General features: G+C 46.9%; 32 protein-coding genes (2 of these 32 running past the window's edge). 24 read left to right on the top strand and 8 right to left on the bottom strand.

What is annotated here, in order from left to right; genetic code table 11:
• From IPO96_00780 to IPO96_00760, 5 genes are all read left to right on the top strand, one after another.
• Positions 1-1,225, top strand: the final stretch of a protein-coding gene (locus IPO96_00780; protein QQS65082.1) for an isoleucine--tRNA ligase. It extends 1,820 nt beyond the left edge of the window; 1,225 of the gene's 3,045 nt are visible here — the last part of the coding sequence; its start codon lies off the left edge, out of view; the stop codon is at positions 1,223-1,225.
• Between the two features lie 5 nt (positions 1,226-1,230).
• Entirely contained in the window at positions 1,231-1,620 is a 390-nt protein-coding gene (locus IPO96_00775) for a metallopeptidase family protein (protein ID QQS65081.1), read from the top strand.
• 68 nt (positions 1,621-1,688) lie between these two features.
• Complete coding sequence (gene rplU, locus IPO96_00770) at positions 1,689-1,982, top strand: 50S ribosomal protein L21 (protein QQS65080.1); 294 nt, start codon at positions 1,689-1,691, stop codon at positions 1,980-1,982.
• Between the two features lie 272 nt (positions 1,983-2,254).
• Complete coding sequence (locus tag IPO96_00765; protein QQS65079.1) at positions 2,255-4,855, top strand: hypothetical protein; 2,601 nt, start codon at positions 2,255-2,257, stop codon at positions 4,853-4,855.
• A complete protein-coding gene (locus IPO96_00760) occupies positions 4,833-7,169 on the top strand; it encodes a hypothetical protein (protein QQS65078.1) in 2,337 nt (778 codons plus the stop codon). Before IPO96_00765 ends, IPO96_00760 begins: the two co-directional genes overlap by 23 nt.
• Here IPO96_00760 and IPO96_00755 read toward each other — a convergent pair.
• Positions 7,129-7,659 carry a hypothetical protein gene (locus tag IPO96_00755; GenBank protein QQS65077.1) on the bottom strand — a complete coding sequence of 177 codons (531 nt, stop codon included), beginning with the start codon at positions 7,657-7,659 and terminating at the stop codon, positions 7,129-7,131. The genes IPO96_00760 and IPO96_00755 overlap by 41 nt on opposite strands.
• Positions 7,660-7,803: 144 nt before the next feature.
• The gene (locus IPO96_00750; protein QQS65076.1) at positions 7,804-7,947 is read right to left on the bottom strand and encodes a hypothetical protein; all 144 of its coding nucleotides are present in this window, start codon (positions 7,945-7,947) and stop codon (positions 7,804-7,806) included.
• Between the two features lie 268 nt (positions 7,948-8,215).
• Here IPO96_00750 and IPO96_00745 point away from each other — a divergent pair, with 268 nt between their 5' ends.
• The 11 genes from IPO96_00745 to IPO96_00695 all read left to right on the top strand — a co-directional run bounded on the left by IPO96_00745 (position 8,216) and on the right by IPO96_00695 (position 45,358).
• Entirely contained in the window at positions 8,216-17,281 is a 9,066-nt protein-coding gene (locus IPO96_00745; protein QQS65075.1) for a hypothetical protein, read from the top strand.
• A gap of 1 nt (position 17,282) precedes the next feature.
• On the top strand, positions 17,283-21,692 hold the full coding sequence (locus IPO96_00740) for a hypothetical protein (protein ID QQS65074.1): 4,410 nt from the start codon (positions 17,283-17,285) through the stop codon (positions 21,690-21,692).
• A 158-nt stretch (positions 21,693-21,850) separates the two neighbouring features.
• Entirely contained in the window at positions 21,851-22,468 is a 618-nt protein-coding gene (locus IPO96_00735) for a transposase (GenBank protein QQS65073.1), read from the top strand.
• Positions 22,469-23,596: 1,128 nt separating this feature from the next.
• Positions 23,597-30,031: a carbohydrate binding domain-containing protein gene (locus IPO96_00730; protein QQS65072.1), complete on the top strand. Its 6,435-nt coding sequence runs from the start codon at positions 23,597-23,599 to the stop codon at positions 30,029-30,031.
• A 56-nt stretch (positions 30,032-30,087) separates the two neighbouring features.
• A complete protein-coding gene (locus IPO96_00725) occupies positions 30,088-36,516 on the top strand; it encodes a hypothetical protein (GenBank protein ID QQS65071.1) in 6,429 nt (2,142 codons plus the stop codon).
• Between the two features lie 47 nt (positions 36,517-36,563).
• Positions 36,564-37,289, top strand: coding sequence for a hypothetical protein (locus IPO96_00720; protein ID QQS65070.1), 726 nt, complete (start codon positions 36,564-36,566; stop codon positions 37,287-37,289).
• A gap of 375 nt (positions 37,290-37,664) precedes the next feature.
• A complete protein-coding gene (locus tag IPO96_00715; protein QQS65069.1) occupies positions 37,665-41,381 on the top strand; it encodes a hypothetical protein in 3,717 nt (1,238 codons plus the stop codon).
• A gap of 72 nt (positions 41,382-41,453) precedes the next feature.
• Positions 41,454-42,209 (top strand): ParA family protein, encoded by a 756-nt coding sequence (locus IPO96_00710; GenBank protein QQS65068.1) that lies wholly within the window; start codon positions 41,454-41,456, stop codon positions 42,207-42,209.
• Positions 42,206-43,045, top strand: coding sequence for a ParB/RepB/Spo0J family partition protein (locus tag IPO96_00705; GenBank protein QQS65067.1), 840 nt, complete (start codon positions 42,206-42,208; stop codon positions 43,043-43,045). Before IPO96_00710 ends, IPO96_00705 begins: the two co-directional genes overlap by 4 nt.
• A gap of 57 nt (positions 43,046-43,102) precedes the next feature.
• Positions 43,103-43,564: a hypothetical protein gene (locus tag IPO96_00700; protein ID QQS65066.1), complete on the top strand. Its 462-nt coding sequence runs from the start codon at positions 43,103-43,105 to the stop codon at positions 43,562-43,564.
• A 33-nt stretch (positions 43,565-43,597) separates the two neighbouring features.
• Positions 43,598-45,358, top strand: coding sequence for a PcfJ domain-containing protein (locus IPO96_00695; protein ID QQS65065.1), 1,761 nt, complete (start codon positions 43,598-43,600; stop codon positions 45,356-45,358).
• Positions 45,359-45,422: 64 nt separating this feature from the next.
• On the opposite strand, the gene lepB is transcribed toward IPO96_00695, so the two are convergent.
• A complete protein-coding gene (lepB, locus tag IPO96_00690; GenBank protein ID QQS65064.1) occupies positions 45,423-46,082 on the bottom strand; it encodes a signal peptidase I in 660 nt (219 codons plus the stop codon).
• An 87-nt stretch (positions 46,083-46,169) separates the two neighbouring features.
• On the opposite strand from lepB, the gene IPO96_00685 reads away from it, so the two are divergent.
• The 3 genes from IPO96_00685 to IPO96_00675 are packed head-to-tail and all read left to right on the top strand — an operon-like array spanning position 46,170 to position 49,728.
• Positions 46,170-47,792 (top strand): LCP family protein, encoded by a 1,623-nt coding sequence (locus IPO96_00685; protein QQS65063.1) that lies wholly within the window; start codon positions 46,170-46,172, stop codon positions 47,790-47,792.
• The gene (locus IPO96_00680; protein ID QQS65062.1) at positions 47,767-48,519 is read left to right on the top strand and encodes a hypothetical protein; all 753 of its coding nucleotides are present in this window, start codon (positions 47,767-47,769) and stop codon (positions 48,517-48,519) included. Before IPO96_00685 ends, IPO96_00680 begins: the two co-directional genes overlap by 26 nt.
• Positions 48,520-48,555: 36 nt before the next feature.
• Positions 48,556-49,728, top strand: a complete 1,173-nt coding sequence (locus IPO96_00675) for a trypsin-like peptidase domain-containing protein (GenBank protein QQS65061.1) — start codon at positions 48,556-48,558, stop codon at positions 49,726-49,728.
• Positions 49,729-50,046: 318 nt separating this feature from the next.
• Here IPO96_00675 and IPO96_00670 read toward each other — a convergent pair whose 3' ends face one another.
• From IPO96_00670 to IPO96_00650, 5 genes are all read right to left on the bottom strand, one after another.
• Positions 50,047-50,649, bottom strand: a complete 603-nt coding sequence (locus IPO96_00670; GenBank protein ID QQS65060.1) for a hypothetical protein — start codon at positions 50,647-50,649, stop codon at positions 50,047-50,049.
• A gap of 24 nt (positions 50,650-50,673) precedes the next feature.
• Positions 50,674-51,522, bottom strand: coding sequence for a peptide chain release factor N(5)-glutamine methyltransferase (gene prmC, locus IPO96_00665; protein ID QQS65059.1), 849 nt, complete (start codon positions 51,520-51,522; stop codon positions 50,674-50,676).
• Positions 51,523-51,830: 308 nt separating this feature from the next.
• Positions 51,831-52,883 (bottom strand): peptide chain release factor 1, encoded by a 1,053-nt coding sequence (prfA, locus tag IPO96_00660; GenBank protein ID QQS65058.1) that lies wholly within the window; start codon positions 52,881-52,883, stop codon positions 51,831-51,833.
• A 7-nt stretch (positions 52,884-52,890) separates the two neighbouring features.
• Positions 52,891-53,244, bottom strand: a complete 354-nt coding sequence (locus IPO96_00655; protein ID QQS65057.1) for a four helix bundle protein — start codon at positions 53,242-53,244, stop codon at positions 52,891-52,893.
• A 27-nt stretch (positions 53,245-53,271) separates the two neighbouring features.
• Entirely contained in the window at positions 53,272-53,610 is a 339-nt protein-coding gene (locus tag IPO96_00650) for a type B 50S ribosomal protein L31 (GenBank protein ID QQS65056.1), read from the bottom strand.
• Positions 53,611-53,694: 84 nt separating this feature from the next.
• Between IPO96_00650 and IPO96_00645 the strand changes: the two genes are divergently transcribed.
• From IPO96_00645 to IPO96_00625, 5 genes are all read left to right on the top strand, one after another.
• Positions 53,695-55,455: an ABC transporter ATP-binding protein gene (locus tag IPO96_00645; protein ID QQS65055.1), complete on the top strand. Its 1,761-nt coding sequence runs from the start codon at positions 53,695-53,697 to the stop codon at positions 55,453-55,455.
• 131 nt (positions 55,456-55,586) lie between these two features.
• Positions 55,587-56,336 (top strand): 30S ribosomal protein S2, encoded by a 750-nt coding sequence (gene rpsB, locus IPO96_00640; protein QQS65054.1) that lies wholly within the window; start codon positions 55,587-55,589, stop codon positions 56,334-56,336.
• Positions 56,337-56,420: 84 nt separating this feature from the next.
• Positions 56,421-57,017 carry an elongation factor Ts gene (locus tag IPO96_00635; protein ID QQS65053.1) on the top strand — a complete coding sequence of 199 codons (597 nt, stop codon included), beginning with the start codon at positions 56,421-56,423 and terminating at the stop codon, positions 57,015-57,017.
• 3 nt (positions 57,018-57,020) lie between these two features.
• A complete protein-coding gene (locus IPO96_00630; protein ID QQS65052.1) occupies positions 57,021-57,236 on the top strand; it encodes a hypothetical protein in 216 nt (71 codons plus the stop codon).
• On the top strand, positions 57,220-57,671 hold the 5' portion of the coding sequence (locus IPO96_00625) for a hypothetical protein (GenBank protein ID QQS65051.1). 307 nt of this gene lie beyond the right edge of the window; 452 of the gene's 759 nt are visible here — the first part of the coding sequence; the start codon lies at positions 57,220-57,222; the stop codon falls past the right edge of the window. The genes IPO96_00630 and IPO96_00625 overlap by 17 nt, the downstream gene beginning before the upstream one ends.

Genomic DNA, 57,671 nt, shown 5'->3' with positions numbered 1-57,671 from the left:
TGGTACGCACGCTTTCAAGAATGTTATTGTCACCGGTAATGTTGCTGGCAACGATGGCCGCAAAATGAGCAAAAGCTATGGCAACTATACAGATCCTAACGAGCTGATGGATAAATTCTCAGCCGACTCGCTACGATTCCTGCTAGCTAGTTCGCCCCTGCTTTCAGGTGAGGACTTCGCTCTGCAGGATAAAGAAGTCGGAGACGTAGCTAGAAAGCTAAGTATGATTTGGAATATGTACGACTTCTTTACCATGTACGCTGAAGTTGATGAATGGGAGTGGGACGGATACACATCCGACCCATCAGAGTCGCTTAATAACCCTTTAGATATCTGGGTAGTTTCTAGGCTGCATCAATTGCAGGCAGAGGTCAAAGAATATATGGACAATTACAATCTTCCAGATGCGATGAGTCCAATCCTACCATTCATCGACGACGCCAGCAATTGGTATGTTCGCCGCAGTCGCCGCCGATTTTGGAAAAGCGAAGACGACGGCGATAAGGCTGATGCCTATAAAACTCTGCACTATGTACTAACTAGGCTTAGCGTTATCTTAGCGCCTTTTGTGCCATTCATGGCTGAGGAATTATATAGTAAAATGACTGGCTTAAGCGAATCAGTCCACCTACAAGATTGGCCGGCTTTGGGCAAAATAGACGAAGAAGTAATTACAGATATGCTGCGAACTAGATCGATTATTGAAAAGGGATTGTCGCTGCGAATGCAGCAAGACGATTTTGGTTCAATAAAAGTTCGGCAACCGCTACAATTGGTTGCTTATCCTAGCGAAAAACTCGGTGATTTTTACGAGCAAGTTATTGCTGAAGAAGTCAATGTGAAAGAAGTAGTTAATACCCCGGTGGCTGCGGGTTACGGTGCAAAGGGTGGCGAGCCAGGACTGGTGAGTATGGCTTTTGAGGGTAGCAGTCTTACGATTAAGAAATCCCTTACGCCCGAGCTGAAACGAGAAGGCTTAGTGCGTGAGGTTATTCGTTTTGTTCAGAATGCTCGAAAAGAAGCTGGGCTAAATGTTGATGATCGTATACGTTTAAGCCTTGCTACTGACTCTGAGCAGCTTCTGCTGGCTATTAAAGAGCACGAAGCTGCCATTAAAAATGAGACTTTAGCAGAGTCGGTTGAATATAGCGCGAGTGATGCATCGCAATTGACAGATGTGAATATTGACGGGTTAAAACTTAAGATGCAGCTAGTTAAGGCCTAGTCACAATGACCCTAGAAATCGACGACAAACAGTTTAACGATATCATTGCCAGTGTGATGGATGAGCTTCCGCAAGACTACATAAAACATATGCAAAACGTAGCTATAACTTATCAGGATAATCCCACTGAAGCTCAAGAGAAAGAACTTAAGCTAAGAAGGAGCAGTCTCTTACTTGGTTTGTTTGAGGGCGTACCCAAAACTGAAAGTTATGGAGTGAGCAGGCTTCCTAGTAAAATTACGCTTTTTAAGAATCCTTTGCTCGAAGTCTCAGCTGATCTAGTCAATTTTCGAGAACAAGTAAAACGAACGCTTTGGCATGAAATTGCGCATTATTACGGCCTCAATCACGCCAGAATTAACCAGCTAGAGAAAAAGAATCAAAAAAGAACTTAATCTGAGCCGTTTACTTTAGTTGTCGTATCTGGTAATATGAGCTAAATAGTAAGTTATAAGTAGGTAAAATGAAGAAAGCAGTTATTAAACTTGGCGCATCACAGTTTATCGTATCAGAAGGTGATACGGTAACGGCTGTCATGGATGTTGCTGATGAAAAAAAAGTATCCGTAGATTGCGTCTGTCTGATTGACGGCGACAAGACTACGTTTGGCGGCGGTAAGGTGGAACTTAGCGTCGAGGATAATGCCGTACGTGGCGATAAAGTTACCGCCGTACGTTACAAGGCCAAAAAACGTGTGATGAAAGTACGTGGCCACAAACAAGCCAAAGTTGAGCTCAAAGTTACAAAAATAGCATAAGCGCTTGTGGATAACTAAAACAGCGACTGTGGCGTCGTTGTTTTTTTTATGTCGTTTTCTTGCTGAAGTCCTATCTGTTATAATCCTTTTCAACGAGAACAACCCCGTAATTATCGTTAACGATGTGTAAAAAACATCAAAAGCAATAAAATTTATTGATTAATATTAGCAAAATTCCTGAACAAATTTATTATTAATTCTTATTGTTCCAATCTGTTTTACGGAGGATAATTTGAATTAAGCACTAAAGCTAAAATAAAAACAAAATCAAAATGCAGCCAACACAACCTCATTACAATAGAGAAGACTACGGTTTCTGGTCCTTTCTTCGTCGTGGAGTGATTATTGTGCTACTTATGATAATTGTTTTCTTACTCAGTCTTTTAGCATTCTATTTTGCTTCCAAGAAAAATTCTTCGCTGAATGTAGGCTATCAAAAAGCCTCTGTTAACGGCTATCTATCAGATGATGGTAAAAGTCTAGGTTTTGCTGGTCAGACTTTGACCATAAATCCCAATTTACAGCTTAACGGGCCGATAACAATTTTGCCGCAGTCCCTACCGGCTAACGCTAAGCCGGGAACTTTGGTTTTTGACTCTGCTACCTCAACCTTACAGTATTACGACGGCAGTAAATTTGTGCAGCTGCCGACTACAGAAGCCAACAACCAGCAAACTGCTGCACCAACAGTCGCCGGTGTCACGAGTCTGCAAGGTCAAACTGGTGCGGTTAGTCTAGTTCCAGGAGCAGGCATTGCTATCAACGGAACTACTATCAGTTCGAGTGGTTTGCTCGGTGTAAACGGTACAGCCGGGGACATAAATGTTAGCACAGCTAACGGTATTGCCTCGATCTCATTGCCTCAATCTTTGAATCCGACTGCAGTACCAACTTTTTCAGGTGTTAATCTTTCGAACGCACTTGCTGTTGGTTCTGGGGGTACGGGTGCTACAAGTTTGACTCCAAACGGGGTTTTACTTGGTAACGGAAGTTCTCCTGTAACAACTGCATCAACAGCCACAGCGGGGTTGTGTTTGCTTAGCACGGCTGGAGCGCCCGCCTTCGGTGTGTGTCCAGGTGGAGTCGGTGCAGGCGTAACTAGTCTTAACGGACTCGCTGGTAACCTAGCAGTAGCAGACTCTTCAGCTTCTGGTAGTACTATCACAATCAATGATGCCTCCACATCAGCTAAGGGAATAGCTCAGTTCAACGGCATCAACTTTACTGTTGCTGCTGGCGTAGCCAACACAGTACAGAACATCGATACAAGTGCCAGCCCAACATTTTCTGGACTTATTTTATCTACTGCTCTCAGCGTTAGTTCGGGTGGTACGGGGCTAACCAGTATCACCAACAACGGCGTAGTGATTGGCGGCGGGGCTGGTGCGCTACAGACTGCCAGCGCAGCAAGTGCTGGTCAGTGCTTGGTCAGTACTTCGGGCGCTCCGATCTTCACTACGTGTCCCGGAGCAAATGGAGTAGCTTCTATCAATGGGGCTTCGGGTGCCTTAACGTTATCTAATGCTACAGTTTCTAGTGGTGTAATAACAATCAACTCGGCATCGAATACAACTACTGGCCTTCTGACTAGTACAGATTGGGTAACATTCAACTCCAAAGAGAATCCCCTAACCTTTACGGGCAATGGCCTATTTTCACGCAGTGGCGATACGGTTAGCGGCCTCAGTTGTAGCTCAAATGGCGAAGCTCCCGTATGGAACGGGGTCGCGTTCGCTTGTGCAGTACCTGTGGGAACTACGTATAGCGCTGGGCAGGGTCTAAGCCTAGTTGGTACGACCTTCAACCTGGCCCAACAAGGCGCATCGTCTGGTGAAGTTCTAAAGTGGAATGGTACTGGTTGGGTCCCTTCTACTGACACCGACACTACCTACACAGCTGGTACTGGCATTAACATCAGCGGCGGTAATGTCATTAGCTCAACACTAGGTACTAGCATTGAATCTAGTGAGATAACTGACGGTGAAGTCAGCAGTGCAGATATTGCTAACGGTACTATTACCTTCGCCGACATTGCTAGTAACTCTTGTAATAATGGAGAAGTAATTAAGTTCAATGGTACTGCTTGGTACTGTGGTACAGATGCAGATTCGGATACTGTTCTAACCGAAGCTCAAGTTGAAGCCTACATCTTCGATGCAGATAACACCGGCACTCTCAGCAGCGGTACTCTAGCTCTAGGTAGTCTAAGCTACACTGGACAATTAACCGACACTAACATTAGTGATGCTCTAACTATTAGCTCATCAGGTAGTGTAGCTGACGGTGCACTAAGTGCTAACGTGACTAAACTAGGTCAAACCATAGAATCTAGCGAGATAACAGACGGTACTGTCATAGGTACTGACATCGCCAGCTCAACCATCCTCTTTAGCAACATCGCCCAGAACGGCTGTAGCACTAACGACATCATGAAGTGGAACGGTTCAGCCTGGGCCTGTGCAACTGATGCAACGGGCGGCGGAGCAGGTAACTCCTTCGAAACAATAGCTGTATCTAACGGCACTAACCCAGTAGCAGATAGCAGTACAGATACTCTAACCCTAAGTGATGGAGCTGGTATTACTATTACTGGTAACGGTACGACAGATACTCTAACCATTGCCGCTACACTAGGAACTAGCATAGACAGTAGCGAGATAGTCGATGGCACCATAGTAGCTGCAGATATTGCTGACGCTACTATTACTAACGCTAAACTAGTCAACAGTGGCATCACTGTTACAGCCGGCACTGGCCTAACTGGTGGTGGCACAGTTAGCCTTGGTGGTACAGTTACTCTGACTCTACTTAATGACTTTGGTTCAAGCATAGACAGTAGTGAGATAACTAATGGCACTAGTTACTGGTACTGACATTGCTAGCTCAACTATTACTACTTCTAACATAGCTACTAGTGCTATTACCTCCACCCTAATAGCAGACAACACTATAACCGCAGCAGATATTAATACTGATGCTGTTACTAGTGACGAGATACTAGACGGCACCATCACTAGCGCAGATATTGCCAACGGTACTATTGCTACTGTAGACATCACTGACGGTGCAGTCACTCTAGCTAAGCTAGCTAACTGTAGCAGTGACAGCCAAATCCTCAAGTACTACACAACTGATCCAGACGGTGCTGGCCCACTAGCTGCTGGCTGGAATTGTGATACCGACACTGACACCGACACTACCTACACAGCTGGTACTGGCATTAACATCAGCGGCGGTAATGTCATTAGCTCAACCCTAGGTACTAGCATTGAATCTAGTGAGATAACTGACGGTGAAGTCAGCAGTGCAGATATTGCTAACGGTACTATTACCTTCGCCGACATTGCTAGTAACTCTTGTAATAATGGAGAAGTAATTAAGTTCAATGGTACTGCTTGGTACTGTGGTACAGACGCAGATTCGGATACTGTTCTAACCGAAGCTCAAGTTGAAGCCTACATCTTCGATGCAGATAACACCGGCACTCTCAGCAGCGGTACTCTAGCTCTAGGTAGTCTAAGCTACACCGGACAATTAACCGACACTAACATTAGTGATGCTCTAACTATTAGCTCATCAGGTAGTGTAGCTGACGGTGCACTAAGTGCTAACGTGACTAAACTAGGTCAAACCATAGAATCTAGCGAGATAACAGACGGTACTGTCATAGGTACTGACATCGCCAGCTCAACCATCCTCTTTAGCAACATCGCCCAGAACGGCTGTGGCAGTGGTGACATCATGAAGTGGAACGGTTCAGCCTGGGCCTGTGCAACTGATGCAACGGGCGGCGGAGCAGGTAACTCCTTCGAAACAATCGCTGTATCTAACGGTACTAACCCAGTTGCAGATAGTAGTACAGATACTCTAACCCTAAGTGATGGAGCTGGTATTACTATTACTGGTAACGGTACGACAGATACTCTAACCATTGCCGCTACACTAGGAACTAGCATAGACAGTAGCGAGATAGTCGATGGCACCATTGTAGCTGCAGATATTGCTGACGCTACTATTACTAACGCTAAACTAGTCAACAGCGGCATCACTGTTACAGCCGGCACTGGCCTAACTGGTGGTGGCACAGTTAGCCTTGGTGGTACAGTTACTCTGACTCTACTTAATGACTTTGGTTCAAGCATAGACAGTAGTGAGATAACTAATGGCACTATTACTGGTACCGACATTGCTAGCTCAACTATTACTACTTCTAACATAGCTACTAGTGCTATTACCTCCACCCTAATAGCAGACAACACTATAACCGCAGCAGATATTAATACTGATGCTGTTACTAGTGACGAGATACTAGACGGCACCATCACTAGCGCAGATATTGCCAACGGTACTATTGCTACTGTAGACATCACTGACGGTGCAGTCACTCTAGCTAAGCTAGCTAACTGTAGCAGTGACAGCCAAATCCTCAAGTACTACACAACCGATCCAGACGGTGCTGGCCCACTAGCTGCTGGCTGGAATTGTGATACCGACACTGACACCGACACTACCTACACAGCTGGTACTGGCATTAACATCAGCGGCGGTAATGTCATTAGCTCAACACTAGGTACTAGCATTGAATCTAGTGAGATAACTGACGGTGAAGTCAGCAGTGCAGATATTGCTAACGGTACTATTACCTTCGCCGACATTGCTAGTAACTCTTGTAATAATGGAGAAGTAATTAAGTTCAATGGTACTGCTTGGTACTGTGGTACAGATGCAGATTCGGATACTGTTCTAACCGAAGCTCAAGTTGAAGCCTACATCTTCGATGCAGATAACACCGGCACTCTCAGCAGCGGTACTCTAGCTCTAGGTAGTCTAAGCTACACTGGACAATTAACCGACACTAACATTAGTGATGCTCTAACTATTAGCTCATCAGGTAGTGTAGCTGACGGTGCACTAAGTGCTAACGTGACTAAACTAGGTCAAACCATAGAATCTAGCGAGATAACTGACGGTACTGTCATAGGTACTGACATCGCCAGCTCAACCATCCTCTTTAGCAACATCGCCCAGAACGGCTGTAGCACTAACGACATCATGAAGTGGAACGGTTCAGCCTGGGCCTGTGCAACTGATGCAACGGGCGGCGGAGCAGGTAACTCCTTCGAAACAATCGCTGTATCTAACGGTACTAACCCAGTAGCAGATAGTAGTACAGATACTCTAACCTAAGTGATGGAGCTGGTATTACTATTACTGGTAACGGTACTACAGATACTCTAACCATTGCCGCTACACTAGGAACTAGCATAGACAGTAGCGAGATAGTCGATGGCACCATTGTAGCTGCAGATATTGCTGACGCTACTATTACTAACGCTAAACTAGTCAACAGCGGCATCACTGTTACAGCCGGTACTGGCCTAACTGGTGGTGGCACGGCTAGCCTTGGTGGCACAGTTACTCTGACTCTACGTACTGACTTTGCTTCAAGCATAGACAGTAGTGAGATAACCGATGGTACAGTTACTGGTACCGACATTGCTAGCTCAACTATTACTACTTCTAACATAGCTACTAGTGCTATTACCTCCACCCTAATAGCAGACAACACTATAACCGCAGCAGATATTAATACTGATGCTGTTACTAGTGACGAGATACTAGACGGCACCATCACTAGCGCAGATATTGCCAACGGTACTATTGCTACTGTAGACATCACTGACGGTGCAGTCACTCTAGCTAAACTAGCTAACTGTAGCAGTGACAGCCAAATCCTCAAGTACTACACAACCGATCCAGACGGTGCTGGCCCACTAGCTGCTGGCTGGAATTGTGATACCGACACTGACACCGACACTACCTACACAGCTGGTACTGGCATTAACATCAGCGGCGGTAATGTCATTAGCTCAACACTAGGTACTAGCATTGAATCTAGTGAGATAACTGACGGTGAAGTCAGCAGTGCAGATATTGCTAACGGTACTATTACCTTCGCCGACATTGCTAGTAACTCTTGTAATAATGGAGAAGTAATTAAGTTCAATGGTACTGCTTGGTACTGTGGTACAGATGCAGATTCGGATACTGTTCTAACCGAAGCTCAAGTTGAAGCCTACATCTTCGATGCAGATAACACCGGCACTCTCAGCAGCGGTACTCTGGCTCTAGGTAGTCTAAGCTACACTGGACAATTAACCGACACTAACATTAGTGATGCTCTAACTATTAGCTCATCAGGTAGTGTAGCTGACGGTGCACTAAGTGCTAACGTGACTAAACTAGGTCAAACCATAGAATCTAGCGAGATAACTGACGGTACTGTCATAGGTACTGACATCGCCAGCTCAACCATCCTCTTTAGTAACATCGCCCAGAACGGCTGTAGCACTAATGACATCATGAAGTGGAACGGTTCAGCCTGGGCCTGTGCAACTGATGCAACGGGCGGCGGAGCAGGTAACTCCTTCGAAACAATCGCTGTATCTAACGGTACTAACCCAGTAGCAGATAGTAGTACAGATACTCTAACCCTAAGTGATGGAGCTGGTATTACTATTACTGGTAACGGTACGACAGATACTCTAACCATTGCCGCTACACTAGGAACTAGCATAGACAGTAGCGAGATAGTCGATGGCACCATTGTAGCTGCAGATATTGCTGACGCTACTATTACTAACGCTAAACTAGTCAACAGCGGCATCACTGTTACAGCCGGTACTGGCCTAACTGGTGGTGGCACGGTTAGCCTTGGTGGTACAGTTACTCTGACTCTACTTAATGACTTTGGTTCAAGCATAGACAGTAGTGAGATAACTGATGGTACAATTACTGGTACTGACATTGCTAGCTCAACTATTACTACTTCTAACATAGCTACTAGTGCTATTACCTCCACCCTAATAGCAGACAACACTATAACCGCAGCAGATATTAATACTGATGCTGTTACTAGTGACGAGATACTAGACGGCACCATCACTAGCGCAGATATTGCCAACGGTACTATTGCTACTGTAGACATCACTGACGGTGCAGTCACTCTAGCTAAGCTAGCTAACTGTAGCAGTGACAGCCAAATCCTCAAGTACTACACAACTGATCCAGACGGTGCTGGCCCACTAGCTGCTGGCTGGAATTGTGATACCGACACTGACACCGACACTACCTACACAGCTGGTACTGGCATTAACATCAGCGGCGGTAATGTCATTAGCTCAACCCTAGGTACTAGCATCGAATCTAGTGAGATAACTGACGGTGAAGTCAGCAGTGCAGATATTGCTAACGGTACTATTACCTTCGCCGACATTGCTAGTAACTCTTGTAATAATGGAGAAGTAATTAAGTTCAATGGTACTGCTTGGTACTGTGGTACAGATGCAGATTCGGATACTGTTCTAACCGAAGCTCAAGTTGAAGCCTACATCTTCGATGCAGATAACACCGGCACTCTCAGCAGCGGTACTCTAGCTCTAGGTAGTCTAAGCTACACTGGACAATTAACCGACACTAACATTAGTGATGCTCTAACTATTAGCTCATCAGGTAGTGTAGCTGACGGTGCACTAAGTGCTAACGTGACTAAACTAGGTCAAACCATAGAATCTAGCGAGATAACTGACGGTACTGTCATAGGTACTGACATCGCCAGCTCAACCATCCTCTTTAGTAACATCGCCCAGAACGGCTGTAGCACTAACGACATCATGAAGTGGAACGGTTCAGCCTGGGCCTGTGCAACTGATGCAACGGGCGGCGGAGCAGGTAACTCCTTCGAAACAATCGCTGTATCTAACGGTACTAACCCAGTAGCAGATAGCAGTACAGATACTCTAACCCTAAGTGATGGAGCTGGTATTACTATTACTGGTAACGGTACTACAGATACTCTAACCATTGCCGCTACACTAGGAACTAGCATAGACAGTAGCGAGATAGTCGATGGCACCATTGTAGCTGCAGATATTGCTGACGCTACTATTACTAACGCTAAACTAGTCAACAGCGGCATCACTGTTACAGCCGGTACTGGCCTAACTGGTGGTGGCACGGTTAGCCTTGGTGGTACAGTTACTCTGACTCTACTTAATGACTTTGGTTCAAGCATAGACAGTAGTGAGATAACCGACGGTACAGTTACTGGTACTGACATTGCTAGCTCAACTATTACTACTTCTAACATAGCTACTAGTGCTATTACCTCCACCCTAATAGCAGACAACACTATAACCGCAGCAGATATTAATACTGATGCTGTTACTAGTGACGAGATACTAGACGGCACCATCACTAGCGCAGATATTGCCAACGGTACTATTGCTACTGTAGACATCACTGACGGTGCAGTCACTCTAGCTAAACTAGCTAACTGTAGCAGTGACAGCCAAATCCTCAAGTACTACACAACTGATCCAGACGGTGCTGGCCCACTAGCTGCTGGCTGGAATTGTGATACCGACACTGACACCGACACTACCTACACAGCTGGTACTGGCATTAACATCAGCGGCGGTAATGTCATTAGCTCAACACTAGGTACTAGCATTGAATCTAGTGAGATAACTGACGGTGAAGTCAGCAGTGCAGATATTGCTAACGGTACTATTACCTTCGCCGACATTGCTAGTAACTCTTGTAATAATGGAGAAGTAATTAAGTTCAATGGTACTGCTTGGTACTGTGGTACAGATGCAGATTCGGATACTGTTCTAACCGAAGCTCAAGTTGAAGCCTACATCTTCGATGCAGATAACACCGGCACTCTCAGCAGCGGTACTCTAGCTCTAGGTAGTCTAAGCTACACTGGACAATTAACCGACACTAACATTAGTGATGCTCTAACTATTAGCTCATCAGGTAGTGTAGCTGACGGTGCACTAAGTGCTAACGTGACTAAACTAGGTCAAACCATAGAATCTAGCGAGATAACTGACGGTACTGTCATAGGTACTGACATCGCCAGCTCAACCATCCTCTTTAGTAACATCGCCCAGAACGGCTGTAGCACTAACGACATCATGAAGTGGAACGGTTCAGCCTGGGCCTGTGCAACTGATGCAACGGGCTCGGGAACTGACACATTTGCTACCTTTGCCACACCAAATGGCACTAACCCTGTTGCTGATTCAACAACGGATACTATAACTTTTGCTCAAGGATCAGGTGTTACTATCACGGGCGATGGCACCACTGATACACTGACTATCGCTGCTACTCTCGGTGCAGATATTACAACAAGTGAGATCGTCGACGGCACAATATTGTCAGCCGATATAGCAGATGGAACGATAGCAAATGTCGATCTTGCAAATAGCTCAGTCACAGTAACTGCTGGGACAGGATTGACAGGAGGTGGTTCAGTTTCGCTAGGTGGGTCAGTAACATTGAATAACTTTTTTGGTTCAACGATTGACCTAAACACAGCTGAGGTCAATGGCGTACTAGGCGCAGGCAATGGAGGCACTGGTCAAAGTACGGTCGCACAAGGTGACTTACTGCTAGGCGGCGCAACGTCAAATACCTGGACAAAGCTGGGTATTGGCTCAAATAACCAGTGTCTTCTAAGCGACGGAACAACGGCCGTTTGGGGCAGCTGTACGGCTGGCGGCGGCGGCTTTACTAGTCTGACATTGGCAGGTAGCTCTGGTACTAGCCAAACAATAAGTGACACAGACACCATTACAATTGCAGCAGGAAGCAACATTAGCACTACTGCTGGCGCAACTGATACGGTAACTGTCGCATTAGTATCTAGCCCGACCATTACAGGACTACTAACAGCTAATGGTGGTCTCACTCTTGAAACAGGAGACACACTGACCGTCAATGGGGACGCTTTTACTGATCTTACTGGTACTGGTTTGTTAGTTTCTTCAGGAGCCCTAGCAATTGATACATCAGTAGTGTGTACTACCAGTGGTAATTGTGCTGGTTCTGGTAACGGGGCAGGCGATGTGTATAACGGCGGGCAGACGGGTCCGCTGACTGTTGGCACTAATGACTCTTCAGCCTTTGCACTCGAGACTAATAATGTAGATCGCTTAACAATATCCAGTGCTGGGGCTGCTACTTTCTCGGGAAGCCTAACCGTAACTGGGCTTACGACATTGAATGGTGGGCTTACTCTAGAGACTGGGGACACCTTTACTGTAAATGGGGATGCCTTCACCGACCTTACTGGTACTGGTCTGACTATTTCTGGCAACTCCCTACAAACAACGCTTGGCACCAGCATCGACAGCAGCGAGATAGTCGACGGTACTATTGCTACTGCCGACATTGCTAACAATGCCATAACCACCGCCCTTATTAACGCCGGTGCAGTCACTACTGCTAAACTAGCTGCCTGTAGCAGTGACAGCCAAATCCTCAAGTACTACACAACCGATCCAGATGGTGCTGGCCCACTAGCTGCTGGCTGGAATTGTGATACCGACACTGACACCGACACTACCTACACAGCTGGTACTGGCATTAACATCAGCGGCGGTAATGTCATTAGCTCAACCCTAGGTACTAGCATCGAATCTAGTGAGATAACTGACGGTGAAGTCAGCAGTGCAGATATTGCTAACGGTACTATTACCACTACAGATATCTCAGCTTCTGCTGGTATCACTAACTCTCAATTAGCTAACAGCGCTATAACAGTTACGGCTGGTACTGGACTAACTGGTGGTGGTAGTGTCAGCCTTGGTGGCACAGTTACCTTACAGTCTTCACTTGGCACCAGCATCGACAGCAGCGAGATAACAGACGGTACAGTTACTGGTACTGATCTAGCTAGTGCTACTATCCTCTTTAGCAACATCGCCCAGAACGGCTGTAGCACTAACGACATCATGAAGTGGAACGGTTCAGCCTGGGCCTGTGCCACAGACAACACTGGTAGTGGTACTAATACCTTCGCTACCTTTGATGCACCTAATGGCACCGACCCAGTTGCAGATAGCACTACAGACACTATAACCATCGCTGAAGGTTCAGGTATTACCATAACTGGTGATGCTACAACCGACACTCTAACAGTTGCTGCTGTACTTGGAACTAGCATAGACAGTAGCGAGATAGTCGACGGCACCATTGTAGCTGCAGATATTGCTGATGGTACTATTACTAACGCTAAACTAGTTAACAGTAGCGTCACCGTCACAGCCGGTACTGGCCTAACTGGTGGTGGCACGGTTAGCCTTGGTGGTACAGTTACCTTACAGTCTTCACTTGGCACCAGCATCGACAGCAGCGAGATAGTCGACGGTACTATTGCTACTGCCGACATTGCTAACAATGCCATAACCACCGCCCTTATTAACGCCGGTGCAGTCACTACTGCTAAACTAGCTGCCTGTAGCACTGATGCTCAAGTCCTCAAGTACTACACAACCGATCCAGATGGTGCTGGCCCACTAGCTGCTGGCTGGAATTGTGATACCGACACTGACACCGACACTACCTACACAGCTGGTACTGGCATTAACATCAGCGGCGGTAATGTCATTAGCTCAACCCTAGGTACTAGCATCGAATCTAGTGAGATAACTGACGGTGAAGTCAGCAGTGCAGATATTGCTAACGGTACTATTACCTTCGCCGACATTGCTAGTAACTCTTGTAATAATGGAGAAGTAATTAAGTTCAATGGTACTGCTTGGTACTGTGGTACAGATGCAGATTCGGATACTGTTCTAACCGAAGCTCAAGTTGAAGCCTACATCTTCGATGCAGATAACACCGGCACTCTCAGCAGCGGTACTCTAGCTCTAGGTAGTCTAAGCTACACTGGACAATTAACCGACACTAACATTAGTGATGCTCTAACTATTAGCTCATCAGGTAGTGTAGCTGACGGTGCACTAAGTGCTAACGTGACTAAACTAGGTCAAACCATAGAATCTAGCGAGATAACTGACGGTACTGTCATAGGTACTGACATCGCCAGCTCAACCATCCTCTTTAGTAACATCGCCCAGAACGGCTGTAGCACTAACGACATCATGAAGTGGAACGGTTCAGCCTGGGCCTGTGCAACTGATGCAACGGGCGGCGGAGCAGGTAACTCCTTCGAAACAATAGCTGTATCTAACGGCACCAACCCAGTAGCAGATAGCAGTACAGATACTCTAACTCTAAGTGATGGAGCTGGTATTACTATTACTGGTAACGGTACTACAGATACTCTAACCATTGCCGCTACACTAGGAACTAGCATAGACAGTAGCGAGATAGTCGATGGCACCATTGTAGCTGCAGATATTGCTGACGGTACTATTACTAACGCTAAACTAGTCAACAGCGGCATCACTGTTACAGCCGGTACTGGCCTAACTGGTGGTGGCACGGTTAGCCTTGGTGGTACAGTTACTCTGACTCTACTTAATGACTTTGGTTCAAGCATAGACAGTAGTGAGATAACCGACGGTACAGTTACTGGTACTGATCTAGCTAGTGCTACTATCCTCTTTAGCAACATCGCCCAGAACGGCTGTAGCACTAACGACATCATGAAGTGGAACGGTTCAGCCTGGGCCTGTGCCACAGACAATGTTGGCACCAACACCTCTGGTTTCACCGACACTGGTACACTTGTCACTCTACAAACCAGCACTGACGATGTAACCATCGGCTCAGCCGTAGCCCTAGCTAAGTTAGCTGTAGATGGAGATAGTGACGAGATACAACTTCTGGTCCAAGCTAACGGTACTCAAACATCCAATATCTTTGTAGTAGAGAATAACGGTGGAACTGACCTATTCACGGTAGACAACTTGGGGAACGCTGTGGTTACAAATAACCTAGCGGTCGACACCAACACCTTATATGTAGACGCTACCAACAACAGGGTTGGTGTTGGCTTGACTAACCCTGCCACACCACTTGAGGTAGTTGGTGCAGTTCGCTCATCATCAACTGCAGGTCAAGGCTCTTTTGAGGTGCGTGACACAGGTACCCTAACCGCCAGTCTTTATGACGGTTCGGGTGTGGGTAACGTTGGTATTTTGGACTTATATAGCGCTGGCACTAACACAGTCAGGCTCAGGGCGGATTCCTCGGTCAGCTATATTAATGCTGGTAACTTTGGCATAGGTGACATGACACCTGCATCGCTATTCACTGTTGGTAACGGTGACTTGTTCCAAATTAACAGCTCTGGCGTCGTTACAGCCGGTACTTGGCAGGGTAGTGTCATAGCTGATGCCTACATCAATGACGCTATTACCATTAGCTCTGCTGGTACAGTAGACTGGACAGCTTTATCTAACTACCCAACAGCCTGTGCAGCTGGTACGGCTGTTACTACTATAGGCGACACTCTAACTTGTACTGCGTTTGCACCATCAAGCGGCGGTAACTACCTTGCAAAAAACGCCGCCGATACTTCAACCCTGTCTGTTACGGCTTCAAACTACCTCTATGGTTTTACGAACTCTAGTAGTGCGGTAGCTAGTGGTGTGCTCAAGATAGATAATGGTAATAATACGGGTACGGCCTTACTAACAACGGCTACAGGAGGAACCTTGTTAGATCTGCAGAATAGCGGTAGTTCGATACTTAGTGTAACTGCAGCACGAGCAGCTACATTCAACGGAGCGAATGCCGGAAGTCTAGTACTGAACAGCGATCTTAGTGGTGGAGCGCGTTCGACAAATCTTCTGAATATCACTCAAGCTAACGATGCAACCAATGACAGCAGTACCGCTCTAGCTAACATAACTAATAACGATCTGGGCTCTACTGCGGCCTTGCTGAGTCTTACTCAAAACTCCACTGGTGCAGCAAACGTTCTTACTATTACAAATGCAGGTACGGGAGCATCTAGTGGTTTGCTCTATCTTGCAACAAATAACGCCGCAACGAATACTTCTGCAGTTAACATCGGAAGTACAGCCAGCAGTATTACAGCTGGGTTTACTGGCAATTGGCTCAACGTTTCACCTGCGCGAACGCTAGCCACGGCTTCTGCAACACAAACAGACTCAGGCCGTTGGCTGAACGTCTCTAGATCCAATACCGTTAACGCCACCAGTGCGACGCTAAACATAACTGGTGATCTGGCCAATCTTCAGTCAAACTGTACACAAACCGTCGGTACTTGTACTGACACCTCAAATATCTTAGAGCTTAACCAACAGTTTACAGGATCAACCGGTGCTGTTCTAAACGTTACCGGCTCAGGCACTGGAAACCTTGCAACGCTCGATGCAGCAAACTCTACAGCTAATGGTGTTTCTATTGACATTCAGTCCTCTAGCTCTAGCCAATATGCTCTTAGAGCCACAGTAAATAATGGAGCTTATACTGGGTTGATAGTTGGCGGAGAAGGTAATGTTGGAATTGGCTCCGCACAAGTGTCTAACGAAGGCTTACGAGTAAAGAGCACTTTTGGATCAACGGTTGCTTGTAACTTCGGCTGTTACGGTGTTACGGGCATACCATACATAGATAACCCAACTAGCCCTAATTCTGGTGTTGGCATATATGGGCGAGTCGATACATCTAACGTAGCATTTACTCTTAGTTCAACCGTAGGCCTAATGGCAGAAAACCCAATTAAGGGTGCATCCTCCACCATAACCAACAGCTATGGCGTATTGGTTAGGAACCAGACTTCGGGTACAAATAACTATGGTGTATATGTTGAAGGGGCTAGCACATACGCACTGTGGGTTGATAGTGGAATATCTCAGTTCGATGGGCAAGTACAGATTGGCGTTTCCGACACAGCAGGGACACTATTAGTTCTCGACACAAAGACTGATGCAACCGACCCTACCGGAGTAAACGGTGCGATGTACTACAACAGTAGCACTGGTAAGATGCGCTGTTACCAGAACGGTAACTGGGGTGATTGCAGTAACAATTTCAACAGCAGAAAGATTTACATGATCCCTGAGTTTGCTGGCGGGACACTTACTGCGGACGGGACCAACAATAGCGGTGTCATGTCCTCAGACTACGATGGTACAAATCGCCACAACTACTACAGCTGGAGCAGTTCTCAGGCATCACTCCAGGACTACGATATAGTGGTGCGAAATCAGATCCCTAGCGACTATCGCTCAGGCTTTGGTACATTCAAAGTCTGGGTTTACGGTGCTTCGACCAGCACGGCTAATAATGACATACAAGTTACGGTTCGTGATAATGCTGGAACAGCATGTGCTACCAGTGTCTCTGTTCTCCCTGGCACGGCTAATACCTGGACTGAACAGTCAGTCACTCTAACTGGCTGTAGTTTTGCGGCGAATGATATAATTACCGTAAGCTTTAAGACTCTATCACTAAGTAATAACGGGGTCAGGGTAGGCGAAGTAAGCTACCTCTACACAAACTAAAATGCGTTATAAAAGAACAAACTATCTTGATGGGGTAAAGCCAAGAGAGGCCGACATATCCTCTAAAGACACTAGTTATTTCTCTCGAACGTCTACGATGGGCAGCTCAATACTGACTAATCTCCCGATCAAAAGTATACAAGTTAAAAAGCCAAGGAGAGTAAAAAACTTATTCGCAAACATTGGGCGGCGTTATAAGCTGAGCCCACTGTTCTTCCGAAGAGTTTCGTCATTTGTTGCAGTTCTTTTGCTGGTTGGGGTTCCACTGCTTAACTTTTTCAGGAGTAGCACTCCTGCGCAAGCTCTTTACACCGCTACAAACAATCTATATCCTGATGGTGACAACACAGCCGGCTGGGAACTATGTACGAATGCAGCCTGTTCTGGCACCAACCACTACACACTTGTCGATGAGACTTCAGCTAACGATGCCGACTATGTTAATACGGGTTTGGCGGGCAACACTACTGGAGAAATAGACGACTACACTATTCAAAATCCAACCATCAACGGAACATTCGTACAGACTACTCAGGTTGTAGTAAACTGGCGCGCCAAAATAGACACAGCTTGTCAAGGCACGGCACCAAATTGTGACTCAGTGAGTGTCAACATCTATATCAATGGTGCTTTGCAGACAGCTCAGACAACTACTCTGACTACAACAATTACCAACTACACAACAACCTTTACTACTGGCTGGTCGGCGATAAACGATCTTAGGATAAGATTCACGCGTAATGCTGTTGGCGTTGGTGCCGCTAGTGTTATAGATGATGACGTTAGGTTGTATCAAGCCAATGTTAGCGCCACCTATACCTATTACAAGAACAAGCCACAGTTAGCGCTCAAAGGTTACATCTGGGAAATGGATGATGCTTCAGGAGATGGTGCTGGCCAGCTCGCACCTGGTAGCACAGCTGTCTCTGCTCGTAAAGGCGAAAGACTGACACTAAGAACTCAGCTCAAAAACACTAGTGGGCCAGTGGACACAGAGAACCTCGCTCTTTTTTACGACACTGGTGATGGTGTCTGGAGGCGGGTTAAGGGCTTTCAAAAACCAGAATCGCCGACCGGTAATTGTTTGGATACTAACTATCAGTGCTTTAACGTCGATACTTCAGCCCAAAACAGCCAGATTGGTCTAGCCCTAGATTCTTCTGGAGGGGCTTGGGTGGCAACACGGAATACTACAGCTGGTAACTTGAGAGTAGATTACTACACCAAGGGTGGAGGTACATCGACAAGCGGTGTTGTGACAACAAACGATGTCGGTAGCTATGCCTCAATCGCGATGAATAGCAATGGCAAGCCCTGGATAGCTTATAAAGATAACACTGCTGGTTCCCTCAGGCTTGCCTACTATGTCGGTTCAGGTGGCAGCTGTGACTCTACCGACTGGCAATGTGTCACAGTAGATTCAGTAGCGGCAAATACCGGCCAGGACACTTCCATAGCAATCAGCCGCTCTAGTAGTGATGCCTGGGTTAGTTACTATGATGTTACCAACACCAATCTACGGGTTGCGGGCAGTAATAATCCGAGCGGTACTGCCTGCACGCTTGCGTCATGGGAGTGCACAACTATTGATTCAACAGGAGATGTTGGCTCATACAGCAAGCTCGCACTGGACAATAACGGTAATCCTTGGATCGCATACTACGATAATACCAACAACGATCTAAAGGTCGCTCAATACGTCGGGGCCGGTGCGGGTACTGGCTGTGCCTCAAACTACTGGACTTGCACTTCTGTTGATACGGGCGGAAACGTTGGTGGTTTTACATCAATTGCCATGGATCCTTCTGGTAATCCATGGGTTAGTTACTATGACACAACCAATCTAGATCTGAAGGTTGCGCAGTACGTCGGTTCTGGCGGTTCTGGTTGCGCCTCATCGGCTTGGACATGTACTTCTGTTGATACGTCTGGAAGTGTCGGAGGCTACACATCTCTGGCTTTTGATCCCATCGGTAATCCATGGGTCAGCTATCAAGATATCACCAATACTGCGCTTAAACTAGCTCGCTTTGTTGGTTCTGGCGGTTCTGGTTGTGCATCAAGCGCGTGGTCTTGTACCACTGTTGAGACTACCAACAGTGTTGGATATTTTACATCATTAGCCTTTGATCAAGATGGGGTACCATGGGTAGCACACGAGGATCTGACTACCGATTCTGTCAGGATGGCTTACCTCAGGCAAAGCTTAGGTGCTATTACGTTGTCGTCTAGTCAAGCTGGAGTTTCTGCTTTTGCGGAGTCTCACGCAGATATGACCACTAGCTCTGATACTTCTAATCGGGACGATGCAGACTGCATCGGAGGCGGTACCTGGAATAATGGTAAAAGTTTTGCTAGTGATGAAGGCACAGGGGTTAGCGTGGCAGATGGTAGTTCGACAGCGCAGTGTACTGAAGTAGCGTGGACGATTGACACCTCTCAGGCAACTATCAATAGCACCTATCGCTTCTTTATCACTACCGATGATGGCGAGCGTGTAGAGAGAGGTAGATGGCGCGGGCCAATCGCTATAGATGCTTTCCCAACTCTTACAATAGAAGACGATACAAAATATAATACCACCCAGATTCTGACCAAAGGTACGATCAGTAATATGCCAGATTGTGCCGATACAAACTGGGGGTGTACGGCTATCGATACAGCCACTAATGTTGGAGGCGCTGCCGAGAACAATTCTTATGCAGTAGACAGAAACGGCGTGGGATGGATTAGCTACTATGATCAAGGCAATGGTGACTTAAGGGTTGCGAACTACGTAGGAACTGGAGGGACGGGCTGCGCCATATCATCATGGACATGTACTTCGGTTGACACTACAAATGATGTTGGTCAATTTACATCAATCGGTATAGACTCTAATGGTAACCCCTGGGTATCCTACCGAGACATAACGAATACTGGTTTAAGGGTGGCCAGATACGTCGGTAGTGGGGGTACGGGTTGCGCTTCGACCGCCTGGACTTGCACAGCGGTTTATAATACAGGAGATTCTGGTAGTAACGGGACATCTATAGCTTTTGATAAGTCTGGAGTGGCTTGGGTCAGCTTTCGTGACTCTACGGCCACGGATCTCCTTGTTGCCAAATACGTGGGCAGCGGTGGTACAGGATGCGTTGATTCTACTTGGAATTGTAACACCATTGCTAGCACCGGCAACGTTGGCTATAACAGCTCCTTGGTTTTTGACCAAGACAATAATATAGTAATTAGCTATCGGGATGCCACTGGCACCGATCTAAAAATTGCAAGATATGTCGGCAACGGTGGTAGTTGTGATGCTTCACCAGCTTGGGACTGTGGGTCAGTTGACAACCCTACTAACACAGTTGGGCATGCAAGCTCGGCTGCTTACGATCCAACTGGGGCTATGTGGATTAGCCACTATGACTACGACGCAGCCGGGCTTAATCTTCGCGTTACAAAATATGTAGGAACTGGCGGGAGCTGTTCTAATACTAGTTGGAGTTGTACGGCGGTAGATACTGGAGGTGACGTTGGCGAAGACACTTCTATTGGTTTTGATAGTACGGGTAATGCGTGGGTCAGTTATTACGATCTAACTAACGGCAATCTAAAAGTGGCTAAGTATGTCGGCAGTGGCGGAACGGGCTGTGCTTCGGCTGCTTGGAATTGTACGGCAGTAGATACTGCCAATAACGTAGGAGCTGGTACGGCGATCGCCTTTGATCCAAATGGTAACCCTAGTGTTGTTTATGGCGACTCTACAAATAATGATTTGCGTATAGCAACTTATAAAACCCAGAACGTTGCTCCAACATTTTCTACAGTTAACATTGCGGCTCCTAGGAATGCAATTCGCTCTTCAGGTCGCTATGTTTTGAGCAATGGTCAACCATCTGCTACTCCAGCTAGCCATCCTTGTAGTGGAGTGCTTGATATGCTCGGATTGTGTGGTGCTCTTAAGGAAGATGGCGGCTATGAAACAATGGTCGCAGGTGTGTATGAAAGACCAATGGTGATGCAAAAAGCTAGATTTAGTAACAACTCAACAGCTCCAACTCTTGCCTGGACTGGGCTAACTGACTATCCACCTAATACTGCTGGCACAGCGGGGGATCTAAAGTTACAGATTTATCGCTTTGGCACTACTAACGCCTGGGAGGATGTGGCGACCGACAACTCTTCGTCTTCTTGTTCCAGTTCAAGTTGCAAACTCAACGGTATGCCCGGAGGCACAATATCTGAATATTTTGAGACGGAAGGATCGAACTACAACGTATATTTCAGAGTGATCCAGATAGAGAATACATCAGGGAGTATAACTTTCAAAACTGACGTACATAAAGCTACGCAGGTAGTCCAACAGCTACGCCATGGTCGCACTTTCAACCGCTCACTTTCCCAGCCATTTGCCACCGAACAGCGCTAATAAATTACCAGCAACTACCGTTCCAAGTTGCCGCTCCAAGGACTATCCTTGGAAAAGATTTAACAGATAAATTCACACAAATATTGATTACTCCAAGGATAGTCCTTGGAGTGTAACTTGGAGAGCGAGAGTAGGGGTTGTTGTGGTATAGTAAAGCAATGCCAAGTAGGAATGTGATTAAGTTTTACGACACAGACTCTTATTACCATATCTATAATCGTGGGGTTAATAGACGGCGAATATTTATTGACGAACATGACTATAAATACTTCCTAATGCTACTTCAGAGGTATTTGGGAAAGAATACCAACGTAGATGATCGAAAAAGAAGGTACCCAAACTATAACGGAGAGGTTGATTTAATTGCTTTTTGTTTAATGCCTAACCATTTTCATTTAATGATAGCTCAAAACGATAGTATAAAAGCGATGGAAAGCTTTATGCGAAGCCTTGTCACCAGCTATACAAAGTATTTCAATAAAAGACATAGGAGGATTGGGCACTTGTTTCAAGGTCCGTATAAGGCCTCCAAGATAACGAATGAACCTTATTTGTTGCACATTTCTCGATATATCCATCTTAACCCTAAAGAATATAAAAGTTGGCCATATTCATCTTGGCCATACTATACTCGGGGATGGATGGTAGATTGGGTTAAGCAGCATAAAGTTTTCGAGCTATTTGAAGGTGGGGACTACGAAAAGTTTGTCGAAGACTACAAGCCGGAAAAAGAAGTTCTGGACGCTCTATATAAACTTATAGCAAACTCAAAATAACCACTCCAAGGACTATCCTTGGAAGGGTGGCTGTCTGCGCAAACTAATCTGTTAAATCAATTCCAAGGATAGTCCTTGGAGTGGTGCTGTAGTCCTTGGAGTGGTGCTGTAAAGAAGCGTGTGGAGTTGCATGAGTGAAGATTTGAGTGGGGGGGGGTAAATTGACGAGACTGAGTAAATAGACTGGAATGGAATGGACTCTACTGGAGCTGTTGCAGTGTTTTACGTATAGTCTTAAACAACAGTAAACAGCATAAACGTAGTGATCTGCTAGCTACGTAGGTAGAGGCTCGATATGTTGCCGCTACATAATTGTATAAAATTGAAATAATATAGTTTCCAAAAAGCCGCAATTACTATTAATAATGTGCATGGCGTCTTAAGGATCGCGCTATTTACAGTGCATACAGGGTTTGGAAGCACTAATAGAGCATTGATTTTTCTGATGGTGGTAGTAAAATCAATATAGGTCTACAAAAACAAAAAGATCTAAAATAAAAACCATAAGCAGGTCGTGCTGCGAAGGAAAACAATATGAGCGCACCGTAATCCTAGCGCAGGATTGGCAGTTTCTTTTTTGCATAGTGCTATTCTCTTGCCTAATGCATGATGGTTGTACCTAGAAAAATCCTCGTATGGGTACGAAGGGCTGTGGATAAATCCTGACAAATATTTCATTTTAGACTACACGTAGTAGCAATCACAACAATTAAAAGGCAAAATTCAAAATAATGAAAGGAAGTTTTAATGTATAAAAATGCAATTCTTACAACAAATTTCGACTACGAAAGTATAGAATCAAGGTAGCTTTGGCTGAATACATTTTGTATAAAATAAGTATTGCTTAAACAATGATCTGCGTTCATACTTAGTACGTTTACTGCAGTCGGCGTCCAGCAGCAAAGACTACAAGTAAAACAAAAATTGGGAATAAAAGCTCACTTCCTCTCGCAAATACCCTTCAAGTAATAATAGGGTGAGGAAGAGCGATAAAAACCAATACAAAAATCAATCAAATCAAAAAACAAAATGCCAATAGAAATCCCCAGCGTTGGCCGACGTTATTATTTGCGTTCGGTACAACTATTGCGCAACTTACGCAGCTGCCGCGCGCGTGTATATACATGTGTGTCTAAACTCCTGGCTGTCTTCTTTATCCTTGCAAGCATTATTGGCGCAGGGCTTTTTGGCGTTTTACCGAAGTCTACCTCTACAGCCAATGCCGCGACTACCTCTAACCTAAACTTCCAGGGGCGGTTGCTAAACGCATCGGGAGGTTTAGTAGACGACGGCTTTTATAACATCCAGTTCAATCTTTACTACCAAGCAAGTGGAGGAACTAGCTTATGGAATGAAACGTATCTTGTTTCTAGCACTCAAGGTGTAAGGATAAAAAACGGTTACTTCAATACTTACCTTGGTTCTCTGACCTCATTTCCGAGCACTATTGATTGGGACCAAGAAATCTGGCTTGGAATGACAATTCGCGGTACTGGATCATGCAGTTTTGGGGCTTGTACTCCTACAGACACAGAAATGTCTCCTCGATTCAAACTAACTGCTGTACCTTATGCGTTTAAGTCGGCCGAATCGGCGAACGTTAAGAGTGCTGCTACTTCGACTGCATCTACTAATTCGAGCAACATAACTGTTCAATCAGGAAACGCAACCGGCGCTACGAGCAACTCTGGTAACATTTCTATCGATTCCGGAACGGCAACAGGTACGACTGGACAACTTTTGTTTGGAACTACTAATGCAAGCGCTATAACACTTGGGCACAGCGGGATAACAACCACACTCCAGGGTAGTGTTAGCCTTACGGGTGCTGGTACAGCCCTAACCGTGACCAACAATGTGCAGGTTGACGGCAATACGACTCTTGGCAACAATGCAGCAGCCGATAGCTTAACGGTGAATGCTGCCGCCAACTTTACTGGTAATCTTAGCGTCTCATCTGGCAATACCTTCACGAATGCCGGAAGTACGGTTTTCACCGCAATAACAGCTGGGCCTTTTGGTGCTGACGGGTCGGTCGGTTCGGCTGCGAGCACAGTTGACGTGGCGACGACAATAAACCTATCAGCTTCAACAACCGGAGTAGACCTTACACTTGCCTCGCCAACATCTGCAACTGCCGGCCGTATACTATATATAAATAATACTGGCGCTAACAGCTTGACAGTCGAAGGTAATCCAATCGCCTCTGGTAAGAGTGCGTCGTTTATTTGGAACGGCACTGCCTGGGTTCAGACAATATCATTTACGAGCACCGGTGTAGATACGATCGGGGCTGTCGACACAACACCGACATCTGCAAACGGCGCCCGAATCTCAGGAACGACGCTGTATCTGCAGTATGCTGATGCAACCTATCCAGGGCTTGTGAGCACAACGTCTCAAACTTTCGCTGGTGCTAAAACTTTCACCTCACAACTAAAAGTTGACGGTAGCAGTGATCAGAATCAATTAATAGTAGAAGCTAATGCTACACAAACAGTACCGCTAGTCTTGTTCCAGAACTCTTCGGGAACAGAATTGGCGCGTATTAACGTGTCTGCAAGTAGCTTGTATTTCGGAAACGCAGCCGGTGGGTCGACGGCTAGCGGAGCAAATAACACAGGTATAGGCGCGAGCGCACTCGGCTCTGTCTCGACGGGGACAGGGAACACAACGCTGGGTTCGGGGGCGCTCGCGTCTGTATCTGTGGGAACTAACAATACGGCACTAGGCTACAATGCCGGCAACCTAAGCACTGGTTCGAGTAACCTATTCTTGGGCCAGGGTGCAGGCTCCAATGCCACGACAGGTAGCAATAACATTATCATTGGCGCAGGTCTCAACGCCTCTGCTGCCGGTGTATCTAATGAGCTTAGAATCGGTGGTGTACTCCAAGGCGATACCTCAACCCTAGCCGCTCAGTTTAATGGGACTTTGGCTGTGACCACACTTGGTACAGCGGACACATCAACATTCCTCTGTCGAAACACCTCAAACCAACTAGCTAGCTGTAGTTCAACACCACTAACGAGTTCCCTCACCGACAACATCACCGATGCCCTTGACCTACAAGAGTCGACAAACAATTATATAAACATAAATACTACTAACGGATCAGAGAATGTATCGTTTGGTAACGCGTCAACCAACCCAAGCTATAACTTCCTGGGTAGCGGCACGCTTGCCGTAGCGGGATCTCAAACAATAGGGGGTACGCTTGCCGTCACAGGCAACTCAACTCTTAGTGGGGACTTAGCAGTAAATGGTGGTGATATAACTACTGCTGCGGGCGATTTGACTATTGCACCGGCCGGCAATGACACCTTAATTACGGGCAACCTGGATGTTTCTGGTACCTTATTTGCGGGCACGGGTGATGCTTTCCAAGTATCTAGCACTGGTGCTGTGACGGCGGTTGGGGTCAACTCTGGTACTGGCTTGATCCAGGGTACTGGCGGGCTAACAATTCTAGGCACTACCAGTATTAACGCCACGGGCTCGTCAAACACGAGTATAGGAGCAACTTCAAACTCAGGGACCATTGCCATCGGGAACTCAGCATCGACTACCAATATACTAGGTGCAACGACTATAAATACTACCGGTACAGCAGCAACCAGCATCGGTAATTCCGGAGCTATAACTACTCTTTCTGGATCGTCAATACTGCTTAACTCAGCCACACTACAGAGAACCTCTGCTGGTACAACTAGCTTTGATCTAGTTGATGGCGCTAACACCACTCTTGCTCTACAGAATTCGGGAGCGGGGGTGCTCAATCTGACAGTTGATGGTTCGGCAACAGTGGGGACAAACTTAACCGTGTCAGGTGGTACGGCAACTCTTGGAACAGCCGCCCAGGCGGGCAGCCTGGTTGTTTCGGACGGTTCATCGAGCACCATTACTATTAAGTCTGCTACTCAAGTTGCTGCTACTAACTACGATGTTACCGTTCCGGCCATCACCGCCAACGACACCTTCTGTCTGTTCACCCTCAACAACTGTGTCAACGCTAATGCTTTCGTCCAGAACGGCAATAGCTTCACCGCTGCAGCTACTCTTGGTACTAACGATGCCTACACCCTAGCTTTTGAAACCAATAACATCACCCGTATTACACTAGACACTTCCTACAAAGCCTACTTTGGTAACGGAGCTACTAACGCAACTCCACAAGGCTTCACCCTTCAAGGTACTTCCGGTTCTGGCACCAACATCACCGGTGCTGGTCTAACAATCGCTAGTGGCCAAGGAACCGGTACTGGCACTAGTGGCAACATTACCTTCCAATACGCCCCAGCCGGTGCTAGTGGTTCATCACTCAACGCCCTACAAACAGCCTGTACTATCTCTGGCACTAATGGCTCACTAAGCTGCCCTGGTGCTGGCTCGAGTAGTGAACGCTTTGGTGCTGGGGCAACAGCCGGCGGTAGTCAGTCGGTGGCGCTAGGTAACGGTGCTTCAGCTGGCGGTAATATCTCAACTGCAATCGGCTACCTAGCTGTTGCAAACACCTACGGCTCTACCGTACTAGGCTATGGCGCAAATGCCCCTGGCACTAATTCAGTCGCACTTGGTGTTAACGCAACCGGCAACACTGATGCCGCCGTGGCAGTAGGCTTCGGGGCTATCTCTGGTCAGGATGCCTTAGCACTCGGATACAATTCTCTCGGTGCATCAGCTGCACTCGCTTTAGGTAGTAACTCGTCTGCTAATAATTACTCGAGTATCGCACTTGGAACCAGAGCCACAACTACGGCCGCCAACCAGCTGGTACTTGGTGGAACAGGTGCAGAGTTCATATCTGATGCCTACTTCGGCTCAGGTGTGACTAGCGCTAACGCTGCCTCTCGCGACTTTGTCCTGCATGCCACGGGTGGCTCCGGCACCAATATCGGTGGAGCTGACTTTACTCTTGCAGCAGGTCAGGGAACTGGTACTGGGGTAGGTGGAGCTATACTGTTCCGGACTGCTGCACCAGGAGCAAGTGGTAGCAGCCTTAATGCTCTAACGACAAGAGCAGAAATACAAGCCGATGGTGACTTGGCAGTGGATACTAATACCCTTTTTGTTGACGCTACGAATAATAGAGTCGGTATTGTGACGGCTACGCCAAGCTATGATTTAAGCTTTGGCTCCGGTGCCTCAAGGACAATACGAGTTGAGAACCAAGCGACACTTAACACGGCTGGTAATAATTTAACCGTGCAAGCAGGTACTGGCAATGGAACTGGTGGCGTGGGCGGCGTGCTCACTTTGCAGGGTGGTTCGGGTAGTACGACTAACATCAATGGTGGAAATGTGGTTATTGCAGGTGGTGCTTCTGGTGGTGGTACCGGCGTGAAGGGCTTAGTGGTGATTGATACCGCAACCTACTCAGCCGCGACAGTACAGAATTTCACGGGTAACGCCAATATTACTCAATCAAATATCGATAGCTTCGGCTCTGTGCTGATCAGTGGTGATGTTGCCGGTCGTATCGCTACGCTCTCTGACCCAACACTGGGTGCATCTGCCGCGGGCCGTGTGATATATGTAACCAACAGTGGGTCGGTAGACATAACACTCTCTGCTAATACGGTGGGCGTAGCTCTGTCAATCACACTGAAGCCCGCTTCAACCGCTACGATGTTCTGGAACGGAACTGATTGGACAGCGGCTGGTGCATCAAGCTCAACAGATCTTCAGGCCGCCTACAACAACACGGCCGCCAGTGCAGGTAATGCTGAAATTGTTCTTAGCTCGACCGGAACTGGTGGTCTAACAATTCGAAACGATGCCACAACTGCCATCACCGGTGGCCTGCTCGAAGTGCAAACTTCCATCGGATCTAACTTATTTACTGTAAATAACAACGCAGCAGAATATGCTAGCAACGGTGGTGCCGAAAGCTCAACCTTCACTGCCTGGGCTGCCCATGGTACTGGCCCTAGCGTAACCAGGTACACCACGGCGGGTAACAATATTGCTACTGGTGTTGGCTCGGTATTTGTCGATACCACCTCGACTGCAAATACTGGCGCAAAAAATACCCTCAGCACGGCCCTAACCGCCAACTTACGATATAAAGTTAGCTATACTGCTCGCCACACCTCTTCGACTGGTACATTCACAACGCTCGAAACATACTTCTCAAATGATGGGACGGCGGCAGCTGTCGAGTGTGGTAGCGATGCGACAATCTACTACAACAAGTGGACTCGTGTTGACTGTACGTTCACACCTACATCTGTCGGTGCTTCCAACGCTATCTTCTTCCGGCATACCGACGCCGTTGAACACGATTTCTACATCGATAACTTTAGCGTTACTGTCGATGCAAGCAGCAACCACGCTGTTGATGGTCAGGTCGATGCTGCCCTTGGCACTAACTGGCAGGCATACGACGCCGATGGTGGTGCGGGTACCTCGGCAGTCACCCGAGATACGACAAATATCTACGACACCTCCGGCGCCGTAGCTGTGACAACAACCGCTGGCTCCGCCCAGGGTGAAGGCGTACGAAACAATATGCAGACGACTCCGTCAGTCAGCACGCAGTACTTGGTCACGTTCTACGCCAAGAGCTCGACAGCATTTAGCGATATCAAAGTTGGCTTCTTACCGGCTGGTGGCAGCGGGTTGCCGGTGACCGCACAACAGTGTGCCGACTACAACACCCAAACTGTTTCGACAACTGCCTGGACCAAGGTGACCTGTATCTTTACCACGCCAAGTTCTGGTATCTCTGATCCAGATGTCGTAATTTACCAGGGTTCAGCAGCGGCTCGTACATTCTACGTCGACTCCCTTACCGTGACTCTCAACACCAACAACTCAAGTAATGTCCAAATTGGTGGAGGCCAAAAAGGTGGCCCAACGACCCTCCTTACTCTTGACCGCTCGTACGGTGCACCGATTGCCGATAACATCGATGCCTACCTCGGCTCCATGTACTACGACACATCAACTGGACGTATTCAGTGTTACGAAGCTGACGGTTGGGGTGCTTGTGGTGCGGCTCCAGACAATATCGTCAACCTAAACCCTGAATACGCTGGTGCGGTGCTCAATGGCTCGGGTGTTGGTACGATGACCGCCGACTTCTGTGCCGACCAATCGGGTGTCCTGCAGGTCAACGCTTCACTCTGTGACGGGACGGGATCGCCGGCCGTCAAAGCCGCAAACTACTACCGATGGACCAGTCCGCAGGCTACCAGCCAGACGTATTCAATCTACGTGACCTACCAGCTACCAGCAACGTTCAACGGCTTTAGCAACGACGATACGGTCAAGTTGACAGGCCGAGTCGACAACATCACAAATGCCACCGTCTCGTATGAAATGTACAAGAGCGTCGGCGGCACTATTACAGCCTGCGGTACCGAAACAACAGTTGCCGGCGCCGGCGCCGGATCAGCAAATACATGGTACACGGTCGGTGTTAACGGTAATGAGTCAACGGGTTGTAGCTTTAGCTCATCGGCGGCCAGTGGTTTCGTGATCTTCAAGATCAACGTCAAGGCCAATAGCAACGCTAATGCTTACGTATCGACACTCAACTTTGTAACCACCGGCCGCTAACCTCTAGCTAATCTCTATATTTGAAGCAATTTTCTTGCTACAATAATGCTTAAGTTATGAGGGGCAAAAATATAAAGTTGACCAGATTACGTGGCTCGGTGAAGAATCTAAAGTTTTGGTCAAAAAAAGATAAAGTTCCAGCCCGCACAAATAGCCAGCTCGAAGAGCATCTAAGACAAATGAGCAGTCGTCAGATGTTGGGTTATTCCTCGCGCTTTGCAGGCTATGCCGTCAAGGCTTACTGGCAAAGACATAGGGTCGCAAGCAGGTTAATTGCCATCTTACTGGTAGCAATCTTAGTATTTAGCATAGTATTTGAGCTGTATGACCAGAAGAAGACGCTGGATGCTTATAACGTAGGAGGTAATGTTGCAAGTTTATTGGAACGGCCAAATGATCTATATGCCGAGAAGCTTACATACAAACCGGAGCAGATGGCATATATATACAATGAAGGGTTTACTACCGCGTTGGGTGAGGTAGCGGGTCAAGTGGCAGGGCCTAGGTTTACGGCCGAGTTCAAAACCGATCAAAGTGGGGCAGTAACAACCAAAGACGTCGATAACCAAGTGTCGATTACACTTACTCCTAAATATAAGATAAAAATGCCAAAACAGGACAAAAACAGACTTGTATATCCGATTCGAGGTCGATCTGCGAGCGTTGTGTATTCAGTAAGAGCCGCTTCTGTCAAAGAAGATATCATCTTGTTTGAGAAACAAAGCGACGAAATGACATTTGACTACAACATCAATTTATCTGAGTCAATGGAAGCACGACTGCTCGACGATAACTCAATAGGTATTTTTGGAGTGGATAATGGACTACTTGGAAATGTGTCTACGGCTAGTGATGCGGATGCAGAACTGTTGCAAAAAGCACGACAAAATAGTAAAAAAACTAAACTTTTGTTCGCTATACCTGCACCTATCGTAAAAGAATCAGGAGTAAAGAAGTCTCAAGTAAAAACTTGGTATGAGCTAGACGGTAATTTGCTGAGAGTACGGGCAAGCGGACTGAGTAGCGCGCGGTACCCTTTGTCTATCGACCCAACAATCTATATAGAAACAGCCGCTAAGCTAATGCGGGGCAATAACGAGACGAATACGGATTTTGATGTTGCGAACGAGCTAATTCAAAAGGCCCAGACAACTGGTGCGCGTATAGATGAGTGGTCAAGCACTACAAACTTAACCAATGCTGTTTGGCAGCAGGGGACTGCAGTTGCCAATGGTTACATATACTCGGCCGGAGGCATAGGCTCTGGAACGACAAACACTACTACGTATAACACGGCTGGTTCTAGTACATACACTGTGCCGGCTGGTGTGAGCTTCGTTACTGTTAAGGCTTGGGGCGGTGGCGGCGCTGGGGGAAATGGTAGTGGAAGTAGTGGTATCGGCGGTAATGGCGGCGGTGGCGGATACGCAAAAGCTGTAATTGCTACAACACCAGGTGAGGGACTAACAGTCACGGTCGGTTCAGGAGGTGCTGATAGTGGTACCGTCTCCAGTGGTGGCGGTAACGGTGGTGGTTTTTCGGCGGTACAAAGGAGTGGCACATATCTAGTCCAGGCGGGTGGCGGTGGCGGTGGCGGTGGATCACGTGGCAACAGCACTGGAGACGGTGGTGCTGGTGGTGCGGGCGGCGGAAGCTCCGGATTACCTGGAAGCGTTGGTGAAGGCTCCTCGGCAGGTGGCGCTGGTGGCGCTGGCACAAGCTCTGCTGGCGGTACGGCCGGCGCTGCTGGCACAAGTGGTACGGCCGGCGCTGCGGGTGTTGCAAATGCCGGCGGTAACGGCGCTGGTTCGGATGCCGCTACCTGTAACGATGCAATGGAGGCTGGGGATACTGGTGGAAATGGTGGTTTTGGAGCGGGTGGAGCCGATGGTAATGATACTTCTAGCTGTTCAAATGGCGGTGGCGGTGGCGGTGGTCGTTACGGCGGTGGCGGTGGCGGTAGTACCACCACCAATAACCGCGGTGGCGGTGGTGGCGGTGGTGGTAGTTCGCTGGTGACTGGTTCTAGCACTGTCGAGACAGCCGGCTCTGGCCAAACCCCGGGCAATAGTTCAGATAGTGATAGGGGTGGGCTTGGTGACGGCGGAACCGGCGGAACTTCTACATCTGGCGGTACAGCGGGCGATAACGGAATAGTGCTTATCTCGTACACAACGCCAGGAACAATTACAGACACAGTTAACTGGGCAAAATTTGATACCGTGAATCGCGATATTGAGTCGCCCGATCCCGAGGGAGATGGCACACAGTGTAGCGGGTGGTGTAACGAAAGTGTCTATAATTTACCTGCCGCTCTTAAGGGCCTGTCGCTTGTCGCCTACAATGGCTATTTGTACGCAATCGGCGGTTCTAACAGTAGTAATGCTCCGCAAACTACAGTATATATAGCAAAACTAGGAGCCAACGGCGAGCCTCAACTCTGGCATCCGTCCGGGGGGACGCCGATATACTGGTACACTGACACAGCTCTATCTAACGCTCGAAGTTTCTTTGGGGCCGTTGCATTTAATAATCGTCTATATATTATGGGCGGGCTCACAACCAGTACGTCGATACTCAGCTCTAATACTGTTCAATACGCAGACATCAAGCCTACTGGCACATTGACCTCTTGGACTTCTACGGGTATGCAGGCCTTATCGCCGGCCAGATTTGGTAACACTGTGCAAGTCTATAACAGCACCCTATATATCATAGGCGGTGATAGTACCTTTAACGGAAGCGGTTCGTCGAGCGGTATCTCGACAGTACAGTATTCTAAACTGAATAGTGACGGCACAATGAACGCTTGGCAGTCGACAAGTAGCCTTATCACATCTGGGAGACAGACGGTAGGGGGATCGTTTAGCACAATCATTGGGGGCTACGTTTATGTAGGAGGAGGGTGTGCGACAGTCAACAGCTCAGGCGAGTGTACTTCTATTCTATCTGATGTTCAGCTTGCCTCGATCAACGCCGACGGTAGCCTGGCGCCATTTAATACAATTATTGGCCTTAGTAATGACAGAATCGGCTACACGTTTATTTCCTGGCAAGAGGGTTTATATCGGCTGGGTGGGTGCCGATCGTTTGCGGGCGGAGCGTGCACGGATACGGCACTAGACGTAGACTATGGGCAAATTAATCCAGATGGCGAAGCTAGTACGGTTGCAACTTCAGTTGCCAATAACACGGCTAGCCCAACATCACCTTGCTCGGGCACCGATCCCTATAGCTGTAGTATACCCAGCGGTACGGTGGTGGTCGGTAATATGCTCAATGCTTCAGTTGTAATGAATGGTCACTTATATATTATGGGCGGCTGTACTAATAATTCCTGCGATACTCAGTCAACTGGTATAACGTATCAGGCGATCGGAAGTGACGGATTACTAAGAAAGCCAACGACTTGTGCCGGTACCTATTATCACTCCTACTGCGTTAGTTCGGTAAGTTTGCCTCAGTCTATAGGCGCTCCAGGGGTTACGACATTTGGTGGTCGAATCTATATCGTCGGTGGTTTTACCGGAACTTCTATAGCAACAAATATTCGTTATGTGACCGTTAACTACGATGGTAGCCTCGGCGACTGGCAAAGTGCAGATCTAACAACAATCGGTGCTTCAGATATCTCCTATGCCTTTGCTTATGCTCGAGCTAATCCGTCTTCGGCTGGATCGACCCCTGGACATTTGTTTATTTTTGGAGGATGTTCCTCAACTACGTCTGGGCCAGGCTGTGGTGGCTACACTGATAGTGTCGTGAAGTGCAATATATCAACCTCAGGAGCCCCCTCAGGCTGTACGGAAACCGGCCAAACTCAGATCGGTACACCATCTGGAGCGGGTAGCCCTGGGTTGGGGGCCCATGCCGGAGCCGTATATGCAAATTATATATATCTTATGGGTGGTCTTGGCGATGGAGTAACTGATCTCACTGAAGTTAGGTATGCCAAATTTGATGACAACAATAATGTCGTTGAGTCAGACGGTGCTGGTACTGCCTCCTGGACGGTATCGGCCAATGAAATACTTGTTGGTAGACGACGAGGATCGGGCTTTGGCTATAATGGCTACCTATATGTGACAGGTGGTTATGACGGAACAGATGCTCTTGCGGACATTGAGTTTGCGCAGATCGATGTAAGCACTGGTGATATAGGTGTTTGGGAGGCTTCATCGGTGACTATTAACAGGCGATGGGGCCTAACCGTTCCGGTTTCAAACTCTTTTGCCTATGTCATTGGCGGCTGTACAGCCGGTGCCGCGCCTAGTAGTTGTTCTAGTCGGACAAACGATATACAGACGTTCCAGATCTATAATAACGATAGTGGTGCGCCTGTGCTGTACTCGGCTAGTGCTAATCAATTTGCTACCGACCGATTTGGTTCTAGCAGTGCGGTCGTTGGCGGCTATCTGTATGTAGCAGGGGGCTGTACATCTACTGCCGACTGTACTACGGCTACCGACAGCGTACAGTACGCGCCCATAGATATTTACGGTAATGTTGGGAGCTGGACAGCTGGAGGCAACCTGCCGGCCGTTAGGGCGTGGGGTCAGCTAGAAGTAGCAGGCGGAACGCTTTACTATGTTGGTGGACAAAGTAGCACAGCTAGCGATGAAAGACCAGAGATTTACTACGCAACGCCTTCGGGCGGTGCGGTTACGTGGAGCACAGTAGGATCGTCGAATGATCTCCCAGACGGTCGTACTCAGCATTCCGCTACAGTATGGAACAATCGTATCTACGTAGCTGGCGGTATAGCAGAAACCGGAGGGGCCGTATCAAATGTGGTCTATGTCAGTCCTGATTTAAGTGCGGGGGGTAACATAGCATCATCTTGGACAACTACAACCTCTTTTGACGTAGCGCGTAGCGGATCGACATTGGTTGCTTACGCAAACAACTTATATCTTATGGGTGGATATGACGGCACTAATTATTTAAATGATGTACAGTTTACGCAGATTAATACTGACGGCTCAGTTGATGCATGGACTTTTAGCACTGCACTACCAAATTCTATTAGGCAAGCGGATGGCTTTGCGGCCAATGGCTATATCTATCTTATAGGAGGCAGAAGCTCAAATACTAACTGTGCTAGCAATACCTTTGTGGCACCGATTAGCGCAAATACAACAATCGCTTCGGGAAACAACCCAACAGGAGTAGGAGATTGGTTTGAGACAAACTCTCGTTATAGTGGCAAGAGATACGGTAATAGCGTTTCATACTACCAAGGTAAATATTACCTAACTGGCGGTGTATGTGACGGATTCCCAACTATTAGCAACCTTTTAACTCAAACTTTTTCTACAGCCGCAACGGCTCACGGAGTGACCATGCCATCGGCGGTTGACTCCGGCGATCTTCTTTTAATGTTATTTACAAACGATATTGCTGCAGCCGGTACAACCACAACCACTCCTACTGGTTGGTCTAATGTCCATGGAACCGCTGGTGTAAGCAATAACCAGGTGCGGGTTAATATCTATGCCAAAGTTGCCGATGGAACTGAAGACGGCGCATCGGTAGATGTGCCTACATCTGTTGCAGAAGAAGCCGCTGTACACGTCTACAGGATAAAGAGTGGCGAGTGGTCGGGCACCCTAGCCGGTGTAGAAGCGTCGGTAGCCAGTAACGCTAACACTAGTACCCCAAATCCCGCATCGCTTGACCCAGGAGCCTGGGGCACAGAAAATACTCTATGGATAGCCTACGCGGGTGGGTCAAGTTTCAACTCCGTCACAACCTACCCATCTGGTTTTAATGGAGGCGTGCACAGTCAGTCCAATACCGGTACGGGGGGCGCCACGGTCAGCTCTGCCTGGCAAGAATCGGCTTCGGCTAGTGTGGACCCAGGGTCGTTTACTATGAATGCAGCTAACGATAGCTCGGCTTTCACTATTGCTATTAGGCCAGCAAGTTTTTCATTTACTGGCTCTAACAGGACTCTTCAGACCGCCGTTTATTCTCAGCCACAGGTTGCAATATATTCACGCATGATCGACACGGATACAGATGTATTTCCTAATTCATGGCTGATGAACGGTATAGACAACTCTATCGGTGCGCGTTGGCAGGCAACGTATCGATCAATGCACGACCCAAATGACGGAGCCGTCAATCCCGCCGAAGACTGTGGTACGTCGGCCACCATGGCAACGATGACAACTTGGGGTCAAGAAACTAACTACGGCAATGTAACCCTTGGCGACGTCGCTTCTTACACCCCCAAAGACAGTACCGGAGGAAATATCAACTGCGCCCGGTACTATTACTTCTATGTTTCGATCGATGCTTCTCAGACATTTGGGTATCCAGAAGATGTTAATAGGGGTCCGACCATCTCTGACTTGTCGCTGTTCTTTACATCTGATCCCTCAAAACGCTTGCGCCATGGCAAAACCTTTACTGGTGGCGAGCAGCAACCGCTCGATGCGCCTTGTCGACAGTCGGTCGACGCAAATTGTCCGTTACCGTAAGTACCTACTTTAGGAGTTAGTCTGGGGCTTTGGTAGAATAATAGATGATGGAACACGAAAGAGGTAACTATAGGCTGCGCCCGCGTCGGGCAACAAATGAATTAGACAATGTCAGACGAGATACTCAGTCTACATTTCGTAGAGACATGGCTAGGCTTCGTGAACAGCGTCGTAAGGATGCAGTGCGCATAAAATCAGATCTCCACAAGCCAAAAATCGGGAAACTAAAATCCCTAAAGCTTACGCTTATATCTAAAATAAAGCCTATACAAAAGAGCGCAAAACACTTAAATCGGCGTGAAATAAAAATTGCCATCCCGGTGCTACTTGTCTTAATTGCCTTACCTTTCATCTTTAGAACAAAAAAGGCCAACCCAACGACGGGTACACTGGGCGTAAGTCAGGTAGAGCAGGTGACACCACTCTTGCCCAGTAGTAATAATGTCAAACCAACGGATATTCGTAAGAACGAGACCACCGGTACGCTGTCCTTTATTGATAGCTTTAAGAATGTGGACCTAACTATTACTCAACAAGTTCTTCCCCAAGACCTAAAAGATAATCCGAGCAAAATTCAAGAAATAGCAGTAAGCATAGGCGCAAAAGAAGCTTTTGATTCTGTTTACGGAAAAGCATATTTTGCGACAGCCGATGCTCCAAACGCCGTGGGGCAAAGAGTCGTCTTTGCGACAAATGAAAGACTGATATTCATCTCAGCACCGAGCAAATTTGATGCCGCAACATGGGCTGAGTACATTAAGCTGTACAAGTAAGCTAGTATCATACGGCTAGCACGATAATACCTAAATTTAAGCTGCTTGGTCCCGATGTTTTTAGTATTTTGTGGTACAGAAAGACAGATTTAGATTCCTGTGTATAACTTCGGTCTTTCTCTTGCATTAGCATTTTCGCCTCTGTACAATAAGGGGTGATCTGACTGACAACAAAAACAAAAACAAAAAACAGATCAAAGCCAAAATCATTCGTGTGATTTACGGCACGGGAAAAGCTTATAGTTTTACTCTTTTCGTGAAGAGTACCTAAAGCTTTTAGAAGGGGAACGGGTTTCGCACCAGCAGCAGAGTTACTTGCGCTGCAAGTAAGCAGGCTGGTTGGTGCGGAAGTCGTCCAGAAAACAAAAACAAAATATGTTCAGCCCTCTAGGCTACCGGTTATGCGCCCGTAAGCGCTTCCCACTGAGGGGAAGGGGTGCTCTGTATATTAAGACCATTTTGACTGGTCTGTTTTTGGTTTCGGTCTTAGTAGCCGTACAGGCTAGATATTTTGCGACACAAGCAAGTGCTGCCCCGACCACTCTTAACTTCCAAGCACGCCTCTTAAACGCTAGTGGTGGCCTGGTGGCTGATGGCGATTATAACGTCGAATTTAAACTTTACGATTCGGCAGCAGCGGGGGCGAGCGCACAAGGTGCTTGCTCGCTTAATTCCAGCAGCGATGATTGTTGGTGGCTTGAGACTCGTAGCGGAGCGAATAAAGTTCGAGTCAAGAACGGCTACTTCAGCGTTAATCTCGGATCTGTGACGGCGTTCTCTGCTAACGTTCCTTGGAGCAGCGATCTTTGGCTAAGTATGAACATTGGTGGTACGCCTGTCTCACCAGTCTGGGACGGCGAGATGTCTCCGCGCATCAAGCTGACAGCTGTGCCATACGCATTCGAGGCCGACAAACTAGACGGGATCGATTCGTCTGGCTTTGCTCAGTTAGCCCCTAGCACAATCCAGAATGTCAATAGTGCACTAGCAGCTCTGGCGATTGACCAGACAGGAAGCGGTTTATTGCTTGATTTGAGAGGAAACGGTACTTCAGCTTTCAGTTTGGATAAAACTGGAAATGCATCTTTGAGTCAGGGTCTAACGCTAGGTACTAGCACGAGTACTACAGCAGGAACTTTACGCTGGACAGGCACAGATTTTGAAGGCTATGACGGTACAAGCTGGAAGTCGCTAACTGCTGGCAGCGGCATAACAAACCCAATAATCAATAAAACCAAGACAATTAGCGAAGTGCAGAACAACACAGTTAACCCAACTGCTGCATTACAGCCCGACGATCAGCTCTTCTTCTCTGTTGGCGCTAACGAAACCTGGAACTATCGATTCTATCTTCAGATAACAGGTAACGCAACCCCAGACATAAAGTTCAGTGTAACCGCTCCAGTCGGTGCGACGTGTGTAAACTCAGTTAGTGAAGCAGAAAATGCCTTGGCAGTTGGAAATCTTGGGTGTGGTGTTTCGTCTGGTGCTGTGCCAATGAGTACTGCAACAGATGTTTTTGAAGTAGCGGGAACGGTAACCAATGGTGCTACTGCAGGTATCGTAACTTTGAACTGGGCACAGAATACTGCTAATGCAGCCAATACTACGGTGCTCGCTGGTAGCTTTATTGAGGCACAGCGTTCGGTAGGTGGAAGCGGTATAGCGCAAGCCTTTATACAGGGTGGCAATAGCTTCGGTGCGCTAGCCGTAATTGGCACGAACGACGCCAACGATTTGAGTATCGTAACAAACGGTGTTGAGCGTCTTAGAGTAAACTCGGCCGGCAATTTGTCGATTGCTGGACTAACGACTTTTAACGGTAACTTGGTAGCCGCTGGTTCAGCAACCGGTACAGCAGGTACGACTAGCGGTAGCGGTACTAACTCAACTACTCTGACCCTTGCGGCCGACAGCTTCAACGTCAATGATGTTGTGTTCATAGACAACGCTACGCAAGACTATTACACACGTATTACGGCTGATCCAGGGACTGGTACATACACCGTTAGCCCGGCCGTAAGTTTCACTAATGGTCGTACGGTTACCAAGTACAACGTTCAGAATATCGGAGCAACCAGCACCGACTACACTAGTCAAGCCAATCGCTTCTTCCAAGGGTACTTCTTGGGCGGAATTGTTGTTGGCGCAGGCTCTACACACATCTCGGACGGTAGCATAAGTCGTACGGAAGGCGATCTGGTACTCACCCCTGGAACTGGTGGTATTGTGAATGTCACCGGCACTCTTAATGCGACAGCGCTAACTGGTGATGCGTCGGGACTGACAAACATCAACACTGCGGCTATTGATGGCTCAACGCTTACCGGTCTAAACGCTAGCAACATCAGTTCTGGCACTCTGTCTGACGGACTGCTAAGTAGCAATGTTACACTGCTCAGTGGAACCTCGACGTTCACAGGTGTAAAAACTTTCGATGCTGGCTTAACGATTACTACAGGACAAAACCTGACAATAAACGGCGATAACTTGAGCGATCTAACTGGCAACGGTTTAATTAATACGGCCGGCGCTCTGAGTGTCTCTTATGGCTCAGTTGCCAACACCGCCGTACAGGGTAACACTACACTTACATGTGCTTCGGGCAGCGGCAATCTGAGCGGCGGCGGTGACACAATTACACTCGGAAGCGGTGGTACTTGTTCGGCAATCTCTATCTCAGGCAGCCCAAGTTTCGCTGGCACAGTTACGGCTACCGATTTCAGTGGTAGTGGCGCCAGTCTAACTAGTTTGAATGCCAGCTCGATCAGTAGTGGCACACTGGCCGACGGACGACTGTCGACTAATGTAGCGCTTCTTACTGACAGCCAGTCGTTCTCTGGCGCCAAAACTTTCGGTGCAGGCTTAACTATAACTACTGGACAAACACTGACTGTAAATGGTGATGGATTAACTGATCTGACGGGGACAGGCTTAACGAATGCTGCCGGTGCACTAAGCGTTGCTTACGGCTCAGCCGCTGGCACTGCTGTGCAGGGAAACACCTCGCTCACAATTACCGCTGGTGCTGGGCTTTCTGGCGGTGGTTCTATCACATTAGGCGCTGGCGGAAGTGCAACGCTTTCAGTTGCTTACGGCTCCGCAGCAAACACGGCTGTACAAGGCAACATCACACTAGTTTGTCCATCAGGAACAGGCAACTTAAGTGGTGGCGGAACTTCAATCACACTTGGCGCTGGCGGCACTTGTGGCGGCCTCGCAATCTCTAACAGCCCGAGCTTTAGCGGTAGTGTTTCGGCCAGCAGCTTTAGTGGCGATGGTTCATCTTTGACGGCACTTAGCGGAACCAACATTACAAGCGGAACTATCTCTGACTTGCGACTTTCGGCAAACGTTTCTCTGCTTAATGCGACTCAAACGTACTCAGCTCTTAAGACTTATAGTGCAGGGCTTTCGATCACTGGTGGCACAACGCCGTTGTCAGTAGCGAGTGGAGGAGTAAGCTACCTAACGGTAGATACTGCGGGTGCGTTAGTTCGAGTTGGACCGACAGCTGGCGATACTACAGGAATACTGCTTGTTCTTGATACCAAAACTAATGCTGGAGATCCAACCGGTGTTAATGGTGGCCAATATTATAACTCCGCTAGCGGTAAGTTCAGATGCTATGAAGGTGGTCAATGGAAGGACTGTCTCAGCGAAACCTCACTCAATAAGGCGGCTAACCAAACAGTCACAAACAACGCTGCCTTCCAAAATGACACCGTACTTGTTCAAGCTTTAGCGGCCAACACTTCTTACAGCATAGATGCAACTATCTCATATATGACTACAAGCAACACAGCAGATTTCAAGTATACCTTTACTGTTCCGACGGGCGCCACAGTTAGTATTTACACCGATGCGGCTACCTCCGCAACAACCAACACAATTTGTAACATAACAGTTTCGGGGCAAACGTGCTCTATCCTCAATAACGCAAACTACCGAGGAATTATTAATGTTAAGGGCGTCGTTACAACGGCTGCCACGGCCGGCAATCTTCAGTTCCAGTTCGCCCAGAATACCGCCACAGCCGGTCAAAGTGTGACTATCTACGCTGGCAGCAACTTGTCGTGGCGTAAACCTTAGATCGGTGGTCTACTTCTGTATTTTTATTAACCACTTATGCTAAGCTTATATTAGATAAGAGGGAAAACAAAAGTGGCTATTGTTGCAGTACTAAATCAGAAGGGCGGGGTAGGCAAAACTACTACTACTATTAATGTTGCAGCTTACGCCGCCAAATCTGGTCGGAGAGTCTTGGTTGTTGATCTTGATCCGCAGGGCAACGCAACGAGTGGTTTGGGTGTTGATCGCTCCAAAGTCGAGGCCAATCTATATACCTGCCTAAGCGGCAAAAGCGAGCTTTCGAGCTCTATTTATGAGACTAGTCAAGACGGAGTTTACTTACTGCCTTCGAGTTCTGATCTCGCTGCCTTAGAGCTAGAGCTAGCAGGCTCAAGTAACAGAGTAGGGCAGCTCAAAAAGCTGCTTGCAAGCTCAGCTTTCGACGTTGTGCTAATCGATTGTCCGCCTTCACTAGGGATACTGACGATCAATGCCCTGACCGCTGCTAGTGAAGTGTTGGTACCAGTTCAGACAGAGTTCTACGCTCTTGAGGGCTTAAGCCAGCTTGTCAGCGTTATCCAAAGAGTAAAGGCCAGCTCAAACGCAGATTTGAAACTACTAGGAGTCGTACTAACAATGTATGACAACCGTACCAGTTTAGCTGAACAGGTTGTGGCCGAAGTCGAAAAGCATTTTGGCGGCAAAGTTTTCAAAACCAGAATTCCGCGCAATGTAAGACTCGCCGAAGCGCCAAGTTTTGGTCGTTCTATCTTAGAACACGACAAATGGAGCAAGGGCGCACGCGCCTACAAATCTTTAAGTAAAGAAATTTTGGAGAGGTTAAAATGAGTGAAAACAGAGGTCTAGGCCGTGGCATAGATGCGCTTTTTGGCGGTGACCTGGCGAGCGTGCTAAGCGACGAAGACAAGTCTAGAGTCAGGCAAATTCTAATTCAAGATGTTACGCCCGACCCCAGACAGCCGCGCCGGCAAATCGATGAAGTAGAGCTGGCTGGTCTCGCGGCTTCAATTGAGCGGCACGGCATTTTACAGCCACTTATAGTAGTCAGCAGCGACAATGGCAAATACCAAATTGTTGCAGGTGAGCGACGTTGGAGAGCTGCACAAAAACTGGGGCTTAGCGAGCTACCAGCAATTGTGCGTACTCTCAAAGAGCTAGAGAGGCTAGAGATAGCCCTGATCGAGAATGTCCAGCGAGTTGATTTGTCGCCGTTCGAGCAGGCTTTGTCGATCAATCGTCTAAAAAGCGAGTTTAACGTCGATCATAAAGAAATAGCCAAAAGGCTGGGTAAGGCAGAGACTACGGTCTATAACTTGGTTAGGCTGCTAAACTTACCCAAGGCTGCTATCAAAGCTCTGCAAGATGGCAAAATTAGCGAAGGGCACGCCCGCGCCATATTGTCGCTAGACAGCAACGTCAAATCACAGGAAGAGCTGCTAAGTCTAATACTTAAAGGCGGCTGGACAGTCAGGCAGGCAGAAAAGTTTGCGGCTGAACACAAAACTAAACCTTCGCGTATTTCAAAGAACCGCATTGACAATGAATTGAGTAAAAAACTAGGCTACAAGGTAAGCGTAGAAGCCAAAAAACGCGGTGGGATAGTAGCCATTGCATACAAAAATGATGCCGAACTAGCCAAGCTCAAAAGGATGCTCCTACGGTAGCGTTCTATCAGGATAATTTAATTTACATTTTACCTATAATGAAGTATAATATTATATATGTTTGCTATTATTCCAAACCAGACTCTGGACAGAGTTGAGATTTCTAAGCTTTATGGTCCAAGTAGTAATGAGGCTGAGATTGCAGGGCGTCTTTTTGGGCTGGTTTTAGGTAACCCTTGTGAAATCGTAGAACTTCCGTTTTTAGGCTCACTCGAGCCAAGTATTTTTGAGAGAATGCATGGCAATAGTGTGCAGCACCCACCCCATACTCCAAGAGCTTTTGTAGATAATGACGCTGTACATTTTTTTCCGAACTACGAAGGGAACCTTGGTGAAATTATTGATCACCAGCGAAAGGTAGTGTCGTCAGCATGCATATCGGTAGGGGCTGGAATGGCTGTGTCATCACTAGTATTCTTGCAGCCACTTACAGATGATCTACGATACCACACAGCAACTCTGATCTTATCGAGCTGCAAGGACTCGCCCGGAGCTAACCCTCGACTGGGAGTGTACTAATTTTACTTCGGAGCCAGTGATTAAGCAATGACCATGACATCCATATTGCCATCAATCGAAGCTTTGACCCCTGAGCAGTTAGCATTCCTAGGTTCGGTTGAAAAACTTACAGATGAAGTAGTTGGGACACTGGCTGAGCGCGACCAACTCGTAGAGTACACTGCGCAGCGCAATATGACATATGTTGGTGAGTTCCTAGGCTCAGATAATAACGGAGAAACAAAAGGTGAGCGTAGAAGGCTGCTAGCTCATAAAATTGCGCAGTACTTTATCGAATCAGTCCTTGACGGTAGTCAGGCAAATGAGGATGTAGCCGATTCTTCAACTATAGCCGACTCCATAATCGAAGGGCTACTAGCCTATGTAAGCAATCCTGCTGCCACCAGCAAGAGCATCGCCAAAAAACGAGCAAGCGTAGTTGAGTGGTTCAAAGTTCCTTTGACTGAGCTGAGTTCTGAAACTTTAGGTTGCATCGCCCCAGCCACTGCTCCGAAAGCAGCCAAAAATAACGGTGGCATAGGCAAGCTTATAGCACGCCACAATGCGGTAACCGAGCAAAGGATTGCCGAAGCTAGGCGCAATGCCGCCAACGCCGAAGGTGCCGAACCTAGCTTAATCCACGAAAGTGACTCATTCAGTCTTGTAGAGCTTACTACTAAAGAACATTTAGCCCAAGAGTCGGTTGTAACCGGTCACTGTATCGGTACGTCTACCTCCTACTCTAAAGCTCTTGAAGTTGGCAAAGCAAGGTTCTTCTCGATACGAGTAAATCAGGCTGATGCTTCTAGTCAGCACTATTCTATCGAATATGTCGTTGCAAGCCACAGCATAAAGCAGATCAAGACTAGCGACAATAAAGCTGTGGTTGTTGGTGGCCAAAATTGGGAGGAGGTTTTTGCTGGTCTGGGGGTACTAATGAGCAAGCTTGCGAGAGATGAAAAGCCTCCTAAAGTGCTGGATATTAAACTACCAGAAAACACGTTACTCACGCGGCAGGGTCAGCTGGTCGAACTGGAAAAGCTAGCAAATCTCGATGCGTCAGACGTATTGTTTGGCAGCCTTAGTTTCAGTGACGAATACGATCTATCTAGTCGGCCAAGTAATTTAGCAGACATAATCAATAATTCAAATGTAGATGTTAATTACTTTGGTAATAGTAACGAGCTTCTTGCTCTAATACTTGAAGGAGTTAGAACGATAAACGGCTATGCCAACTTCGCTAGGCTCAACTCAGCCGAAGGTCTAACTAACCTAGCTCACATCGGCGGCGATGCCAACTTCGATAGGCTCACCTCAGCCGAAGGTCTAACTAACCTAGCTCACATCGGCGGCGATGCCTACTTCGATAGGCTCACCTCAGCCGAAGGTCTAACAAACCTAGCTCACATCGGCAGCTATGCCAACTTCGATAGGCTCACCTCAGCCGAAGGTCTAACTAACCTAGCTCATATCGGCGGCTATGCCAACTTCGCTAGGCTCACCTCAGCCGAAGGTCTAACTAACCTAGCTCACATCGGCGGCTATGCCAACTTCGCTAGGCTCACCTCAGCCGAAGGTCTAACTAACCTAGCTCACATCGGCGGCGATGCCTACTTCGATAGGCTCACCTCAGCCGAAGGTCTAACTAACCTAGCTCACATCGGCGGCGATGCCTACTTCGATAGGCTCACCTCAGCCGAAGGTCTAACTAACCTAGCTCACATCGGCGGCTATGCCAACTTCGCTAGGCTCACCTCAGCCGAAGTCTTAAATAGGTCACTTGATTCAAACAAGGTATTTTTAGCGTCTCGTTAAGGCTTGCAAGAGGCAGAACCGTACAATCAAAGTAGTCATCGTAGAAAAATGATTATAATAGCTGCTAGAAGCTACGGTGCTTGCTGAAAGGAAAAAGGCGATACTCGGCGGTCCCAACGATGTAGCTGGTTTTGATTGAACCAAACGAGCGTGAATCTAGCGAGTTTTGGCGATTATCTCCACTTACATAGACTTCGCCCTCAGGTATTATACGGTCGTCATTACCTTCAGTTTCTGGAATTTTATCTCCGTAATCAGTGTCTTTATCTACGTCATAACCCTCTGGGTGATCGTTGTTATAAACAGTAATCTTACCACCAGCGACAACAACTCGATCGCCTGGCAAACCAATCACTCTCTTGATTAATTGTTTACCGTGCTCTCCACCAATAAGCAGGTCGGGTTTGTCAAAAACTACAATTTGGCCGCGCTTCGGCATAAACTGCTTACCGGTAATCTTAGCCCACGTACGGGGAGCTTTTAGTACTATTAATCGATCACCTTGTTCAAGTGTTGGTTGCATGCTTGGGCCAAAAACTTCATAGGAATGAAAAACGTAAGATGTTAAGAAAACGGCCAAGAGCGGTGCCAGTACAAGTGCCAGAACCGTCGAAATAATATTTTTCTTACCCTCGCGGCTAGTTTTGTTACTAGCAGGTGGCTGCGTTTGACCATTAACAACTGGTGTCATCTGTGGCGTACTGTGTATGTTTTGCTGATCCATTGACTTATTACTATACTCCAAAGACTCTGATAAACGGAAATAATTTGGTTTCGTTAGCTTAAAACAGCTATAATATTACTTACATAAATGGATAATTTCAGACCAAAAAAACGGCCTGGTCGCGTAGCTTCTGGGTCAATTGACGGCTTTAGTTCTGCAAATCGTCAGCCGACGAAGCGTTTTAATCGCAGCTACCTTAAGGATCGTTCTAGTTCTGATCCTTCGTTTGATCGTACGGAGGGCTTTTTAACCAATAATCAGAAGCAAAATGCCTCCAGCTTCGATGAAAACATTCCGCTAGAAAATTTTAAAGAGCCGCGTCCTAAAAAGCGGCTTTTTCGTCGCAACAAAAAAGAACAACTGGTCAAAAGAAAACGGCGATTTACTTTAAAGCGGGCAATGGTCAGTTTTTTGGTATTAATACTTCTAGCAGGTGGCGGCTTAGGCTATGTTTATTTCAAAGTGAAAAATGTTTTTCGTGGTAATGCAGAAGGTGCTGTAGCCCTTCAGAAAAATCCCGACCCTGCAAGGCTTAAGGGCGAGGGCGATGGCCGCGTAAATGTTTTGATTCTAGGCAAAGGAGGGCCGACGCAAGAGGATGGCCCCGATCTGACAGACACGATTCTGTTGGCCAGTATTGACCCTGTCCAGAATGAAGCAGCTATTTTGAGTCTTCCTCGCGATCTTTGGGTTAAAGACAACGGTTCCGCGACCAAAATTAATGCAGTATACGCCTTCGCTAAAGAACGGGCACTAAATAATAATCCTAAAGATAAAGAGGCAGCCGAGCAAGCCGGAACTGAGGCTATTTCTAATCGTGTCGAAGCGGTACTTGGAGTGCCGATTCATTACCATGTTATGGTAGATTTTACTGCTTTCCAAAAAGCTATAGACACCGTTGGCGGCATAACAATTGACGTTAAGCAGGCTGTCAGCGAACAGATGCTACTAAACGGCAAACCTTATTTTCTGAACGTCGGTACCGGGCAGCAACAGTTTAACGGTTTGCGTGCGCTTGGATATGCTCGTTGTCGCCATTGCGATGCTCGCTCTGATTTTGGTCGTTCGGAGCGTCAGCGCGAGATTCTAATCGCCCTAAAAGATAAAATATTAAGCAGCGGGACCTACTCAAACCCTTATAAGCTGCAACAATTGCTGGCAACATTCAGCGGTAATGTGCGTACCGATATAGGTACTGACGAGATAGGCCGGATGTATGAAATTGCTAAACAGATTAGCTCAGACAAGATCGCATCAGTCAGTTTAGTTGACGAACCAAACGTCCTGCTAACAACGGGCATAGTAGGCGACCAATCCGTTGTCTATCCTAAAGCCGGGACCTTTGATTACAGTCAAATTCAAAGTTATGTCCGAAACAATGCTCTCAAAGATGCATACCTAAAGAATGAAAACGCTAAAATACTCATTTTAAATGGTACGACAACAGTCGGCTTGGCGAGTAAAACGGCTACAGAATTAAAATCTTACGGCTACAATGTGCTTAGTGTTGGCAATGCGCCAACCCAGGATTATGTCAATAACTTTGTCATCGACCGTACAAACGGCGCTATGAAGTATACTCTAAGCTACTTGGAAAGACGTATGCAGGTAGTGGGTCGGACAGACCTGACTGATCCAAACATTAACCCTCTGGATGCAGATTTTGTTATAATAATCGGTAAGAATGAAGCAAATCGGCAGGCTAATTAAACCTCAAAGGGGTTTTGGACGTCTAGTTCATAGCGTTGGATTGATTTTGCTACCAGCAATACTATATATTTTGGCTCGTGTCGGCTTTACCGAGCTCTCGGTAGCAGTTATCTTATTAAGCAAGTGGCGAATATTTGCAGTTCGAGCACGCTATTGGCCAGCGCACCTTAGAAGTAACTCAATAGATATCTCTGTTGGGCTATCGGTAGTACTTTTGATGTCATCAACCAACTCCATGTTGTCCCATTTGTTACTGGCGGCGCTCTACGTCATATGGTTAGTAGTTATTAAACCGCGCTCTAGTCTGGTCTGGGTATCAATGCAGGCACTGATCGGCCAAACCATTTCACTTTATACAGTTTTTCATATTTGGGGTGAACACAGTGTGCTGTTTTTGGTTGCGGCTACTGCTCTAATTTGCGTTCTTGCAGCTAGGCATTTTTTGAGCTCGTTTGACGAGAACATGTCGCGAATGATTGCATATACTTGGGGTTACGTGACGGCTGCGATTGTCTGGTTGTCGACACATTGGCTGATTTATTTTGGCACCATCGCTCAGCCAGTCTTACTAATCTCAGTGATGGGCTATGGTACGGCCACACTATACTATCTGGATCACAAGTCAGCACTTTCTAAGCATGTTTTAAGGCAAGTTGTGATTACAATATGCGCATTGGCTTTTGTAATAATTATGTTTTCAGGTCGCTCCGACAACATAGTACTTTGAAGCTAAAAATATGGGTAAAAAAGCAGAAAGGCAATAATGAAACCAGAGCAGAGCTTATCTTCATCAAAAAAAACATTAGAAATATCACGATTCGGAATGCTAGCGCTAGCTGTACTGGCTGGTTTTGGCGGCGGACTGTTAGCTAATAACACTAAAGTCCAGCAGGCAAGCAACACCCAGGTGCAACGAGAAGTCATCAATAGCGAAGGCGACCTTATCAGTCAGATTAGTAAAAATATGGGTGATAGCGTCGTCTCTATCAATGTGACTGGTACCGCTACTCAAAACAGTGTCTTTTTTGGAACTCAGAGTTTTGAGCAGGAGAGTGCGGGCACCGGCCTTATCCTAACCAAAGAAGGTGTGGTCATCACTAACCGTCATGTGGTACCTAATGCTAACGATAAGGTCAGCATTACTTTGTCAGATGGAACCGAACTAGATCAGGTTGAAGTCTTGGGCAGAACCAATGCAACCGATCCTCTGGACGTAGCGTTTCTGAAGATCAAAGATGCCAAAGGTAAAGAGCTGAAGCCGGCGGCTCTAGGCAAATCAGCCGATGTAAAAGTTGGCGACCGTGTGGTAGCAATCGGTAACGCTCTCGGCCAATTTCAGAACACGGTTACTAGCGGCATTATTTCGGGTTTTGGACGCTCTATCCAGGCTGGCGATAGCAGTGGCAGCGCACAGACCGAAACCTTACTAAATCTTTTTCAGACAGATGCATCTATCAATCAGGGCAACTCTGGCGGGCCTTTGGTTAATCTAAAAGGTGAAGTTATTGGGATCAATACCGCTGTTGCCGGCGGCGGGGCAGAGAATATAGGGTTCGCAATTCCGATTGATGATATTCAGCCGTTGATTAAAACAGTTCTCGATAAGGGTAAGCTTGAGCGGCCGTATCTTGGTGTGCGCTACGCTTCGATCACCGCAGATCTGGCCTACACATATAATTTACCCGTTCAGGAGGGTGCTTACATTATTCCGAGCCGAAACTCAGCCTCGATTGTGTCGGGCAGCCCCGCAGAAAAAGCAGGCCTTCAAGAAAAAGACATCATCACCAAAATTGCAGGTGAAGCAATTACTCCCAAGAGGAGTCTGGTGAGTATTTTGGGCAGTAAATCAGTCGGCGACAAAGTTGATCTGACAATTTTACGAGACGGCAAAGAGCAAACTATTACTGTTACTCTCGAAGCCGCCCCAAGCAATTAGTCACTTTTTCACCTTGTTTCGCCACCCGGCTTCGCCTGGCTTTGTCGAGTCCATTTCTTTTGTCGCAAAGAAATAGACGAAAGAAACGACCCCCGCTTCAAACTCTTGATGCTTTCGTAGTCAAATAAGACAATATTCGGGCAACTTGCTTGACAAGAAAAATACACAATAATATTTTTCTTGATTAAGCTTTAATAGTGGCCCCCACGAAATGATATTTCGTGGGGTATTAAAACACTCCCATCATTCTGATTGTCTATTTGGCACTCAACTCCTCAGGAGTTCGAAGAAGGGGGCTAAGTTTCAGTAAGTTACATACTAAAGTCTGGATATAGATTTTGCTGACATGCGTTTTTTGTCATCTCTAACACTAATGCTGATTTTGGGACCGTCAGGTCCAACGATGTTCATATAGTGGGTAATAGAAGGTAAGCCTCGTCTTGTTACAACAGACAACACCGTTCGGCCATTTGATGAAGTCCCAAATGCTAGTAATCTTGCATGATTAAGTCTCGTCTCACCACCCCTCAGAAAGTGTGGCACAACAGACAGTGTCCCCCAGGGTGCTCTTGCTGCTACAATTTCTTGATCGAGTGGTATTACTTGCACCATACTGCCCAAAAAACGGTTGTTAATATAACTTTCTAGTCTAGTCTGAGCTCTGAAAAACTTGGCATTAGTTATAGTAACTGGGTCTAAATCGGCCGATTCGATAGGGTCTTTGCCCTCAATAAAGCGTAGATTGCCTAAAGACCACCCAGCTGTGTACGCTCCTTCGATTTCTCCGTCTGTTACCTCTTCGCGTATGGCTTCTCCTTGCCGTGCTACTTGCTGAAGACTTTCAAAATATCTGCCTAATACTTCTGGGCTAGACATCGTGTCCAGCTCAGTACGTTGAGTTTTACTAATCCCGACATTCATTATTGCAATTATACACAAAAAGTATTACTTTTTTTCGAAAACTTGGATAAAGTCTTGTTCGGCAATTTGCTTGAAGCCAGCTTGTTCGGCAATCCGAGCTAATTCTTTATGCTGCGGAGGTAAAGATTCTGTAAACAGGATAGTTGATAGTTGATAGTTGATAGTTGATAGTTGGTCGAACATAGTTCTATACAAATCGAGGCCATCAGTGCCGCCGAAAATAGCGTGTTTTGGTTCGTGCATGGCGGCTTGATTGATTGTGTGGCTGTCTGGCACATAGGGCAGATTAGCCAGAATTATGGCAGATGGTAGATGGTAGATAGTAGATAGTAGGGGACCTAGTAAATCTCCTTGATAGAATTTGATATCAGCATCGTACCTCTTAGCGTTTTGACGGGCGATTTCTAAAGCAGCTGGGCTGATGTCGGTAGCATGGAAGTTGATAGTTGATAGTTTATGGTTGATAGAGAGCTCTAGGAATGCAGAGATAATAATTGCGCCAGATCCAGTGCCAACATCAACAATACTGTTTACCGACAACTGTTTACTGTTTATTGTGTCGAGAAGAAGCTCAACCATGGTCTCTGTTTCCGGGCGCGGCTGCAGAGTATCAGCCGAAACCTCAAACTCACGCCCATAAAATTCACTGTGGCCGATTATGTAAGCGATCGGTTCCTGAGATTTACGGCGCTGCAAATACCGATCTACTCTTTTCAGGGACTGTCCTTGAAGAACGTGCTCTGGGTGAGCCAGCAGCCAAACTCTATCTTTGTCTAAAACGTGCGCTAGCAATACCTCGCAGTCTAATCTTGCGGTAGCGGAGTAGGGGCTTAATAATAGAGTACTATCTAAAATCCATCTTTTAATAGTCATAGAAGTATTGTACTCAACAACGGCCAAACTAACTAAAAATGGTATACAATTTTGAATATATCAGCTAGGTTGATATCATAAATGCATGGGACCGTACAGAAACGCAAACTGGTAGTACTGGCTAAGTAGTACAATCTAATAAACATTTGTTTAAGTACAGGTGATTTTTTGGAGGCACCTTTATGATAGGTGCTTTTTTTTGCTGTCTTACTGACTAGGTATCTAATCTCAGTTGCTATGTTGTAAATATTCGCAAAAACTACGATGTTACATCGTATAAGTAACACATGAGACAAGTTCTAAAACGTTTAAACTTCGGTTTTTAGCAAGGAGAGTTCGGCTTTTTTGAGCTCTTCAAAGAGGTCTTCGATCTGCCCAGCAAGTGCTGCTGGGATGTTAGAGCGCGAGTAGCCAATTCGGTGGTCAGTAATGCGGTCTTGAGGGAAGTTGTAGGTGCGGATTTTTTCGCTACGATCGCCAGAGCCAATGAGCGCTTTCCGTTCAGCGCTGAGCTTAGCGTTTTCAGCGTCAATTTTGGCCTGAAGTAGGCGCGAGCGGAGCACGCCCATAGCTTTTAGCTTGTTTTTGATCTGGGACTTTTCATCTTGGCAGGTTACAACCACTCCACTTGGTAAATGAGTAATACGTACCGCCGAGTCGGTAGTGTTGACGCTTTGGCCGCCATTACCACTACTGCGGTAGACATCTATGCGCAGGTCGTTCGGGCTGATTTCGATGTCTGTTTCTTCGGCTTCAGGCAGTACGGCAACAGTGACAGTCGAGGTATGAATCCGGCCCTGACTTTCTGTAGCAGGGACGCGTTGTACACGGTGCACGCCGGCCTCATATTTGAGCAGGCCATATGCGCTGTCGCCGCGGACGGCAAAGATTATTTCTTTGAAACCGCCGACTTCACTTGGGCTTTCGCTTAAAAGCTCGATTTTGAGGGAGTGAGTCTCGGCGTAGCGTGCATACATTTTGTATAGCTCAGCTCCGAAAAGGCTTGACTCGTCACCACCAGCGCCAGCCCGAATTTCAATAATGCAGTCTTTGTTATCATTCGGGTCTTTGGGAAGCAAAGCCTCCTCCAGACTCGAGGTTATAGTGGAGAGGTTAGAGGTTATAGATTTAACTTCTTCCTTAGCTAGTTCGGCAAGTTCATCAGTACCATTTGCTAATACTTCAGCTTCTTTGAGATCTCTAGATAGTTTCGCTTGTTGCTCAAAAAGCTCATTTAGCTTCTCTATTTCACTTTTTCTTCTAGCGAGTGCAGGGTATTTAGGCGACGAGTATATAGAGCTATCGCTTAATTGTAAGTCGATTTGCGATAGTTCTTCTTTTAGTTTGCCGTGTTTATCCATAAGTATATTATAAAGCGCTAAGTTTATTTGTTAATACAGTAAGCATTCTTTGTACTTCGTCTAGTAAGCTTAGTTCTTTTTCGCAATCTAAACCGTAGATACTCTCAATAAGTAGTAGTTGGGTATCCAGTTCTGCAGCCGAGCCTCTTGCTATTGCCAGAAACTGCAGATACTCTTTTCGGCTATGTCTTTGTTGTCCTTCAGCTATATTACTTGGTATCGAAACTGCACAACGTCGAATCTGGTTAGATAACCCAAACTGCTCGTGTTTAGGCAGCTTTTCTGTCAAAACATACACTTGTCTCACTAGTTCGAAAGACTTTTGCCATACGGTAAGTTGCTCGTAAGAAGTTATAGGCATTTATCTATAACCTCTAACCTATAACCTCTAACCTATTTTCTTGGATTCGTCTTTTTCGGCTTTCGCAGCTTTTTTATCTGCCTTGCTGACACGAGCGGCAGCGGCTTTGCGGGCTTCTTCGGCGGCTTTGCGGCGAGCTTCAAACTTGTCAACGCGGCCTTCGATGTCGATTAGCTTCTCTTGACCAGTGAAGAATGGGTGAGAAGAGCTTGAAATGTGCACTTTAACTAATGGGTAGGTGTTGCCATCTTCCCATTTAGTTGTTTCCTCACTGGCAACACATGCGCGTGTCAAAAAGCGCGTGCCGTCGTTCAAATCTTCGAAAACAACAAACTGATAATTGGTCGGGTGGATATCTTTTTTCATAAAACTTAACAATAACTATACATGAGCCTAACTTCTTAGTCAAGGAGTTAGTTTTTATGCAGTCATCTTAGTATAATGAATTCAATGGGAAAAAAGAAAGCACTAGCTGATTATCGGCTTGTTTACGGCTTGCTGTGGTCTACTTATGGTCAGAGTTGGAAAGTCCGTGCTTCGTATCTGACTTTGATGTTGAGTAGGGTTTGTAAACTGATAATGCTCCCAATTATGGTTAGTCGCATTGTCTATCACTTGTCGCGGTATGATTTTGCGGCCGCAGTTAAGTTTAGCTTTATGTATGCAATCTTTTCTGCACTGCTTGGGCTTCTTAACCCTGCAACCAAGTTTTTGTCACTGAGAGACGAAAACCGAATATATGCATCTGCCGTAAAGGACTACTTCGCCAAACTGCTGTCGACTGACATGAAGTTTTTTAACGACAACATGGCAGGCTACCTTACGACTTCTGTCAGGCAATTTTCTGATAATACCTTGAATCTTGAGAGGAGTTTGCGAGATAAATATATCAACGCCGTCATGGCTATCGTCATGCCGGTGGGGGTTATAGCTTACTATGATATTCCACTGGGTTTGGCGACCGCTATCCTTGCTGGCGTTCAGATAGTCTACTTGTTTTGGGCTTCTAATGCCTTATCTAGTCTACGTAGCGAGTCACGTGAACAATACAGGCTAGGCTCTGGCTTCATTTCAGACACTATTTCTAATATCTTGGCGGTACGTTCAACAGCGCAGGAAGACTCCAAGTCGGAAGATTTGAAAGTCAAGTTGCAGCGTGAAACTAAACTATTTACAACTCGTTATATCAAGCAGGCCAAACTAGCTCTAATACGTGAAGGTATAACGGTTGTGTTCTTTCTGTTGACATTTCTTCTCACCGTTTCACGAATGAAAAGTGGGGCGATCGGTGTGGCCGAAGCTGTGTTGATGGCGGCTTACAGCTTGTCGATTATGACAGCTATTTATGAATTGTCGGACAAAGTAGAAGAACATGATGATTATGTAGACAAAATTTTGCCAGCGCTTGAGGTATACTCTTATAAAAGCACAGTTACCGACCCGGCGGAACCGGCAACAGTAGGGCGGATAAAAGGAGATATTGACTTCTCTGATGTGACTTTTGCCTATGAGCCTGGTGCTGCGAAGGTTTTTGATAAATTCAATCTCAAAATAAAGCGTGGAGAAAAGTTGGGTGTTGTTGGTATAAGTGGTGCTGGCAAAAGTACACTAACAAAGCTACTCATGCGCTTTGAAGATGTGCAAGAAGGCAGTGTTTTGATTGATGGCTTTGATGTTCGGAGTTTGCTCCAAAAAGATCTACGCTCGCAAGTTGCTTACGTGGCTCAAGAACCGCTACTTTTTCACGATACAATTCTCAACAATATCTTGATCGGTCAGCCTGATGCCTCGGTGGATAAAGTCAAAAAGGCTGCTAAAGCTGCGCACGCCGCAGAGTTCATAGACGTGCTACCACTGGGTTATCAAAGTGTAGTTGGCGAGAGAGGAGTAAAACTTAGCGGCGGCCAGAAGCAGCGTGTAGCGATCGCGCGCGCTGTACTACAAAATACACCAATTGTCGTTTTTGACGAAGCCACCAGCGCGCTCGATAGTGAGAGTGAGCAGATTATAAAGGACTCATTTGTTGAAATATTTAAGGGTAAAACAGCCATTGTAGTGGCCCACCGTTTGAGTACACTTTCTCACATGGACCGCATCATAGTGGTTGACAAAGGTAGGATTATAGAAGAAGGCAGTCATGAAGCTTTGCTTACGAAAAACGGGCTTTACGCCAAGCTTTGGAACCGCCAAAAGTTGCACAAAGAGTATTGAAGTACTAGGTTTTATCTGTTACAATAACCTAGTAATAAACTAAACAGGGCGGTAAATACTAATCCTCCTGCTTTGAGTCATGTAGGCTTTTAGCGGGCTAGTACCGAACCGAAGAGAAAGGATTTATAACGATGTCAGACGTCGATATAAAAGCGCTATTTGAGGCCGGCGCACATTTTGGCCACAAAACTAGCCGTTGGCACCCTAAAATGGCACAATATATTCACAGTAAGCGTGGCGGAGTTCATATTATTGACCTTGCTAAGACTGTGCCAATGCTCGATGAGGCGTTAGCCTTCATCGAAAAAGAAGTTGCAAGCGGTAAACAGGTGCTGCTAGTCTCAACCAAAAAGCAGATGCAAGAGTCGCTACTTGAGGTTGCGCAGTCTACCAAAATGCCATATGTTACCAATCGTTGGTTGGGCGGCATGCTGACTAACGCCAATACCATGAATGCACGCGTCAAGCACCTCAAAGATCTAGAGGCACGCATGGAGAGCGGTGAGCTTGCAAACAAATACAACAAGCTTGAAGTACAGCGTTTCCAAGAGGAAATCGACGCCATGAACGAGCTTTATCTTGGTGTGAAACACATGGCTGCAAGAGTGGGGGTAGTTTTTGTGCTCGACATTCTAGCCGACAAAAATGCAGTTGCTGAAGCGAACAAACTAAATATACCTGTCGTGGCCCTAGTTGATACCAACACCGATCCTTCAGATATAAAGTACCCAATTCCATGCAACGACGACTCGCTAAAGGCCGTTAAACTTATACTTGACGAAGTCAAAAAAGCTATAGAAGCAGGACAGGGCGCATCCGCCAAAAACTCCGACGAAGTTTCTGCGGACAAGCAAGCCAAAGCGGAAGAAACAAAAGAGTAGGCAGTAGTTAGTATTTGGTAGTTGAGAGCTACCATCTACCATCTTCTATCTACCAACAACTAAAATTTACTGAAAGGATTTTTTATGGCTGTAGATATCGATACAATCAAAAGACTAAAAGAACTAACAGGTGTCGGTTTAACTGATGCAAAGCAGGCGCTAACCGAAGCTGGCGGTGATTTCGACAAAGCTCTAGAAGCAATGCGCAAAAAAGGCATGACCAAAGCCGAAAAGCGCGGTGAGCGTGAAGCACGTGCTGGCTTGATCGGCAGCTACGTTCACGACAACCGCATTGGGGTGCTCGCAGAAGTAAACTGTGAAACAGACTTTGTTGCCCGCAACGAAAAGTTCACCGACCTTGTAAAAGACATTTGCCTCCATATCGCTGCCAGTGCACCGATGTACGTGAGTATAGACGATGTGCCAGCCGAAGAGCGCGCAAAGCAAGCGCATGAGTTTAAGGAAAAGGTAATTACTGAAGGCAAGCCAGCCGACAAGGCTGACATGATTGTCGAGGGAATGCTCAAAAAGCATTATGCAGAGCGTTGTCTTCTTGACCAACCATTTGTCAAAAACCCCGATATTACGGTTGGTGATGTTGTTAAAGAAGCCAATGCTCAGCTCGGTGAAAACATTGTTGTGCGTCGTTTTAGTCGTTTGCAGTTAGGCGAAGTTGCATAAATTATGTCTAGTTTTAGGCCAGGATTTACTATGGACGTGCCTTTGCGTAACCCAGATGAAGTCTGGCGAGGGTATGTCAGGTATACGTGGGAACACGACCCAGAAGCGGCAAAAAGAGCGCACTTACCTAAGGTTGATTTGGGTAGGCCGTTCATTGGCGCAGTAGGCTCGCTTGTGCTACAGGCTAATCAAAACAATAATCATGCTAAAAGTAATTAAACTTGGTTCTAGTAGTCTGCATAACGGTGAAAAGCCCAGGCTGCAAATCTTTGAATCCATTGCCGCGCAGATTTTTGATGATCAGAACCTTGGCAAAACGCATATTCTGGTTTCGTCCGGAGCGATTGCTTTCGGGGCAGTAGCTTTGGGGCAGTCAATTGATCGAGCCGACGTGCACGGTTCGCAAGTTCAGGCTAGCGTCGGCCAGCCGCTGCTGATGGCCGAATGGGCAAAAGCCTTTACCTTATTTGGCAGACGTGTTGGTCAAGTTTTGGTCACACCGCAGGAGCTAAAAGTGGGTAGCAAGAGAAACGATCCCATGGTAAAAGGCGTGTTACTGGGCATGATAAAGCAGGGTATAGTGCCTATCGTCAACGAAAACGACTCTGTTGCGGCAGATGAGATAAAGTTGGGCGACAATGACCAGCTTGCTGC

The organism is Candidatus Saccharibacteria bacterium (assembly GCA_016700315.1).
In the GTDB taxonomy this organism is placed as follows: domain Bacteria; phylum Patescibacteriota; class Saccharimonadia; order Saccharimonadales; family SZUA-47.
Note: the sequence above shows the minus strand (reverse complement) of the source record. Positions and strands in the feature narration are given on the sequence as shown.

Bases quoted from the DNA above. Each gene is read 5' to 3' on its own strand.
- IPO96_00775 (QQS65081.1), top strand. From the start codon at position 1,231: ATGACCCTAGAAATCGACGACAAACAGTTTAACGATATCATTGCCAGT.
- rplU (QQS65080.1), top strand. From the start codon at position 1,689: ATGAAGAAAGCAGTTATTAAACTTGGCGCATCACAGTTTATCGTATCA.
- IPO96_00765 (QQS65079.1), top strand. From the start codon at position 2,255: ATGCAGCCAACACAACCTCATTACAATAGAGAAGACTACGGTTTCTGG.
- IPO96_00760 (QQS65078.1), top strand. From the start codon at position 4,833: ATGGCACTAGTTACTGGTACTGACATTGCTAGCTCAACTATTACTACT.
- IPO96_00755 (QQS65077.1), bottom strand. From the start codon at position 7,659: ATGTCTACAGTAGCAATAGTACCGTTGGCAATATCTGCGCTAGTGATG.
- IPO96_00750 (QQS65076.1), bottom strand. From the start codon at position 7,947: ATGTCGGCGAAGGTAATAGTACCGTTAGCAATATCTGCACTGCTGACT.
- IPO96_00740 (QQS65074.1), top strand. From the start codon at position 17,283: ATGCGTTATAAAAGAACAAACTATCTTGATGGGGTAAAGCCAAGAGAG.
- IPO96_00735 (QQS65073.1), top strand. From the start codon at position 21,851: ATGCCAAGTAGGAATGTGATTAAGTTTTACGACACAGACTCTTATTAC.
- IPO96_00725 (QQS65071.1), top strand. From the start codon at position 30,088: ATGAGGGGCAAAAATATAAAGTTGACCAGATTACGTGGCTCGGTGAAG.
- IPO96_00720 (QQS65070.1), top strand. From the start codon at position 36,564: ATGGAACACGAAAGAGGTAACTATAGGCTGCGCCCGCGTCGGGCAACA.
- IPO96_00715 (QQS65069.1), top strand. From the start codon at position 37,665: ATGTTCAGCCCTCTAGGCTACCGGTTATGCGCCCGTAAGCGCTTCCCA.
- IPO96_00705 (QQS65067.1), top strand. From the start codon at position 42,206: ATGAGTGAAAACAGAGGTCTAGGCCGTGGCATAGATGCGCTTTTTGGC.
- IPO96_00700 (QQS65066.1), top strand. From the start codon at position 43,103: ATGTTTGCTATTATTCCAAACCAGACTCTGGACAGAGTTGAGATTTCT.
- IPO96_00695 (QQS65065.1), top strand. From the start codon at position 43,598: ATGACATCCATATTGCCATCAATCGAAGCTTTGACCCCTGAGCAGTTA.
- lepB (QQS65064.1), bottom strand. From the start codon at position 46,082: ATGGATCAGCAAAACATACACAGTACGCCACAGATGACACCAGTTGTT.
- IPO96_00685 (QQS65063.1), top strand. From the start codon at position 46,170: ATGGATAATTTCAGACCAAAAAAACGGCCTGGTCGCGTAGCTTCTGGG.
- IPO96_00680 (QQS65062.1), top strand. From the start codon at position 47,767: ATGAAGCAAATCGGCAGGCTAATTAAACCTCAAAGGGGTTTTGGACGT.
- IPO96_00675 (QQS65061.1), top strand. From the start codon at position 48,556: ATGAAACCAGAGCAGAGCTTATCTTCATCAAAAAAAACATTAGAAATA.
- IPO96_00670 (QQS65060.1), bottom strand. From the start codon at position 50,649: ATGAATGTCGGGATTAGTAAAACTCAACGTACTGAGCTGGACACGATG.
- prmC (QQS65059.1), bottom strand. From the start codon at position 51,522: ATGACTATTAAAAGATGGATTTTAGATAGTACTCTATTATTAAGCCCC.
- prfA (QQS65058.1), bottom strand. From the start codon at position 52,883: ATGGATAAACACGGCAAACTAAAAGAAGAACTATCGCAAATCGACTTA.
- IPO96_00655 (QQS65057.1), bottom strand. From the start codon at position 53,244: ATGCCTATAACTTCTTACGAGCAACTTACCGTATGGCAAAAGTCTTTC.
- IPO96_00650 (QQS65056.1), bottom strand. From the start codon at position 53,610: ATGAAAAAAGATATCCACCCGACCAATTATCAGTTTGTTGTTTTCGAA.
- IPO96_00645 (QQS65055.1), top strand. From the start codon at position 53,695: ATGGGAAAAAAGAAAGCACTAGCTGATTATCGGCTTGTTTACGGCTTG.
- rpsB (QQS65054.1), top strand. From the start codon at position 55,587: ATGTCAGACGTCGATATAAAAGCGCTATTTGAGGCCGGCGCACATTTT.
- IPO96_00635 (QQS65053.1), top strand. From the start codon at position 56,421: ATGGCTGTAGATATCGATACAATCAAAAGACTAAAAGAACTAACAGGT.
- IPO96_00630 (QQS65052.1), top strand. From the start codon at position 57,021: ATGTCTAGTTTTAGGCCAGGATTTACTATGGACGTGCCTTTGCGTAAC.